55 protein-coding genes, 1 tRNA gene and 1 riboswitch (2 of these 57 only partly in view) are annotated in these 55349 nt (G+C 71.5%); of the genes, 38 read left to right on the top strand and 18 right to left on the bottom strand.

Features of this window, described 5'->3' with window-relative positions; genetic code table 11:
* The 9 genes from ACFW48_RS03655 to ACFW48_RS03615 all read left to right on the top strand — a co-directional run.
* On the top strand, positions 1 to 287 hold the 3' end of the coding sequence (locus tag ACFW48_RS03655) for a beta-N-acetylhexosaminidase (protein ID WP_386310102.1). 1387 nt of this gene lie to the left of the window's left edge; only the last 287 of its 1674 coding nucleotides appear in the window; its start codon lies beyond the left edge, outside the window; it ends in the stop codon at positions 285 to 287.
* Positions 288 to 618: 331 nt separating this feature from the next.
* Positions 619 to 1512, top strand: a complete 894-nt coding sequence (locus ACFW48_RS03650) for a xanthine dehydrogenase family protein subunit M (RefSeq protein ID WP_055417181.1) — start codon at positions 619 to 621, stop codon at positions 1510 to 1512.
* Positions 1509 to 3407, top strand: a complete 1899-nt coding sequence (locus ACFW48_RS03645; protein WP_386310100.1) for a 2Fe-2S iron-sulfur cluster-binding protein — start codon at positions 1509 to 1511, stop codon at positions 3405 to 3407. The genes ACFW48_RS03650 and ACFW48_RS03645 overlap by 4 nt, the downstream gene beginning before the upstream one ends.
* A complete protein-coding gene (locus tag ACFW48_RS03640; protein WP_386310097.1) occupies positions 3404 to 5719 on the top strand; it encodes a xanthine dehydrogenase family protein molybdopterin-binding subunit in 2316 nt (771 codons plus the stop codon). The genes ACFW48_RS03645 and ACFW48_RS03640 overlap by 4 nt, the downstream gene beginning before the upstream one ends.
* 121 nt (positions 5720 to 5840) lie before the next feature.
* Positions 5841 to 6410: an SUKH-4 family immunity protein gene (locus tag ACFW48_RS03635; RefSeq protein WP_386310095.1), complete on the top strand. Its 570-nt coding sequence runs from the start codon at positions 5841 to 5843 to the stop codon at positions 6408 to 6410.
* Positions 6411 to 6521: 111 nt separating this feature from the next.
* On the top strand, positions 6522 to 7982 hold the full coding sequence (locus ACFW48_RS03630; protein WP_386310093.1) for an MFS transporter: 1461 nt from the start codon (positions 6522 to 6524) through the stop codon (positions 7980 to 7982).
* A gap of 142 nt (positions 7983 to 8124) precedes the next feature.
* The gene (locus ACFW48_RS03625) at positions 8125 to 9921 is read left to right on the top strand and encodes a DEAD/DEAH box helicase (protein ID WP_386310090.1); all 1797 of its coding nucleotides are present in this window, start codon (positions 8125 to 8127) and stop codon (positions 9919 to 9921) included.
* Positions 9922 to 10223: 302 nt separating this feature from the next.
* Positions 10224 to 10895, top strand: a complete 672-nt coding sequence (locus tag ACFW48_RS03620) for an IclR family transcriptional regulator (RefSeq protein ID WP_386310088.1) — start codon at positions 10224 to 10226, stop codon at positions 10893 to 10895.
* A gap of 58 nt (positions 10896 to 10953) precedes the next feature.
* Positions 10954 to 11733, top strand: coding sequence for a S16 family serine protease (locus ACFW48_RS03615; protein WP_386310085.1), 780 nt, complete (start codon positions 10954 to 10956; stop codon positions 11731 to 11733).
* Between the two features lie 19 nt (positions 11734 to 11752).
* Here the strand turns inward: ACFW48_RS03615 and ACFW48_RS03610 are convergent, their stop codons facing one another.
* Genes ACFW48_RS03610 through ACFW48_RS03590 form a run of 5 tightly spaced genes read right to left on the bottom strand, consistent with a single transcriptional unit; the run spans position 11753 to position 16092 of the window.
* Complete coding sequence (locus ACFW48_RS03610; protein ID WP_386310082.1) at positions 11753 to 12751, bottom strand: glycine betaine ABC transporter substrate-binding protein; 999 nt, start codon at positions 12749 to 12751, stop codon at positions 11753 to 11755.
* A complete protein-coding gene (locus tag ACFW48_RS03605; protein ID WP_386310079.1) occupies positions 12748 to 13638 on the bottom strand; it encodes an ABC transporter permease in 891 nt (296 codons plus the stop codon). The genes ACFW48_RS03610 and ACFW48_RS03605 overlap by 4 nt, the downstream gene beginning before the upstream one ends.
* Positions 13635 to 14897, bottom strand: a complete 1263-nt coding sequence (locus ACFW48_RS03600; protein ID WP_386310078.1) for a betaine/proline/choline family ABC transporter ATP-binding protein — start codon at positions 14895 to 14897, stop codon at positions 13635 to 13637. The genes ACFW48_RS03605 and ACFW48_RS03600 overlap by 4 nt, the downstream gene beginning before the upstream one ends.
* 22 nt (positions 14898 to 14919) lie before the next feature.
* Positions 14920 to 15567 (bottom strand): ABC transporter permease, encoded by a 648-nt coding sequence (locus tag ACFW48_RS03595; RefSeq protein ID WP_386310075.1) that lies wholly within the window; start codon positions 15565 to 15567, stop codon positions 14920 to 14922.
* A gap of 42 nt (positions 15568 to 15609) precedes the next feature.
* On the bottom strand, positions 15610 to 16092 hold the full coding sequence (locus ACFW48_RS03590; RefSeq protein WP_121747227.1) for an Lrp/AsnC family transcriptional regulator: 483 nt from the start codon (positions 16090 to 16092) through the stop codon (positions 15610 to 15612).
* A 134-nt stretch (positions 16093 to 16226) separates the two neighbouring features.
* On the opposite strand from ACFW48_RS03590, the gene hppD reads away from it, so the two are divergent.
* Positions 16227 to 17372: a 4-hydroxyphenylpyruvate dioxygenase gene (gene hppD / locus ACFW48_RS03585; RefSeq protein WP_386310073.1), complete on the top strand. Its 1146-nt coding sequence runs from the start codon at positions 16227 to 16229 to the stop codon at positions 17370 to 17372.
* Positions 17373 to 17395: 23 nt separating this feature from the next.
* Here the strand turns inward: hppD and ACFW48_RS03580 are convergent, their stop codons facing one another.
* Positions 17396 to 18808, bottom strand: coding sequence for a tetratricopeptide repeat protein (locus ACFW48_RS03580; RefSeq protein ID WP_386310071.1), 1413 nt, complete (start codon positions 18806 to 18808; stop codon positions 17396 to 17398).
* Between the two features lie 99 nt (positions 18809 to 18907).
* Between ACFW48_RS03580 and ACFW48_RS03575 the strand changes: the two genes are divergently transcribed.
* The gene (locus tag ACFW48_RS03575) at positions 18908 to 20344 is read left to right on the top strand and encodes an FAD-binding oxidoreductase (RefSeq protein ID WP_386310069.1); all 1437 of its coding nucleotides are present in this window, start codon (positions 18908 to 18910) and stop codon (positions 20342 to 20344) included.
* 41 nt (positions 20345 to 20385) lie between these two features.
* Here ACFW48_RS03575 and ACFW48_RS03570 read toward each other — a convergent pair whose 3' ends face one another.
* On the bottom strand, positions 20386 to 20805 hold the full coding sequence (locus ACFW48_RS03570; RefSeq protein ID WP_386310068.1) for an SsgA family sporulation/cell division regulator: 420 nt from the start codon (positions 20803 to 20805) through the stop codon (positions 20386 to 20388).
* A gap of 251 nt (positions 20806 to 21056) precedes the next feature.
* Here ACFW48_RS03570 and ACFW48_RS03565 point away from each other — a divergent pair, with 251 nt between their 5' ends.
* On the top strand, positions 21057 to 22745 hold the full coding sequence (locus tag ACFW48_RS03565) for an RDD family protein (protein ID WP_386310065.1): 1689 nt from the start codon (positions 21057 to 21059) through the stop codon (positions 22743 to 22745).
* Between the two features lie 524 nt (positions 22746 to 23269).
* Positions 23270 to 24016, top strand: coding sequence for an RDD family protein (locus ACFW48_RS03560; RefSeq protein WP_386310063.1), 747 nt, complete (start codon positions 23270 to 23272; stop codon positions 24014 to 24016).
* Between the two features lie 18 nt (positions 24017 to 24034).
* Here ACFW48_RS03560 and ACFW48_RS03555 read toward each other — a convergent pair whose 3' ends face one another.
* The gene (locus ACFW48_RS03555; RefSeq protein WP_386310062.1) at positions 24035 to 24319 is read right to left on the bottom strand and encodes a hypothetical protein; all 285 of its coding nucleotides are present in this window, start codon (positions 24317 to 24319) and stop codon (positions 24035 to 24037) included.
* Positions 24320 to 24755: 436 nt separating this feature from the next.
* On the opposite strand from ACFW48_RS03555, the gene ACFW48_RS03550 reads away from it, so the two are divergent.
* Positions 24756 to 27107 (top strand): immune inhibitor A domain-containing protein, encoded by a 2352-nt coding sequence (locus ACFW48_RS03550; RefSeq protein WP_386310059.1) that lies wholly within the window; start codon positions 24756 to 24758, stop codon positions 27105 to 27107.
* 146 nt (positions 27108 to 27253) lie between these two features.
* On the top strand, positions 27254 to 27613 hold the full coding sequence (locus tag ACFW48_RS03545) for a hypothetical protein (protein WP_386310057.1): 360 nt from the start codon (positions 27254 to 27256) through the stop codon (positions 27611 to 27613).
* A gap of 13 nt (positions 27614 to 27626) precedes the next feature.
* Here the strand turns inward: ACFW48_RS03545 and ACFW48_RS03540 are convergent, their stop codons facing one another.
* Together ACFW48_RS03540 and ACFW48_RS03535 are read right to left on the bottom strand one after the other, a co-directional pair.
* On the bottom strand, positions 27627 to 28214 hold the full coding sequence (locus ACFW48_RS03540; RefSeq protein WP_386310055.1) for a nicotinamidase: 588 nt from the start codon (positions 28212 to 28214) through the stop codon (positions 27627 to 27629).
* Between the two features lie 49 nt (positions 28215 to 28263).
* The gene (locus ACFW48_RS03535) at positions 28264 to 29628 is read right to left on the bottom strand and encodes a nicotinate phosphoribosyltransferase (protein WP_386310053.1); all 1365 of its coding nucleotides are present in this window, start codon (positions 29626 to 29628) and stop codon (positions 28264 to 28266) included.
* Positions 29629 to 29726: 98 nt separating this feature from the next.
* Between ACFW48_RS03535 and clpS the strand changes: the two genes are divergently transcribed.
* The 7 genes from clpS (at position 29727) to ACFW48_RS03500 (ending at position 34620) form a co-directional block, all read left to right on the top strand.
* Positions 29727 to 30044: an ATP-dependent Clp protease adapter ClpS gene (gene clpS / locus ACFW48_RS03530; RefSeq protein WP_279559661.1), complete on the top strand. Its 318-nt coding sequence runs from the start codon at positions 29727 to 29729 to the stop codon at positions 30042 to 30044.
* A gap of 41 nt (positions 30045 to 30085) precedes the next feature.
* Complete coding sequence (locus ACFW48_RS03525) at positions 30086 to 30694, top strand: DUF2017 domain-containing protein (RefSeq protein WP_386310051.1); 609 nt, start codon at positions 30086 to 30088, stop codon at positions 30692 to 30694.
* Positions 30695 to 31047: 353 nt separating this feature from the next.
* Positions 31048 to 32475 carry an amino acid permease gene (locus ACFW48_RS03520; protein WP_386310048.1) on the top strand — a complete coding sequence of 476 codons (1428 nt, stop codon included), beginning with the start codon at positions 31048 to 31050 and terminating at the stop codon, positions 32473 to 32475.
* Positions 32476 to 32654: 179 nt separating this feature from the next.
* Positions 32655 to 33077 carry a Mov34/MPN/PAD-1 family protein gene (locus ACFW48_RS03515; protein WP_053131720.1) on the top strand — a complete coding sequence of 141 codons (423 nt, stop codon included), beginning with the start codon at positions 32655 to 32657 and terminating at the stop codon, positions 33075 to 33077.
* 102 nt (positions 33078 to 33179) lie between these two features.
* Positions 33180 to 33275 (top strand): putative leader peptide, encoded by a 96-nt coding sequence (locus ACFW48_RS03510; RefSeq protein ID WP_310873142.1) that lies wholly within the window; start codon positions 33180 to 33182, stop codon positions 33273 to 33275.
* Between the two features lie 100 nt (positions 33276 to 33375).
* Entirely contained in the window at positions 33376 to 33663 is a 288-nt protein-coding gene (locus ACFW48_RS03505; RefSeq protein WP_386310045.1) for a MoaD/ThiS family protein, read from the top strand.
* Positions 33664 to 33669: 6 nt separating this feature from the next.
* Entirely contained in the window at positions 33670 to 34620 is a 951-nt protein-coding gene (locus tag ACFW48_RS03500) for a PLP-dependent cysteine synthase family protein (protein ID WP_386310042.1), read from the top strand.
* 4 nt (positions 34621 to 34624) lie between these two features.
* Here ACFW48_RS03500 and ACFW48_RS03495 read toward each other — a convergent pair whose 3' ends face one another.
* A complete protein-coding gene (locus ACFW48_RS03495; RefSeq protein ID WP_386310040.1) occupies positions 34625 to 35089 on the bottom strand; it encodes a type II toxin-antitoxin system PemK/MazF family toxin in 465 nt (154 codons plus the stop codon).
* Between the two features lie 204 nt (positions 35090 to 35293).
* Here ACFW48_RS03495 and ACFW48_RS03490 point away from each other — a divergent pair, with 204 nt between their 5' ends.
* Positions 35294 to 36046, top strand: coding sequence for an MBL fold metallo-hydrolase (locus ACFW48_RS03490; protein WP_386310038.1), 753 nt, complete (start codon positions 35294 to 35296; stop codon positions 36044 to 36046).
* A gap of 81 nt (positions 36047 to 36127) precedes the next feature.
* Here ACFW48_RS03490 and ACFW48_RS03485 read toward each other — a convergent pair whose 3' ends face one another.
* Together ACFW48_RS03485 and ACFW48_RS03480 are read right to left on the bottom strand one after the other, a co-directional pair.
* Positions 36128 to 37378, bottom strand: coding sequence for a PTS transporter subunit EIIC (locus tag ACFW48_RS03485; RefSeq protein ID WP_386310036.1), 1251 nt, complete (start codon positions 37376 to 37378; stop codon positions 36128 to 36130).
* 226 nt (positions 37379 to 37604) lie between these two features.
* Entirely contained in the window at positions 37605 to 38900 is a 1296-nt protein-coding gene (locus tag ACFW48_RS03480; RefSeq protein WP_386310260.1) for a PTS transporter subunit EIIC, read from the bottom strand.
* Between the two features lie 159 nt (positions 38901 to 39059).
* On the opposite strand from ACFW48_RS03480, the gene ACFW48_RS03475 reads away from it, so the two are divergent.
* The 4 genes from ACFW48_RS03475 (at position 39060) to rdgB (ending at position 41352) form a co-directional block, all read left to right on the top strand.
* Positions 39060 to 39293: a glucose PTS transporter subunit EIIB gene (locus ACFW48_RS03475; RefSeq protein ID WP_003975905.1), complete on the top strand. Its 234-nt coding sequence runs from the start codon at positions 39060 to 39062 to the stop codon at positions 39291 to 39293.
* A gap of 75 nt (positions 39294 to 39368) precedes the next feature.
* The gene (gene rph, locus ACFW48_RS03470) at positions 39369 to 40109 is read left to right on the top strand and encodes a ribonuclease PH (protein WP_386310033.1); all 741 of its coding nucleotides are present in this window, start codon (positions 39369 to 39371) and stop codon (positions 40107 to 40109) included.
* A 186-nt stretch (positions 40110 to 40295) separates the two neighbouring features.
* Positions 40296 to 40706, top strand: coding sequence for a hypothetical protein (locus tag ACFW48_RS03465; protein ID WP_386310031.1), 411 nt, complete (start codon positions 40296 to 40298; stop codon positions 40704 to 40706).
* A gap of 43 nt (positions 40707 to 40749) precedes the next feature.
* The gene (gene rdgB, locus ACFW48_RS03460; RefSeq protein ID WP_386310029.1) at positions 40750 to 41352 is read left to right on the top strand and encodes an RdgB/HAM1 family non-canonical purine NTP pyrophosphatase; all 603 of its coding nucleotides are present in this window, start codon (positions 40750 to 40752) and stop codon (positions 41350 to 41352) included.
* 17 nt (positions 41353 to 41369) lie between these two features.
* On the opposite strand, the gene ACFW48_RS03455 is transcribed toward rdgB, so the two are convergent.
* Both ACFW48_RS03455 and bcp read right to left on the bottom strand, forming a co-directional pair.
* A tRNA-Leu gene (locus ACFW48_RS03455) sits at positions 41370 to 41456 on the bottom strand.
* Between the two features lie 42 nt (positions 41457 to 41498).
* Positions 41499 to 41966, bottom strand: coding sequence for a thioredoxin-dependent thiol peroxidase (bcp, locus tag ACFW48_RS03450; RefSeq protein ID WP_386310026.1), 468 nt, complete (start codon positions 41964 to 41966; stop codon positions 41499 to 41501).
* 93 nt (positions 41967 to 42059) lie between these two features.
* Between bcp and ACFW48_RS03445 the strand changes: the two genes are divergently transcribed.
* The 3 genes from ACFW48_RS03445 (at position 42060) to ACFW48_RS03435 (ending at position 43253) form a co-directional block, all read left to right on the top strand.
* Positions 42060 to 42392, top strand: coding sequence for a DUF3618 domain-containing protein (locus ACFW48_RS03445; RefSeq protein ID WP_386310024.1), 333 nt, complete (start codon positions 42060 to 42062; stop codon positions 42390 to 42392).
* A gap of 77 nt (positions 42393 to 42469) precedes the next feature.
* Positions 42470 to 42772 (top strand): GroES family chaperonin, encoded by a 303-nt coding sequence (locus tag ACFW48_RS03440; protein WP_386310258.1) that lies wholly within the window; start codon positions 42470 to 42472, stop codon positions 42770 to 42772.
* Positions 42773 to 42837: 65 nt separating this feature from the next.
* Positions 42838 to 42901: riboswitch (guanidine-III (ykkC-III) riboswitch) on the top strand.
* A gap of 31 nt (positions 42902 to 42932) precedes the next feature.
* On the top strand, positions 42933 to 43253 hold the full coding sequence (locus tag ACFW48_RS03435) for a multidrug efflux SMR transporter (RefSeq protein ID WP_055417143.1): 321 nt from the start codon (positions 42933 to 42935) through the stop codon (positions 43251 to 43253).
* A gap of 15 nt (positions 43254 to 43268) precedes the next feature.
* On the opposite strand, the gene ACFW48_RS03430 is transcribed toward ACFW48_RS03435, so the two are convergent.
* On the bottom strand, positions 43269 to 45692 hold the full coding sequence (locus ACFW48_RS03430; RefSeq protein ID WP_386310022.1) for a transglycosylase domain-containing protein: 2424 nt from the start codon (positions 45690 to 45692) through the stop codon (positions 43269 to 43271).
* A 224-nt stretch (positions 45693 to 45916) separates the two neighbouring features.
* On the opposite strand from ACFW48_RS03430, the gene ACFW48_RS03425 reads away from it, so the two are divergent.
* Genes ACFW48_RS03425 through ACFW48_RS03410 form a run of 4 tightly spaced genes read left to right on the top strand, consistent with a single transcriptional unit; the run spans position 45917 to position 49378 of the window.
* Complete coding sequence (locus tag ACFW48_RS03425) at positions 45917 to 46723, top strand: ABC transporter permease (protein ID WP_386310257.1); 807 nt, start codon at positions 45917 to 45919, stop codon at positions 46721 to 46723.
* Positions 46716 to 47567, top strand: coding sequence for an ABC transporter permease (locus ACFW48_RS03420; RefSeq protein ID WP_386310019.1), 852 nt, complete (start codon positions 46716 to 46718; stop codon positions 47565 to 47567). Before ACFW48_RS03425 ends, ACFW48_RS03420 begins: the two co-directional genes overlap by 8 nt.
* Before the next feature lie 5 nt (positions 47568 to 47572).
* Positions 47573 to 48577, top strand: a complete 1005-nt coding sequence (locus ACFW48_RS03415) for an ATP-binding cassette domain-containing protein (protein ID WP_386310018.1) — start codon at positions 47573 to 47575, stop codon at positions 48575 to 48577.
* 33 nt (positions 48578 to 48610) lie between these two features.
* Complete coding sequence (locus tag ACFW48_RS03410) at positions 48611 to 49378, top strand: DUF1707 domain-containing protein (protein WP_386310016.1); 768 nt, start codon at positions 48611 to 48613, stop codon at positions 49376 to 49378.
* Between the two features lie 112 nt (positions 49379 to 49490).
* On the opposite strand, the gene ACFW48_RS03405 is transcribed toward ACFW48_RS03410, so the two are convergent.
* Positions 49491 to 50855: an SGNH/GDSL hydrolase family protein gene (locus ACFW48_RS03405; RefSeq protein ID WP_386310014.1), complete on the bottom strand. Its 1365-nt coding sequence runs from the start codon at positions 50853 to 50855 to the stop codon at positions 49491 to 49493.
* Between the two features lie 196 nt (positions 50856 to 51051).
* Here ACFW48_RS03405 and ACFW48_RS03400 point away from each other — a divergent pair, with 196 nt between their 5' ends.
* The 3 genes from ACFW48_RS03400 (at position 51052) to ACFW48_RS03390 (ending at position 54543) form a co-directional block, all read left to right on the top strand.
* A complete protein-coding gene (locus ACFW48_RS03400) occupies positions 51052 to 52428 on the top strand; it encodes a DUF445 domain-containing protein (protein WP_386310012.1) in 1377 nt (458 codons plus the stop codon).
* Positions 52429 to 52577: 149 nt separating this feature from the next.
* Positions 52578 to 54065, top strand: a complete 1488-nt coding sequence (locus ACFW48_RS03395) for an MFS transporter (RefSeq protein ID WP_386310011.1) — start codon at positions 52578 to 52580, stop codon at positions 54063 to 54065.
* A 118-nt stretch (positions 54066 to 54183) separates the two neighbouring features.
* Positions 54184 to 54543: a VOC family protein gene (locus tag ACFW48_RS03390; protein WP_386310008.1), complete on the top strand. Its 360-nt coding sequence runs from the start codon at positions 54184 to 54186 to the stop codon at positions 54541 to 54543.
* Positions 54544 to 54603: 60 nt separating this feature from the next.
* Here ACFW48_RS03390 and ACFW48_RS03385 read toward each other — a convergent pair whose 3' ends face one another.
* On the bottom strand, positions 54604 to 54906 hold the full coding sequence (locus tag ACFW48_RS03385; RefSeq protein ID WP_386310005.1) for a hypothetical protein: 303 nt from the start codon (positions 54904 to 54906) through the stop codon (positions 54604 to 54606).
* A 227-nt stretch (positions 54907 to 55133) separates the two neighbouring features.
* Here ACFW48_RS03385 and ACFW48_RS03380 point away from each other — a divergent pair, with 227 nt between their 5' ends.
* Positions 55134 to 55349, top strand: partial view of an alpha/beta fold hydrolase gene (locus ACFW48_RS03380; RefSeq protein WP_386310003.1) — the beginning only. 681 nt of this gene lie beyond the right edge of the window; the window shows 216 of its 897 coding nt (coding positions 1-216); its start codon is at positions 55134 to 55136; the stop codon falls past the right edge of the window.

Below are 55349 nucleotides of genomic sequence, written 5' to 3'. Positions count from 1 at the left end.
ACGTGCTCGGCACCCAGGCGAACGTGTGGACCGAGGTGATGGAGAACCAGGCGCGCGTGGACTACCAGACGTTCCCGAGGCTCGCCGCGTTCGCCGAGGTCGCCTGGAGTGCCCTGCCCGCCCCGGCCGACCGGGACTTCGCCGACTTCGAGCGCCGGATGGCCGCCCACTACCGGCGACTTGACGCCCTGGGCGTCGGCTACCGGCCGCCCGGCGGCCCGCTGCCCTGGCAGCGGCGGCCCGGTGTGCTCGGCCGGCCGATCGACGGACCGCCGCCGAACAAGTAAGGCGAACGGGCGAGGCTAACAGGCAAAGCGAACAGGCAAAGCGAACAGGCAAGGCGCACAAGTAAGGCGCACAAGTAAGGAGAAAGCCCCGAAACGCCACAGAGGAGTGGCAACTCTCGCTCATCGCACTCACCTCTGATTGTCGGCTGATTGCCGGAGATCCCGTGTGAAATCGGACCATCTCGCCGACGAGGTGGGCGAATGCCTCCTAGCGGACCCCCGCGTTCGGGCCCTGCAAAGATGTGCCAGAGTTGCCACGTCCGCCCTGTCAGGTCGTACCGTACGGCCACATGGGCGGGACCAGGTGGGACAGCGGGAAGGGGCAGTCGGTTTGACCACGCACGCACCGCAGGCGGCGCAGGCCGTCACGCTGCCCACGACACTGGACGAGGCCGTGGCGGCACTGGCCGCCATGCCCGCCGCCGTTCCGGTCGCGGGCGGCACCGACCTGATGACCGCCGTCAACTCCGGCCAGCTCAGGCCGGCCGCGCTGGTGGGCCTCGGCCGGATCAGCGAGATCCGCGGCTGGCAGTACCAGGACGGTCACGCGCTGCTGGGCGCGGGACTCACCCACGCCCGCATGGGCCGCCCCGACTTCGCGGCGCTCATCCCGGCGCTCGCCGCCGCCGCGCGCGCCGCCGGACCGCCGCAGATCCGCAACGCGGGCACCCTGGGCGGCAACATCGCCTCGGCCGCCCCTACCGGCGACGCGCTGCCGGTGCTGGCCGCCCTGGAGTCGACGCTGATCATCGCCGGCCCGGACGGGGCCCGCCGGGAGATGCCGGTGTCGCACCTGCTGGCCGGCATGGAGATGCTCCGCGCGGGCGAACTCATCGGCTACGTGCGCGTGCCGCTGCTGCACGCGCCGCAGGTCTTCCTGAAGGCGACCGGCCGGACCGGCCCGGGCCGCGCGATGGCCTCCGTGGCGCTGGTCCTCGACCCCGCCCGGCGCGGGGTGCGGTGCGCCGTCGGCGCCATCGCGCCGATGCCGCTGCGCCCCCTGGAGGCCGAGCAGTGGGTGGCCTCGCTCATCGACTGGGACAACGGCCGCGCGATCGTCCCGGAGGCGCTGAGCGCCTTCGGCGAGTACGTCGCCGCCGCCTGCATCCCCGACGCGGCCCCGGCCGAGGACGGCTCCGTACCGCAGCTCCCGCCGGCCGTACTGCACCTGCGGCGCACCGTCGCCGCGCTGGCCCGACGAGCACTGGGGAGGGCGCTGTCGTGACCGACGACCAGCACGACGACCGGCACGGCGATCAGCACGGAGGGGGCACGCCCCCGAGCGGCGGACGCTGGGACCCGCTGCCCCAGGGCGACTACGACGACGGCGCCACCGCCTTCGTGAAACTCCCCGAGGGCGGCGTGGACGCGCTGCTGGCCACCACCGACAGCCCGCTCGCCGCGCCCGGGCACGGCTATGTGCCGCCGCAGATCACGGTCGCGCCCGCCACCACCGCCGGCACCGACCCGGCGGCCACCGGCACCTGGGCGATGCCGGCCGCACCCGTGGACGGCACGCAGTGGCACGTCCCGGACGCGGGGCAGGAGCCCGCCGCTCACCAGGGGTACGCCGAGTACCCGCAGCATGACCCGTACGGCGGGAGCGCGCCGTACGACACGAACGCGCCGTACGACGTGGACGCCGGGCAGGGCGACCGGTTCACGTACCGGCCCGGGGCCACCGGCCAGTGGGACTTCTCCGAGGCCGCGGCCGCCGCCTCCGGCAGCATCGCGCCCGAGCCCGGTGCCGCGTCCGGTCAGGACGTGACCGGTCAGGACGTGACCGGTCAGTGGTCCATTCCCGTCGCCGACGGCGACCTGCCGGACGAGTCGGGCGAGTTCACCCAGTCGTCCCTGGCCGAGCAGTGGGGTGGCACCGCACCGGCCACCCTGCCCGGCGGCGCCCCCGCGCCCTGGGCGACCCAGCCGGCCGGACAGCCGTGGGGCGACCGCGCGGCCCAGGCCGCACCGGGCGGCGAGGAACGGCCGTCCGATGCGGCCGCGTCCGCGCCCGGGGCGCCCGAGTCGGCGGCCGGTCCGTACGTCGAAGCGCCCGCGGCACCCGCCGCGGAGACCGGGCCCTCGGCATCGGCCGCCGACGAGACGGTGACCGACGAGACGGTGACCGACGAGTCCCAGGAGGCTCAGGAGGCCTTCGAGGGGCCCGCGGAGCCACCCGCGGACACCGGCGAGGACGTGGAGGCGGAATCCGGCCCGGAGGCCGCCGAGGAGCCCGTGACGGGCCCGGCGCCGGCCGCCGCGCAGGAGCGCGAGCCGGAGCCCGGGCGGGAGCGCGAGCCGGAGTCCGCGCAGGAGCGCGAGCCGGCCCCCGGGCAGGAGCGCGAGCCGGACCCGGAGGCGGAGCCCCGCACCGCCCCTCGCACCGAGACCGACCCGGCCGCCCCCGAGACCGACCCGGCCGCCTCCCAGGAGCGGGCTCCCGCCGGTCCGCACGAGGAACACCCCCTCGCCTCGTACGTGCTGCGCGTCAACGGCGCCGACCGGCCCGTCACCGACGCCTGGATCGGCGAGTCGCTGCTGTACGTGCTGCGTGAGCGGCTCGGCCTCGCGGGCGCCAAGGACGGCTGCTCGCAGGGCGAGTGCGGCGCCTGCAACGTGCAGGTCGACGGACGGCTGGTCGCCTCCTGTCTGGTCCCGGCCGTCACCAGTGCCGGCAGCGAGGTGCGTACGGTCGAGGGCCTCGCCACCGACGGGCGACCGTCGGACGTGCAGCGGGCGCTCGCGCGGCGCGGCGCGGTGCAGTGCGGCTTCTGCGTGCCCGGCATGGCGATGACCGTGCACAACCTCCTGGAGGGCAACCCGGCGCCGACCGAACTGGAGGCCCGGCAGGCCCTGTGCGGCAACCTCTGCCGCTGCTCCGGCTACCGGGGCGTCCTGGAGGCGGTCAAGGAGGTCGTCGCCGAGCGCGAGGCGCACACCGCCGCCGACGCGGCCGAGACGGACGCCGAGGAGCCCCGTATCCCGCACCAGGCGGGTCCGGGCGCGGGCGGCGTCAACCCGTCGGCGTTCGGGCCCCAGGGACCGCCGGGGACGCCGGACGCCCCAGGACCGCACGACCAGCCCTACGGTGAGAACGGCCAGGACGGAGGCCACGCGTGAGCAACGACGCCGCGACTGCGGAGGCCGCGGGAACCGATGAGGCGCCCCCCGTCCCCGAGCCGATCCCGCACGGCCTCGGCGCGTCCCTGCTGCCCGCCGACGCCCGCGCCAAGACGGAGGGCACCTTCCCGTACGCCGCCGACCTGTGGGCCGAGGGCCTGCTGTGGGCGGCCGTCCTGCGCTCGCCGCACCCGCACGCGCGCATCGTGTCCATCGACACCACCCACGCGCGCGAGATGCCCGGCGTACGGGCGGTCGTCACGCACGAGGACGTACCCGGCGCCCCGCTGCACGGACGCGGCGGCCGGGCCGACCGCCCGGTGTTCGCCTCCGAGGTCGTACGCCACCACGGCGAGCCCATCGCGGCCGTCGCCGCCGACCACCCGGACACGGCGCGGATGGCCGCCGCCGCCGTCATCGTCGAGTACGAGGTGCTCGACCCGGTGACCGACCCGGAGCAGGCCTTCGAGGCCGAACCGCTGCACCCCGACGGCAACCTGATCCGGCACATCCCGCTGCGCCACGGCGACCCGGACGCGGCCGGCGAGGTCGTCGTCGAGGGCCTGTACCGCATCGGCCGCCAGGACCCGGCGCCCATCGGCGCCGAGGCGGGCCTCGCGGTGCCGCGCCCGGACGGCGGCGTGGAGCTGTACCTGGCCTCCACCGATCCGCACGCCGACCGCGACACGGCCGCGTCCTGCTACGGCCTGACACCCGAGCAGGTGAAGATCGTCGTCACCGGGGTGCCCGGTGCCACCGCGGACCGCGAGGACCAGGGCTTCCAGCTGCCGCTCGGCCTGCTGGCGCTGAAGACCGGCTGCCCGGTGAAACTGACCGCCACGCGCGAGGAGTCCTTCCTCGGCCACGTCCATCGGCACCCCACCCTCCTGCGCTACCGCCACCACGCGGACGCCGAGGGCCGGGTGGTGAAGGTCGAGGCGCAGATCCTGCTCGACGCGGGCGCCTACGCCGACACCTCCTCCGACGCCCTGGCCGCCGCGGTGGCGTTCGCCTGCGGTCCCTACGTCGTCCCCAACGCCTTCATCGAGGGCTGGGCCGTGCGCACCAACAACCCGCCCTCCGGCCATGTGCGCGGCGAGGGCGCCATGCAGGTGTGCGCCGCGTACGAGGCGCAGATGGACAAGGTGGCCAAGAAGCTCGGCCTGGACCCGGCCGAGGTGCGGCTGCGCAACGTCCTGGCCACGGGCGACGTGCTCCCCACCGGCCAGACGGTCACGTGTCCGGCCCCCGTCGCCGAACTCCTCCAGGCGGTCCGCGACTTCCCGCTCCCCGCCCTGCCCAAGGACACCCCCGAGGACGAGTGGCTGCTGCCCGGCGGCCCCGAGGGCGCGGGTGAGCCGGGCGCGGTGCGCCGGGGCGTGGGCTACGGCATCGGCATGGTGCACATGCTGGGCGCCGAGGGCGCCGACGAGGTCTCCACGGCTACCGTGAAGGTCCAGGACGGCGTGGCGACGGTGCTGTGCGCGGCGGTCGAGACCGGCCAGGGCTTCACCACCCTGGCCCGGCAGATCGTCCAGGACACCCTCGGCGTCGACGAGGTGCAGGTGGCGCCCGTCGACACCGACCAGCCCCCGGCCGGCGCCGGCTGCCGGGGCCGCCACACCTGGGTGTCGGGCGGCGCGGTGGAACGGGCGGCCAAGATGGTCCGCACCCAGCTCCTCCAGCCCCTCGCGCACCAGTTCGGGATGTCGACCGAGCTGCTCCAGATCGCCGACGGCAAGATCACCTCGTACGACGGCGTGCTGTCGACCACGGTGGCCGAGGCGCTGGAGGGCAAGGAGCTGTGGGCCACCGCCCAGTGCCGCCCGCACCCGACCGAGCCGCTGGACGAGGCGGGCCAGGGCGACGCCTTCGTCGGTATGGCCTTCTGCGCGATCCGCGCGGTGGTGGACGTCGACATCGAGATCGGCTCGGTACGGGTCGTGGAGCTGGCCGTCGCGCAGGATGTGGGCCGCGTGCTGAACCCGGCCCAGCTGACCGCCCGGATCGAGGCGGGCGTGACCCAGGGCGTGGGCATCGCGCTGACGGAGAACCTGCGCACCCCGCGCGGCCTGATCCGCCACCCGGACCTCACCGGCTACGCCCTCCCCACCGCGCTCGACACCCCGGACATCCGGATCGTGAAGCTCGTCGAGGAACGCGACGTGGTCGCGCCCTTCGGCGCGAAGGCGGTCAGCGCGGCACCGGTGGTGGCCTCCCCGGCGGCCGTCGCCTCCGCCGTGCGCGCGGCCACGGGACGCCCGGTCAACCGGCTCCCGATCCGCCCGCAGGCCGCGGTGGTCACCGCCTGACTCGGTGGGCGCCCTCGCGGGCGGGGGCGTTGTCAGTGGTGGCACGTAGGCTGCGAAGCGGTGGGGACGACTGCCGCTCCCACCGGCTACGGCTCGGTCGCGCACACACTCGGGGGAGACGATGCACGGGGTCACCACGGACATGACGACGCGGGCGCCGGCGCGGGTGCCGTCGGGGCGCGAGACGCCGCTGTTGTGGACGTCGGCGGCGGTGATCGGCTGCCTGCTCGTGTCGGCGGGCCGCCGCGCGACGTCCGGTCTCGCCCTCGACCTGTCCTACCGTCTGCTGGCCCGTGAGTTCGGCCGGGGCCGCGTGGCCCGCTTCGAGGACATCGACTTCCCGCCGGCCCTCACCCACGAGCCCACCCGTCGCTTCCTGCGCGACACGGGCCTGCCGGAGGACGCGTTCCCGCTCGGCACCGACGACGACGGGATACCGCTGCCGACCCTGGCGGAGCACTACGGGCCCGCGGTCCCGGCCGAGGCGGCAGGCCAGTTGGTCCGGCTCGGCCGACTGCCCGACGGCAGCGACGTGGTCGTGGACGGCCCGACGGGCACGGTCCTGACCTGGCACCCGGCCGACGCGAGCCTGCGCCCCCTCACCCCGGACGTCTCGACCCTCGTTCTCACGCTGTGTCTGCTGCGCCGCGCGGCAGCACCGGAGGCCGGGGCGGGATTCGAACCCGCGTAACCCTCCGCGGGCGCAGCCCCTGATGCGAGGCCGGTCGTACGACCAAGGTCCCGGTCCCGTACCGCCTTCCGACAGGGGTCAAAGCGGTCTGCGGCCCTTACTCTGGCGACCATGACCGTCCCTGAACCGCGCGACACCGAGGTCGCCGACACCCCCGCCCCCGGTCCGAAGACCGACCGCACCGCGCCCGCCGCCGAGACCGTGCTGAGCCGCGCCTACCGGGCGCTGAGCATCGGCATCGTCTCCGTCGTCGTCCTGATCGCCTTCGAGGCGACGGCGGTCGGTACGGCGATGCCGGTGGCGGCGCGGGAACTGGACGGGGTGTCGCTGTACGCCTTCGCGTTCTCGGGGTACTTCACGACGAGTCTGTTCGGGATGGTGCTCTCGGGTCAGTGGTCGGACCGGCGGGGGCCGCTGGCGCCGCTGACCGCCGGCATCACCGCCTTCGCGGCCGGGCTGGTGCTGTCCGGGACGGCCGGCGCGATGTGGCTGTTCATCCTCGGGCGGGCCGTGCAAGGGCTCGGTGGCGGGCTGGTGATCGTCGCGCTGTACGTCGTCGTCGGGCGGGCCTACCCCGAGCGGCTGCGGCCCGCGATCATGGCGGCGTTCGCGGCGGGCTGGGTCGTCCCGTCGATCGTCGGCCCGCTCGCGTCCGGCGCGGTGACCGAGCACCTCGGCTGGCGCTGGGTGTTCGTCGGCATCCCGGTGCTGGTCGTGCTCCCGCTGGCGCTCGCGCTGCCGCAGATACGCCGCCGGGCGGCCGGGCCGGTGGGCGGGACGGAGGCGCCGGCCTCCTTCGACCGCCGCCGCATCCGCCTCGCCCTCGCCATCTCGCTGGGCGCCGGCCTGCTCCAGTACGCCGCCCAGGACCTGCGCCCGGCCTCGCTGCTGCCCGGCGCGGTGGGCGTGGCGCTGCTCGTCCCGGCCGTCCTCGGGCTGCTGCCGCGCGGCACCTACCGGGCGGTGCGCGGGCTGCCCTCCGTCGTCCTGCTGCGCGGCGTCGCCGCGGGCGCCTTCATCGCCGCGGAGTCCTTCGTCCCGCTGATGCTGGTCACGCAGCGCGGGCTCAGCCCCACGATGGCCGGGTTCTCGCTGGCCGCGGGCGGGGCCACCTGGGCCCTGGGTTCCTGGTTCCAGTCCCGGCCGCGGCTCGAACCCCACCGCGAGCGCCTGATGGCCCTCGGCATGGTCCTGGTGGCGGCGGCCATCGCCACGGCGCCGAGCGTGCTGATCGACGCCGTGCCCGCCTGGACGGTGGCCGTCGCCTGGGGCTTCGGCTGCTTCGGCATGGGCCTGGTGATCTCCTCCACCAGCGTGCTCCTGCTCAAGCTCTCCGCCCCCGAGGAGGCCGGCAGCAACTCCGCCGCCCTCCAGATCTCCGACGGCCTCTCCAACGTCATCCTGCTGTCGGTCGGCGGAGCGGCCTTCGCCGCCCTCGGCGGCGGCACGGTCAGCCACGCGGCCACGGAGGCGACCGGCTCCCACCCGGCGGCCTTCGCGGCGGTGTTCCTGCCGATGGCGGGGGTGGCGCTGGTGGGGGCGTGGGTGGCTACACGGGTGCGGGAGCGATGAGCGCGTAAAAGGATGCGACGGCTGTGACCTCCGTCCCACCCGGGGGTGACCCGCCCCGGTGCGCGCGTTGATCGCGTCGGGGCGCCGGTAGGGTGGCCCGGTTGTCATACGTGGCCGAGCCGCTCTACCCCCTTCGGAGACCGTGACTACCACCGCCAGCTCCAGCACCTCGCACCACCTGTCCCCGGCCTTCCCCGGCCGCGCCCCGTGGGGCACCGCCAGCAAGCTGCGGGCCTGGCAGGAAGGGGCGATGGAGAAGTACCTCCAGGAGCAGCCCCGGGACTTCCTGGCGGTCGCCACCCCCGGCGCCGGCAAGACCACCTTCGCCCTGACGCTCGCGTCCTGGCTGCTGCACCACCACGTCGTGCAGCAGGTGACCGTCGTCGCGCCGACCGAGCACCTGAAGAAGCAGTGGGCGGAGGCGGCCGCGCGGATAGGGATCAAGCTCGACCCCGAGTACAGCGCCGGGCCGCTCAGCCGCGAGTACCACGGCATCGCCATCACCTACGCGGGCGTCGGCGTCCGCCCCATGCTGCACCGCAACCGCGTCGAGCAGCGCAAGACCCTCGTCATCCTCGACGAGATCCACCACGCCGGTGACTCCAAGTCCTGGGGCGAGGCCTGCCTGGAGGCGTTCGAGCCGGCCACCCGCCGCCTCGCGCTGACCGGTACGCCGTTCCGCTCCGACACCAACCCGATCCCCTTCGTCACGTACGAGGAGGGCAACGACGGCATCCGGCGCTCCGCCGCCGACTACACCTACGGGTACGGCTCCGCGCTCGCCGACGGCGTCGTGCGTCCGGTCATCTTCATGAGCTACAGCGGCAACATGCGCTGGCGGACGAAGGCGGGCGACGAGATCGCCGCGCGGCTGGGCGAGCCGATGACCAAGGACGCGGTCAGCCAGGCCTGGCGCACCGCCCTCGATCCGCGCGGTGAGTGGATGCCCGCCGTGCTGCGCGCCGCCGACCAGCGGCTGACCGAGGTCAGGAAGGCCATCCCGGACGCCGGCGCCCTCGTCATCGCCGCCGACCAGGACTCCGCCCGCGCCTACGCCAAACTGATCCGTGAGATCACCGGCAGCAAGGCGACCGTCGTCCTGTCCGACGACACCGGCGCGTCCAAGAACATCGACGACTTCAGCGGCAGCACCGACCGGTGGATGGTCGCCGTCCGCATGGTGTCCGAGGGCGTCGACGTCCCCCGCCTCGCGGTCGGCGTCTACGCCACCACCATCTCCACCCCACTCTTCTTCGCCCAGGCCGTAGGCCGCTTCGTACGCTCCAGGCGCCGCGGCGAGACCGCGTCCGTCTTCCTCCCGACCGTGCCCGACCTGCTCACCTTCGCCAACGAGATGGAGCGCGAGCGCGACCACGTCCTCGACAAGCCCAAGAAGGAGGGCGAGGAGGACCCCTACGCCGAGTCCGAGAAGGAGATGGACGAGGCGAACCGGGAGCAGGACGAGGACACCGGCGAGCAGGAGCAGTTCTCCTTCGAGGCGCTGGAGTCCGAGGCCACCTTCGACCGGGTCATGTACAACGGCGCCGAGTTCGGCATGCAGGCCCACCCGGGGAGCGAGGAGGAGCAGGACTACCTAGGCATCCCCGGCCTGCTGGAGCCCGACCAGGTCCAACTCCTCCTCCAGAAGCGGCAGGCCCGGCAGATCGCGCACAGCCGCAAGAAGCCCGACGACGAGGCCGACCTGCTCGAACTGCCCGCCGAGCGGCGCCCGGTCGTCTCCCACAAGGAGCTGATGGAGCTGCGCAAGCAGCTCAACACCCTGGTCGGCGCCTACGTCCACCAGAGCGGCAAACCGCACGGCGTGATCCACACCGAACTGCGCCGCGTGTGCGGCGGCCCGCCCAGCGCCGAGGCCACCGGCGGACAACTGCGCCAGCGCATCGCCAAGGTGCAGGAGTGGGCCACCCGCATGAAGTGACGGGCGGGGCGTGGGCGCCGCCCGCGTGCGCTGTACGTATCAGGACAAACACAGGTAGTCCACACCGGCCATCGCCCGGATTCTGGACGGAGCCTTCCGCTGAGCGAACCAGGTCGCTACTGTCCCGCTACGCACACGCCCCGTGGCAGCGCCGCCGCGGAGCGCAGCCGTGAAGCGACTGGGCCCGGGCACAAGGCCGGGCCGTCAGCCGATCGGCGGCCTCTGAAGCGCGTCACTGACGGGACTCGGTGACGCAATCCCGCTTGGAGGGCCGCCGACCTCACCACTAAGGAGTGGGCGTCGTGACCGCGGAGACCTCTCAGACGCTCGATCGGGGACTGCGCGTCCTCAAACTGCTGGCCGATACGGACCACGGGCTGACCGTCACCGAGCTATCCCACAAACTGGGCGTGAACCGGACCGTCGTGTACCGGTTGCTCGCCACGCTGGAACAGCACGCACTCGTACGCAGGGATCTGGGCGGACGCGCCCGGGTCGGCCTCGGGGTGCTGGGGCTCGGCCGCCAGGTGCATCCGCTGGTGCGCGAGGCGGCGATGCCGGCGCTGCGGTCGCTGGCCGAGGACATCGGGGCGACGGCCCATCTGACCTTGGTGGACGGGGCGGAGGCGCTGGCCGTGGCCGTCGTCGAGCCGACCTGGACGGACTACCACGTGGCCTACCGGGCGGGGTTTCGGCATCCGCTGGAGCGGGGGGCCGCGGGCAAGGCGATCCTCTCCGCGCGGCAGCAGGCACAGCCGCAGCCGCAGCCTGCCGGTGACGCGGCGGAGGGGCCCGGGTACACCCTGACCCACGGGGAGCTGGAGGCCGGGGCCTGCGGAGCGGCCGCGCCGCTGCTCGGGGTGACGGGGGTGGAGGGCAGCGTCGGCGTGGTGATGCTGGCCGACGTGGTGCCGGAGCGGGTGGGGGCGCGGGTGATGGAGGCGGCGCGGGAGGTGGCGGAGGCGTTGCGGTGACGTCCCTTGGTTGTGGAGGGGCGTCAGCTACGACGGGGCGTCGCGTTAGATTGACCCCGTGCTCTCTCGTCTCACGCGTCCCCAGGCCCTCGCCGTTTGCGGTCTCCCCGTCGTGGCGCTGTTCGCCACCGCCGTGTTCGCGCCGTTGCCGTTCTCCGTGGCGCAGCCGGGGCTGACGGCCGACGTGCTCGGGCAGAACCAGGGCGCCCCGGTGATCACGATCAAGGGGGCGCCCACGCACGGGACGAGCGGGCAGCTGCGGATGACGACCATCGAGGCGACCGGCCCCGACGCGAGCGTGAACCTCGGGGACGTGCTCGGAAGCTGGTTCGACACCGACCGGGCGGTGATGCCGCGCGACGCCGTCTACCCGAGCGGCGACGACGTCAGCGAGATCGAGGAGTACAACGAGGAGCAGATGAAGGAGTCCCAGGACGCGGCGACCACCGCCGCGCTGGGCTACCTGGACCTCGACGCGGCGGACGTGGACGTCGAGCTGCGCCTGGAGGACGTCGGCGGCCCCAGCGCCGGACTGCTCTTCTCCCTCGGCATCGTCGACAAGTTGAGTGCCGGCGACCTCACCGGCGGCCAGGTCATCGCTGGTACCGGCACCATCAGCACCGGCGGCGAGGTCGGTGCCGTGGGCGGTGTGCCGTTGAAGACGCAGGCCGCCCGGCGGGACGGGGCCACCGTCTTCCTGGTGCCGAAGGCCGAGTGCTCGGACGCGCGGGCCGAGCTGCCGCAGGGGCTCCGGCTGATCCCGGTCACCACCCTGAAGGGCGCGGTCGACTCGCTCAACGCCCTGGAGACGGGCAAGGGCAAGGTCCCCACCTGCTGAGAGAGGCGGGGCTCCCCGTTCAGCCCTCCGTCACGAATCCCTTCTCGACCATCCAGTCCAGCGCCACCTGGTGCGGGTCCTCGCCGTCGACGTCGACCTTCGCGTTCAGCGTCCGCGCCACGTCGTTGGTCAGCGCCTCGGTGACCGGGTTGAGGACGGCGGCGATGGCCGGCCACTTCTTCAGGACGTCGGTGCGGACCATGGGCGCCGCGTTGTAGTTCGGGAAGAAGTTCTTGTCGTCCTCCATCACCACCAGGTTCATGGACTTGATCCGCCCGTCGGTGGTGTACACCTCGCCGTAGGTGCAGGCGCCGTCGGCCGTCTGGGTGTAGATGATCCCGGTGTCCATGTCCGTGACGTTCCTGGCCGGGATGTCCATCCCGTAGGCCCTCTCCATGCCCGGCAGCCCGTCCGCCCGGTTGGCGAACTCGACCTCCACGCACAGCGTCACCGCGGCCGGGTCGGTCTTCGACAGCTCGGCCACCTCCGACAGGGTCTTCGTACGGTACTTCTCGTAGTTCGCCTGGTTCATCGCCAGCGCGTAGGTGTTGTTCAGCTCGGCCGGCGGCAGCCAGGTCAGCCCCTTCTTCAGGTCCTCCTTCCGCACGGCCTCCCACTGCTCGCGCGGGTCGGTGATCGGCTCGCTGTGCCCCAGATACGTGATCCAGGCGGTGCCCGTGTACTCGTACGTGGCGTCGGCGTCGCCGTTCTCCACCGCCGCCCGGGTGCCGACGGAGCCCTGGATGCCGGTGCGGTCGAGCACCTCCGCGCCGGCCGCCTGGAAGGCGATGCCCATGATCGCGCCGAGGATCAGCTGCTCCGTGAACTGCTTGGACACGACGGTCAGGTCGGCCCCCTCCAGCGGCCGGCCCTTCCCGATCGTGCCGGGCCCGACGTCGTCGACCATCGGGGAGCCGCTGGTCAGCCCGCAGCCGGAGGCCGCCACCAGCAGCGCCGCCGTCACCGGCCACGTACGGCGTCGCAGGCCCCAAGGCCGTGCCGTGGACCGCGTGCTCATGTCCTCACCTCCAGGCCACGAGGCCGCAGCAGCAGTTCCGCGAGCGAGGCCAGCCAGTCCACCAGCAGCGCGAGGGCCACGGTGAGGATCGAGCCGAGCACCAGCACCGGCATCCGCTGGCTGGTGATCCCGGTGGTGATCAGCACGCCCAGCCCGCCGCCCCCGCCGAAGACGGCCAGCGTCGCCGTACCGACGTTGAGGACGAGGGCCGTGCGCACGCCGGCCAGGATCAGCGGGACGGCCAGCGGCAGCTCCACGCGCGTGAGCACGCCCAGTGGGGACATGCCGATGCCGCGGGCCGCCTCCAGGAGGGTCGGGTCGTTCGCCTTCAGGCCGGCGATGGTGTTGGAGAGCACCGGCAGGACGGCGTAGATGATGATGCCGATCAGGGCAGCCCGGCGGCCGATGCCCAGCCAGATCACCAGCAGCGCCAGCAGGCCGATCGCCGGGGTCGCCTGGCCCATGTTGGCGAACGCCATCGCCACCGGCGTGGCCTTCCGGAACATCCCGCGGGTGAGCAGGACGCCCAGCGGGATCGCGATGATCAGCACGAAGAAGGTGGAGATCACGGTCAGCTGGACGTGCTGCCACAGCGCCTTGGTGACCTGCCCGTCCGACAGGGCGTTCTCGCTCAGCGAGTCCAGGTCGGCCTGCCGGAACCACAGCCAGGTCGCCAGCAGTACGGCGATCAGGACCGCCGGCAGGAAGGTCAACTTCCGCCAGCCGACCTGCCGTTTCGTCGCCTCCGGGGACGGCGGGCGCGGCTCCTGCTCCACCTCGTCCCGGTCGTCGTGGGCGATCCCCCCGATCTCGTGCTCGCCCTCCGGCCGCCGACCGGATGAAGAGCCGGACGAAGAGCCGGACGAAGGACCGGAAGTGCTGCTCACGCCTTCGCCTCCCCTCCGAAGCCCTCCTGCTCGGCATGGGTCTGCTCCGCCCGGGCCTCCTCCAGGTCGTGCTGGTGCTCCAGCGCGTCCAGCCGGTCGGCCTCCAGCAGTTCGTGCACCGAGTTCAGCAGCGTCTCCATGTCGACGACGCCCTCGTACTCGCCGCGCCGCCCGGTGACCGCGACCCGCCCCGTGTTGTCGGTGAGCACCGCCTCCAGCGCGTCCCGCAGGGTCGCGTCCCGGGTCACCGTGTCGTGGACCAGCGTCCCGGCCCGCGCCAGCGAGCCCTTGGCCCGCATCAGGTCGCCGCGCCGCAGCCACTTGTAGGGGCGGCCGCGCCGGTCGAGGAGCAGGATCTCGTTGGTGCCGGCCGCCCGCAGCGCGTTGAAGATGTGCTGGAGCGGGTCCTCCACGGTCACCGTCGGGTAGTCGGTGATCTCCACGTCCCGTACGCGGGTCAGGTTCAGCCGCTTCAGTGCCGCCCCGGCGCCCACGAAGCCGGAGACGAAGTCGTCCGCCGGGTTGGTGAGGATGGCCTCCGGGGTGTCGAACTGGGCGATGTGGGAGCGCTCGCGCAGCACGGCGATCCGGTCGCCCAGCTTGATCGCCTCGTCGAAGTCGTGGGTGACGAAGACGATCGTCTTGTGCAGTTCGTGCTGGAGCCGGATCAGCTCGTCCTGGAGGTGGTCCCGGGTGATCGGGTCGACCGCGCCGAACGGCTCGTCCATCAGCAGCACCGGCGGATCGGCCGCCAGCGCCCGCGCCACGCCCACCCGCTGCTGCTGGCCGCCGGACAGCTGGCGCGGATAGCGGCCGTGGAACTCCCCGGCGTCAAGACCGACCAGGTCGAGCATCTCCTCCACCCGCGACCTGATGCGGGCCTTCGACCAGCCGATCATCTTCGGCACGAGCGCGATGTTCTGGGCGACGGTCATGTGCGGGAAGAGGCCGGAGGCCTGGATCGCGTAGCCGACCTTGCGGCGCAGCTTCACCGGGTCGATGTCGGTGACGTCCTCGCCGTCGATGCGGATGCGTCCGCCGGTGGGCTCGATCAGCCGGTTGATCATCTTCAGGGTGGTCGACTTCCCGCAGCCCGAGGGGCCGACGAAGATGACCGTCTCGCCGGCCTTGATCTCCATCGAGACGTTCTCGACGGCCGGCTGCGGGTTGCCGGGGTAGCGCTTGGTCAGGCAGTCCAGCTCGATGGTCGCCCCGGTGGCGGCAGGGTGGCTGTTCTCGGACACGGATCTCTCGGACACGGATCTCTCAGACACGGATCTCTCAGACACGGATCCCCCTCGGAATGGTCAGCCGTCCGAGCAGGACGTACGCGGCGTCGAACAGCAGTGCCAGGATGATGATGCCGAGCGTGCCCGCGAGGACCTGGTTCAGCGCGTTCTTGCTGCCAAGCGAGGCGATCCCGCGGAAGATCTCGTTGCCGAGCCCCGGCCCGGAGGCGTAGGCGGCGATCGCGGCGATGCCCATCAGCATCTGCGTCGAGACCCGGATGCCGGTGAGGATCGGCGGCCAGGCCAGCGGCAGCTCCACCCTCAGCAGCCGGGCCACGCGCGACATCCCGATGCCCGTCGCGGCGTCCACCAGCGCCGGGTCCACCCCGCGCAGGCCGACGATCGCGTTGCGCACGATCGGCAGCAGCCCGTACAGGACCAGCGCGGTCACCGTCGGCGGCACGCCCAGCCCCACGATGGGGATGAGCAGTCCGATCATGGCCAGCGACGGGATGGTCAGGATCGTCGACGTGGTCAGTGTCGCCAGGTTCCCCGCCCACTCGCTGCGGTAGGTGACGACGCCGATCAGGACCCCGAGCAGCGTCGCCACGACCATGCACTGGAAGACGGCGCTGGCGTGCTGGTAGGCGTCGGTGAGCAGCTGCTGGTGGCGGCTGCCGAGGAACTCCCAGAAGTTCACCGCCGCTCACCTCCGGGATTCGGGCCGGCCGGGGAGCCGGTCTCAGTCGCGTCTGCCGCTGTCCTCGGCCGCCTGCTCCACCAGCGGGATGATCCGCAGCGGAACGGGGTTCTCCATGACGATCGCCGTGGAGGCCCGGACAATGCCATCAAAACCGACAACCAGGTCGATCACACGCTGGAGATCGGCGTTCGAGCGGGCCACCAGCCGGCACAGCATGTCCCCGGTGCCGGTCGTGGTGTGCAGCTCCAGCACCTCCGGGACGGTCGCCAAGTGCGCCCGTACGTCGGCGCCTTGGCCCTGCCGGATCTGGAGCGTGGCGAACGCGGTGACCGGGTAGCCGAGCGCCGCCGGGTCCACCTCGGGGCCGAAGCCGCGGATGACTCCGTTCGACTGAAGCCGGTCCAGCCGCGCCTGCACGGTGCCGCGCGCCACGCCCAGGCGCCGGGACATCTCCAGCACCCCGATCCGCGGCTCCCGGGCCAGTAGCCCGATGATCCGCCCGTCCAGTCGATCGATCGCCATGCCCGCGCCCTCCCGGAGGATAACCCTGGTCATCCTGTACAGATCGCCCGCCCCCACCGCCGTATCACTGGTCAGGTTGCCCAGTGAAGACGCAAACTATTGCGCACCTTGCAGACGCGGGAGACCCTGCGGCTATGACGCAGACCACACACCACACTCCCGACACCGCCCGGCAGGCCGACCCCTTCCCGGTCAAGGGAATGGACGCGGTCGTCTTCGCCGTGGGCAACGCCAAGCAGGCGGCGCACTACTACTCCACCGCCTTCGGCATGCAGCTGGTCGCCTACTCCGGACCGGAGAACGGCAGCCGGGAGACCGCGAGCTACGTCCTGGAGAACGGCTCCGCCCGCTTCGTCTTCACCTCGGTGATCAAGCCCGCCACCGAGTGGGGCGACTTCCTCACCCAGCACGTGGCCGAGCACGGCGACGGCGTCGTCGACCTCGCCATCGAGGTCCCCGACGCGCGCGCCGCCCACGCCTACGCCGTCGAGCACGGCGCCCGCTCGATCGCCGAGCCGCACGAGGTCAAGGACGAGCACGGCACCGTCGTCCTCGCCGCCATCGCCACCTACGGCGAGACCCGCCACACCCTCGTCGAGCGCACCGGCTACGACGGCCCCTACCTGCCCGGCTACGCCGCCGCCGAGCCGATGGTCGAGCCGCCCGCCAAGCGCACCTTCCAGGCCGTCGACCACTGCGTCGGCAACGTCGAACTCGGCCGCATGAACGAGTGGGTCGGCTTCTACAACAAGGTCATGGGCTTCACGAACATGAAGGAGTTCGTGGGCGACGACATCGCCACCGAGTACTCCGCGCTGATGTCCAAGGTGGTCGCCGACGGCACCCTCAAGGTCAAGTTCCCGATCAACGAGCCCGCGGTCGCCAAGAAGAAGTCCCAGATCGACGAGTACCTGGAGTTCTACGGCGGCGCCGGCGTCCAGCACATCGCGCTGAACACGAACGACATCGTGGCCACCGTACGCACGATGAGGGCGGCCGGCGTCCAGTTCCTGGACACGCCCGACTCGTACTACGACACGCTCGGCGAGTGGGCGGGTGAGACCCGGGTGCCCGTGGAGACGCTGCGCGAGCTGAAGATCCTCGTCGACCGCGACGAGGACGGCTACCTGCTGCAGATCTTCACCAAGCCGGTCCAGGACCGCCCGACCGTCTTCTTCGAGATGATCGAACGGCACGGCTCGATGGGCTTCGGCAAGGGCAACTTCAAGGCCCTGTTCGAGGCGATCGAGCGCGAGCAGGAGAGGCGCGGCAACCTCTGACATCAGGTCCGCAAAGGCGGATCTCAGGCGGGCGGGTCCTCCACGGAGGGCTCGCCCAGCTCCGCCAGCGCCCGCTTCGCCTCCGGCGCCCGCAGCGGCGAGAAGTACGGGTTGATCATCAGCGCCTCCCGCAGGTGCCGCCGCGCGGGCCCGTACCGCCCCAGTTCCTTCTCGATCACACCCCGGTGGAACACGTGCAGCGCGCTGCGCACCCCGCCGCCCTGGTCGCCGTCCGTCGCGATCGTCGCGAACTCCAGCGCCTCCTCGTCCTCACCGGCCCGGTGCAGCGCCCAGCCCAGCGCGTCGGCCACCGCGATCCCCGGCTGCCGCCCCCACTCGGTCCGCAGCCGCCGCACCGCCGCCGCCGGGTCCCCGTGGTCCGCCTCGAACCGCCCCAGCACCAACTCCTCGTCGGCCCCGGCCGCCTCGGCGCCCCGCACCCGCGCCCGCAGCAGGTCGTACTGCACCAGCGCGGCCTGCCCGAGCCCCAGCGACTCGTACAACTCGCCCAGCTCCAGCGCGTACTCCGGACTCGGCCGCTTGGCCAGCGCCGCCTGGTACGCGGACAGCGCGTCCGTCGTCCGGCCCAGCGCCGCCAGCGCACGCGCCCGCCCGGCCTGCGCGGCCCGCTGGTCGGGGTCGGTGCGCAGCGCCTCCTCGAAGAACCGCAGCGCCTCCTGACGGTCCCCGCGCTCGAACGCCAGCCGCCCGGCCTGCTCCAGATACGCCGCCCGCTCGGCCGGCGCCTCGGCAGCCGCCGCCGCGTCGGAGATCTGCGCCGCCGCGTCCTCCCGCCAGCCCCGGTCCCGGTAGACGGCCGCGGCCCGCGCCCTGACCGCCGGTGTCCCCGGGCGCAGCTCCATCACCTTGTCCAGGGCCCGCCCCACGCCCTCGTGGTCGCCGAGACCGGTGTAGGCGTCGATCAGCACCGCGTGCGCCGTCCACCGCTTCGGCGCCGCCTTCGCCGCGCTCTCGCCCCACTTCTTCGCCGCGGGGAAGTCCCGCCGCGCCACCGCCAGCGCCGCCAGCCCCTCCAGCGCCTGCGGATTGCGCTTCGCCCCGACCTTCAGCGAGGTGCGCAGCGCCTTCTCGGCCTTCGGCCAGTTCGCGGTGTCCGCCGTACGCCGGCCCTGCTCGACGTACGCCGCCCCCAGCACCGCCCACGACACGCCGTCCAGCGGATGCGCCCGCAGATGGGTCTCCCGGTCGCCGATCAGTACGGCCAGGTCGGGCAGCGCGGCCGGCACGCCCGTGGTGACCGCCCCGCGCGCCAGCGCGGCCGGCCCCGGCGCGGGCGGGGGAGCGTCGCCGCCGTCCCAGGGGAGCAGCACCAGGACCCCGCCGAGTACGACGGCCCCGGCGACGGAGGCGATCAGCACCCGGCTCCGGCGGCGTGAGCGCCACCCGTGTTCGGTCTCCCTCTTCATGACCTCCATGGCGCTTACTGTGCGCCCATACGACGAGCACACCGGGACTTGCGCCGGGTGCCGTCGACGGGGTTCACACCGATGGCCCCCGGGTGCGAACCTCCGATCATGAGCCGTATCGAAGCGCCTCGCGACAAAGGCGACGCAGCCCACGAAGCCGGAGCGGTCACGGCGGCCTCCGGCACCCTCGTCGACCGGCTGCTCGCCGGCCTGCCGGCCGAGTCCGTCCTCACCGACCCCGACGTCACCGCCTCCTACGCCAACGACATGGCGAGCTTCTGCCCGGCCGGTGCCCCCGCGGCGGTGGTCCTACCGCGCACCGTGGAGGAGGTCCAGCACGTGATGCGCACCGCCACCGCGCTGCGCGTCCCCGTCGTCCCGCAGGGCGCCCGCACCGGCCTGTCCGGCGCGGCCAACGCCAGCGACGGCTGCGTCGTGCTGTCCCTGACCAGGATGGACCGCATCCTGGAGATCAACCCGGTCGACCGCGTCGCCGTCGTCGAACCGGGCGTCGTCAACGCCGCGCTCTCCCGCGCGGTGAACGAACACGGCCTGTACTACCCGCCCGACCCCTCCAGCTGGGAGATGTGCACCATCGGCGGCAACATCGGCACCGCCTCCGGCGGCCTGTGCTGCGTCAAGTACGGGGTGACCGCCGAGTACGTCCTCGGCCTAGACGTCGTCCTCGCCGACGGCCGTCTGATGTCCACCGGCCGCCGCACCGCGAAGGGCGTCGCCGGGTACGACCTCACCCGCCTCTTCGTCGGCTCCGAGGGCTCCCTCGGCATCGTCGTACGGGCCGTCCTCGCCCTGCGCCCCAAGCCGCCCCAGCAGCTCGTGCTGGCCGCCGAGTTCGCCTCCGCGACCGCCGCCTGCGACGCGATCTGCCGGATCATGGAGGGCGGGCACGTGCCGTCCCTCCTCGAACTGATGGACCGTACGACCGTCAAGGCGGTCAACGACCTCGCCCACATGGGTCTGCCGGAGAGCACCGAGGCCCTGCTGCTGGCCGCCTTCGACACCGCCGACCCGGCCGCCGACCTCGCCGCCGTCGGCGCGCTGTGCGAGGCCGCGGGCGCCACGCAGGTGGTCCCCGCCGACGACGCGGCCGAGTCCGAACTCCTCCTCCAGGCCCGCCGCCTGTCCCTCACCGCCCTGGAGGCCGTCAAGGGCACGACGATGATCGACGACGTGTGCGTGCCCCGGTCCCGGCTCGGCGACATGCTGGAGGGCATCGAGCGCGTCGCCGCGAAGTACGACCTCACCATCGGCGTCTGCGCCCACGCGGGCGACGGCAACACCCACCCCACCGTCTGTTTCGACGCCCAGGACCCCGACGAGTCCCGGCGCGCCCGTGAGTCCTTCGACGAGATCATGGCCCTCGGCCTGGAACTGGGCGGCACCATCACCGGCGAGCACGGCGTGGGCGTACTGAAGAAGGAGTGGCTGGCGCGGGAGATCGGCCCGGTGGGCCTGGAGATGCAGCGGGCGGTCAAACAGGCCTTCGACCCGCTGGACATCCTCAATCCGGGCAAGCTCTTCTGACCGTTCCTCCCCTCCCACTGGGCTCACTCGGCTCACTCGGCTCACCGGGCGAGCAGCTCGGCCAGCCCGTCGTCGATGCCGAGCTGCCCGCCCTCGGTGCCGGGCGGCACCGCCCGCAGGGTCCGCTCCAGCCAGGCCGACACCTGCGGCGTCGGCGCCTCCAGAAGGGCGTCACCGTCCGGGCTGCTCAGCGCCATGAGCACGACGCTGCGGCCCTCCGCCTTCGACGGCCACACCCGCACGTCCCCGTGCCCGCACGGCCGGAACACCCCCTCTACCAGCAGATCGCGGGCGAACGTCCAGTGCACCGGGTGGCCGGAGTCGATGTGGAAGGTGATGTGGACGGCGTACGGGTCGTCGGTGTGGTAGCCGAGCAGGGCCGGTACCGGGATGCCGCGCTCGGGCGACAGGATGAGCCTCAGCTCCAGTTCGCGTTCCACGACGGTGGTGTTGGGGTGCATGGCGGGGTTGTCCTCTCTCGTACGGGTCCGCACGGGCCGCCTGGAACGGGCCCGCACGAGTGAGAGCGGCCGGGGCCGCGAGCGTTACGCGGATTCGCGGAACTTTTTCCAACCTCTGTCCCCGGTGTGAAGGTCCATGCAGAGGTTGCCCGGAAAGGGGTGGGTCCGGCGGGACCGGCGGTGCGGATTGCGCCCGTCTGATAGATGTTGAGCCCCCATATCAACCCCCGAGCAGATACGGGACGACGGACATGAGCGCCCCAACCCCGGCCCCCGGCGACGACAGGCCCCGCGAAGGGTATTACCCGGACCCGTCCATTCCTGGATACGTCCGGTACTGGAACGGCGCCTCCTGGGTGCCGGGCACCAGCCGGCCCGCCCCCAAGGACGGCGAGTCGCTCGCGCCTCCGCCCGGCGCGCGGCCCTCCGTCGAGGAGACCGGCCCGCACTTCTTCGACGAGGACCCGGTCGACGAGCCGCCCGGCGCCGCGTCCCAGCACGGCAGCCGCCCGGAACCCGCGACGGCCTGGGGCGCCGACCGCTCCCGCCAGTCCGGCTTCGCCGACGATCCGAACCACCGCGTCGCATGGCCGGGTGCCGCCCAGGGCGCGGACCCGAGGGTCCCGCACGCCCGGGGCGCGCGGCCGGCCGGGGGAGTGGCGGCCGAGTCCGGTCCCGCCGACGCGGGCAGCGGCACGGTCCGGCCGGGTGCCGGCGCGAGCGCCGTCGGCGGTGCTCAGGACGGGCAGGCCTCCGGCGGACCCGCCGGTGCCGGTGCCGGGGCGTCGGGTGGCTCCCGGGCCGGGGCCGCCGGTGGCGGCTCCGTACCCGCGGGCCCGGGCGGCGGCCGGTCCGCCGACGCCCGATCCGCGCAGGGCGACGACGCCCGTTCCAGGCGGTCGGACGCCTCGGCGGGGGCCGCCGCGTCCGGCGAGGCGGAGGCCGGGTCGGGCAACACCTTCGTCTTCCGGCGGCCGACGGCCGGGTCCCGGGGCGCCCAGGCCCCGGGCGCCTCGGACGGCGGTGCCGCCGCCGACGAGGGCACCATGACCTTCCGCGCGGTCTCCCCGCGCGCGGCCTCGGGCGGCCCCGGCTTCAACGCCGGGAAGGCCGCGGCCGCCCGAGCGGCGGCCGCGCAGGCCCCCGCCGCTCCCGCAGCCCCTGCCGGTCCGCAGCAGACGGGCGGCGCCACCGGCCCGGCCGTCCCCCACCAGGCCGCCGCCCCGCAGCCCGCGGCCTCGCAGCCTGCCGTCCCGCAACCGGCGGCCTCGCAGCCTGTGGCCTCGCCGCAGCAGCCCGCCGCCTCGGCCCCGCTCGCGGCCGGGCCCGGCGGCGGTCAGTCCTCGTGGGCGCAGCAGGTGCACCGGCTCGCCGGTGCCGACGGGGACGAGCAGCCCGTCGCGCCCTGGAAGCCGCCGGTCGAGGACGTGTTCCAGGCCGCCGCCCGGCGCCAGGCGGCGGCCCGCCCCGCCGGGCTCGGCAAGCGGCTGGCCGCCCGGCTGATCGACACCGTCGTCCTCGCGGGCGTCACGGGTGTGGCTGCCGTGCCCCTCGGCATGAAGGCGGTCGACCACGTAAACGGCAAGATCGACGAGGCCAAGCTCTCCGGCGAGACCGTCACGGTATGGCTGCTCGACGGCACGACCTCCATGTACCTGGGCATCGTCCTGGCCGTCCTGCTGCTCTTCGGCGTCGTCTACGAGGCGCTGCCCACCGCCAAGTGGGGCCGCACCCTGGGCAAGAAGCTGCTCGGCCTGGAGGTACGGGACATCGAGGCCCACGAGCCCCCGTCCTTCGGCGCGGCCCTGCGCCGCTGGCTGGTCTACAGCGTGCCCGGCCTGCTGGTCGTCGGTGTCGTCGGCGTCGCGTGGTGCCTGTTCGACCGCCCGTGGCACCAGTGCTGGCACGACAAGGCGTCCCGCACGTTCGTAGCCGGCTGACCCGAGCCCCGACACCTTCGGCCCGGCCCCCAGCCGCCCGCCGCCCACCCTCTGCCTCGGTCGGCGGCGCCCGCTCCCCGGGCTGGGTCGGTGGAGGCGCCCCAGGGCCGGGTTGGCGGCGCCGCTCCCGGCCTCGGCCGACGGCGCCGCCCCCGACCTCGGCCGGCTCGGAGCCGACGGTCACACGGCGCTCCGCGCCGCGCGGGCTCGCGGGCTGGGCGGAGGCCCGCCCGGCACCCGCGGCCCGTAGCCCAGCGCTACTGCCGCAGGCATCGTGTCCCGGGCGGTCGCCGCCTCCGGACCGGCGCCCGTGACCGCGTGGCGTACGCCGCCCCACCGCGCGAGACCGCGAGACCGTGCCAACGGGCCCGCGCTCCCGTGCCGGTGAGCACCCCGCGCCGCCGTCGCGGGCACCCGGCGGCCGGTGTCCCGCATACCGCCCCGGCCCCGCCGCCGGAGGCACCCGTACTCCGGACGGCGGCTCGCCGGATGCGCGGTCGGGGGGTTCGCGGTCGACTCGGGCCATGAGCAGTGAACCGCCCCCCGGCTCCGGCGGGCAGCCGCCGGAAGACGACCCGTTCAGGAAGCGTCCCTCGTCCCCCGGGCCGGGTCCGGAACCCGGCCCCGGCGAGGGCGGCACGGGCTCGCCGTACGACAACCCGCCCCCGCCCGACGGCACCGGCCGACCCCCGCCTCCCGGTGGCGGCGGGCCCTACGGCGCCCCGCCTCCCGGTGGCGGCGGGCCCTACGGCGCCCCACCCCCCGGCGGTGGCGGACCCTACGGCGGTGATCCGTACGGCGGCGGCTCCGATCCGCTCGCCGGCATGCCGCCGCTCGCCGACAGCGGACGGCGCACGCTCGCGCGGATCATCGACATGATCCTCGTGGGCATCGTGGTCTGGCTGCTCAGCTGGGCGTTCAACGTCCAGGAGTACCAAGTGGACGGCGACGAGGTCGAGGTCGGCAAGTCGTTCGGGCAGTCGCTGATCGCCGCTGTGCTCTACATCGCCTACGACACCTACATGACCACCAAGACGGGCCAGACCCTGGGCAAGAAGTGGCTCGGCCTGCGCGTGGGCAACCTGGACAACGGCGCCACGCCCTCGGTGCAGACGTCGCTGATCCGCGCCCTGGTGCTGTGGATCCCGTTCGCCTTCTGCTGCGCCTGTGTCTGGACGATCATCGCGGGCGGCTGGAGCTTCTTCGACCGGCCCTACAAGCAGGGCCTGCACGACAAGGCGGCCAAGACGGTGGTGGTCAGCGCCCGCTGAGGTCCTGGGAGGCGAGCGTCAGGCGGCGCGGCCGCGGGCCGGCTCGCGCGCCCCCGCGGAGACCCGGGCCGCCGGCACCGGCTCCCGGGCCGCGGCCGGCCCGCGGGCCGGCACGGCGGTCACCGTGCGCGTCCTGGGCAGGGGGGCCGTCATGGCGACCAGCAACCCGAGAGCGAGCGCCGCGACGACGATGACGGTGATTCCGGGGCCCGAACTCGTCTGGGACAGCAGCAGCATGGCGAGCGTCGAGAAGATCACGGTGCACGAACCGTAGGCGAACTGGGCGGCAGTCGGACGGGGCATGGCCATCGTGTCCTCGTGAAGACAATCTGGGGTGAGACGTGCTGTCGGCCTGGCTTTCCGCCGGCTTCCGGGCGTTCCGCCAAGCGACTCTAACCCGCTGTGTGCCCGAGTGGAACCAGCGGTAAGCATGACCTAACCGACAGGGCCGATGCACGGGGGGCGCACGGATTCATGGCGTCCGGGAAGTGGACGGTCCCGCGCGCCCGTCGGAGGACGCCACGGCGGCCGCGGTGGCGACAACGGTCACGATTCGGTGTCCGCAAAGCGAACGTCGGCTCCGCATAGTGCACTTGTTCTGCTCAAGTCAAGGTCTGTCTTTTCCGGTGAACCTCTAGTCAAATGTCGTCACTTGACTACACGCGTTGAACACGTGTGCGCGGACCTGCCCTGTCCTTGTCCCCCCATCCGCGCGCGTGGACGCGGGGGAGGAACTCAAGTGACCAGCAGATCCTGGAAGTTCAGAACGGCGGCGACCACCGTCGCACTCGCCGCAGCCACCGCCACGCTCTCCGCGGCCGGCGTGGCGCAGGCGGACTCGCCGGCCCGGCCGGAAGCCGTGGACCGGCACGACCCGCACCCCGCGAAGGGCATGGACTCCCATGACCTCAAGGGCCCCATGAGCGACACTCAGGAGGCCCAGCGCGAGGAGGCCCTGAAGCAGGTCATATCCGGCAAGGCCTCGGTGAAGAAGAAGGACGGCTCCAACGTCGTCCAGCTCAAGAGCAAGAAGGGCGACGCCAAGTACGTCGAGCTGGGCCGGGAGAAGACCGACAAGATCTTCACCATCCTGGTCGAGTTCGGGGACAAGATCGACAGCCGCTACGGCGGCGACCCCGGCCCGCTGCACAACCGGATAGCCAAGCCCGACCGCAAGACGGACAACTCCACGGCCTGGAAGGCCGACTACGACCAGCAGCACTTCCAGGACCTGTACTTCGGTTCCGGCAAGGGCGTCAACTCGGTCAAGACCTACTACGAGAAGCAGTCCTCCGGCCGTTACTCGGTCGAGGGCGAGGTCTCCGACTGGGTCAAGGTCGACTACAACGAGGCCCGTTACGGCAACAACGACTGCGGCGCCACCAACTGCCCGAGCGTGTGGAACGTCGTCAGCGACGGCCTGAACGCCTGGGTCGAGCAGCAGAAGGCGGCCGGCCGCAGCGACGCCCAGATCAAGGCCGACGCCGCCCGCTTCGACGAGTGGGACCGCTACGACTTCGACGGCGACGGCGACTTCAACGAGCCCGACGGCTACATCGACCACTTCCAGATCGTGCACGCCGGCGAGGACGAGTCCGCGGGCGGCGGCGCCCAGGGCACCGACGCGATCTGGGCCCACCGCTGGTACGCCTTCGGCACCGACGCAGGCGCCACCGGGCCCGAGCAGAACAAGCTCGGCGGCTCGCAGATCGGCTCCACCGGTGTCTGGGTCGGCGACTACACCATCCAGCCGGAGAACGGCGGCCTCGGCGTCTACGCCCACGAGTACGGCCACGACCTCGGTCTTCCGGACCACTACGACACCGCCGGCGGCGACAACTCCACCGGCTTCTGGACGCTGATGTCGTCCGGCTCCTGGCTCGGCACCGGCCGCAACGAGATCGGCGACCTGCCCGGCGACATGACCGCCTGGGACAAGCTCCAGCTCGGCTGGCTGAACTACGACACCGCCAAGGCCGGGGTCAACTCCTGGCACAAGCTGGGCGTGGCGGAGTACAACACCAAGCACAAGCAGGCTCTGGTCGTCGAGCTGCCGAAGAAGGCGGTCACCACCGAGATCACCACCCCTGCCGAGGGCAAGACCCAGTGGTGGAGCGGCAGCGGCGACAACCTCAAGAACACGCTGAGCCGTTCGGTCGACCTCACCGGCAAGTCGGAGGCCGAGCTGACCTTCGACGGCTGGTACGACATCGAGGCCAACTACGACTACCTCTACACCGAGGTCTCCACCGACGGCGGCGCCAACTGGACCGCCGTCGACGGCACGGTGGACGGTCAGCCGATCCCGCGCGACGCCGCCGACAAGCCGGCCCTGCACGGCACGCTCGACGCGTACACGAAGTTCGCCTACTCCCTCGACGCCTACGCCGGCCAGAACATCGACCTCCGCTTCCGCTACCAGACCGACGGCGGCGTGGCCCAGAAGGGCTTCACGGCCGACGCCATCAAGGTCACCGCGGACGGCGAGGCGCTGTTCACCGACAACGCCGAGACCGCGGACGCCGCTTGGACGGCCACCGGCTTCTCCCGCGTCGGCGCGTCCTTCACCAAGGACTACGCGCAGTACTACATCGCCGAGAACCGGCAGTACGTGTCGTACGACAAGACGCTGAAGACCGGCCCGTACAACTTCGGCTTCACGGAGCGCCCGAACTGGGTGGAGCACTACGCGTACCAGAACGGCCTGCTGATCTGGAAGTGGGACACCTCCCAGGCGGACAACAACACCAGCCAGCACCCGGGCACCGGTCTCGTCCTGCCGATCGACTCGCACCCGACCGCGATGAAGTGGAAGGACGGCACGCTGCTGCGCAACCGCGTCCAGTCGTACGACTCGCCGTTCAGCCGCTACCGCACGGACGCCGTCACGCTGCACAAGGCGGACGTGGCGCAGTACTTCCCGGGCTCGAAGGGTGTCTCGGTCTTCAACGACCGCAAGAGCGACTACTACGACGAGTCGAACCCGACCGGTGGCGTCAAGATCACTGACACCAACACGAAGATCAAGATCCTCAAGGAGGCCAAGAACGGCTCGACGATCGAGCTGGAGGTCGGCCCTGCGGGCAGGTAAATAGCATCTGCCCAGGTCAGAGCATGATCGGCGGTGACCCCCTGGCGGGTCGCCGCCGATCCGTGTTTAGGTGCGTCCTGTGGTTCTCTTATTGACACCTGGTTCGACGCCCGGACCTACGCCGGCTGATACGGGGGTATGACCGCATGGCCGCAGGAGGCTTCTGCAAGCTGCCGAACGGCACGGTGGTGGTGGCACTGAACCTGCCCAGCCCCGCCGCCCCGGAGGGCGGGGGCACCGCCCCCGGTGGAGTGCGCTTCCTCGTCCACGCCCAGAACCGGGCGCGCGCCCTGACCAGGCTGCGCAACCTGGGACTGCGCGCCGTCTACCTGCGGGGCAACGCCGCCCCTCCGACCCCCGACGAGATCACGGCGGTCCTGCACCACCCGGACGGCCTCATATGGCGCACGGCACCGGTGGCCGGCGCCGTGGGCGGCCCGGACCTCGTCCAGGAGCTGTGGCATCCGATCCGGGCGCTGCTCAGACGTCCGACGGCACAGACGTGACCGGCTCCCGGGGCTACTGGACGACCGGCTTCCCGGACAGCTCCACGCCCGCCTCCCGCAGCTCCTCCAGCGCCCGCTCGGTGGTCTCCGCGGCCACCCCGGCGGTCAGGTCGAGCAGCACCTGCGTACGGAAGCCCTCGCGCGCGGCGTCCAGGGCGGTGGCCCGTACGCAGTGGTCGGTGGCGATACCCACGACGTCGACCTCGTCGATCTGCCGGGCCCGCAGCCAGTCGGCGAGGGCCGTGCCGTTCTCGTCAGCGCCCTCGAAGCCGCTGTAGGCCGCCGAGTAGGCCCCCTTGTCGAAGACGGCGTCTATCGCGCCGGACGCGACGGCGGGGGCGAAGTTCGGGTGGAAGCCGACGCCCTCCGTACCGGCGACGCAGTGCGCGGGCCAGGAGTGGACGTAGTCGGGGTTGTCGGCGAAGTGGCCGCCCGGCGCGACATGGTGGTCGCGGGTGGCCACGACGTGCCGGTAGCCGGCGGGCGCCTGCCCGATCAGCTCGGTGATGGCGGCGGCCACGTCCGCACCGCCGGACACCGCGAGGCTGCCCCCCTCGCAGAAGTCGTTCTGCACGTCTACGACGATCAAGGCGCGGCGCATGGTCGGTGTCCTTCGACTGGATCGGATGTGAGGTTGAGGGGCACCAGCTTTAGCTACCCGAGCCCCCGTGCACGTACTCCGTCGGAATGACGGGTTCCCCTCGGGAGAGCTGGGTGGCGGACAGCGGGAGGTTGGCGCGGGCGGCCGCGTGGCGGTCCCGGGCGGTGTCCAGCGGCTCGCGGGCGACGACCGCGCCGCCCTTGACCAGCTCGACCAGGAGCTGCCGGTCGGCGAGGTCCTCGGGCACCGGCCCGGTGCCGACCACCTCGGCCTCGGCGTAGCCGTAGTCGTCCAGCCGCCGGGCCGCCCACTTGCGTCCGCCGATCGAGGTCTTGCCGCCGCTGGACTTCTTGGCCACCGGCACCAGCGGAACCCCTTCGTCGGCGGAGTCGGTGCCGTCGGCGGACTCGGCGCGGGCGACCAGCTTGTAGACCATCGAGGCCGTCGGGTGCCCGGACCCGGTCACCAGCTGGGTCCCGACGCCGTACGCGTCCACGGGCGCCGCCGCCAGCGAGGCGATGGCGTACTCGTCCAGGTCCGAGGTCACGACGATCTTCGTCTCCGTGGCGCCCAGCTCGTCCAACTGCTGCCGCACCCGGTGGGCGACCAGCAGCAGGTCGCCGGAGTCGATGCGTACGGCGCCCAGCTCCGGACCGGCGATCTCCACGGCCGTACGGACGGCCTCGGCGACGTCGTAGGTGTCCACGAGGAGTGTGGTGCCCCGGCCGAGCGCGTCCACCTGGGCCCGGAAGGCTTCCCGCTCGTTGTCGTGCAGCAGGGTGAAGGCGTGGGCCGAGGTGCCCACGGTGGGGATGTTGTAGCGGAAGCCGGCGGCCAGGTCGGAGGTGGTCGCGAAGCCGCCGACGTAGGCGGAGCGGGCGGCGGCGACGGCGGCCAGCTCGTGGGTGCGGCGGGCGCCCATCTCGATCAGCGGACGGTCCCCGGCGGCCGAGGCCATCCGGGAGGCGGCGGCGGCGATCGCCGAGTCGTGGTTGAGGATGGAGAGGATCACCGTCTCCAGCAGCACGCACTCGCCGAAGGTGCCCTCCACGCGCATGATCGGCGAGCCCGGGAAGTACACCTCGCCCTCGGGATAGCCCCAGATGTCGCCGCTGAAGCGGTACTGGGCGAGCCAGTCCAGGGTCTCCTCGTCGACGATGTCCCGCTCGCGCAGGAAGCGCAGGACGTCCGCGTCGAAGCGGAAGTTCTCCACCGCGTCCAGCACCCGTCCGGTGCCCGCCACGACGCCGTAGCGGCGCCCGTCCGGCAGTCGGCGTGTGAAGACCTCGAACACGCTCCGCCGCCCGGCCGTGCCCGCCTTCAGGGCGGCTCGGAGCATGGTCAGCTCGTACTGGTCCGTGAAGAGCGCCGTCGAGGGAACGTCCACCGGCAGCCCTAGGTCCGCTGTGTGCATGACGAGGATGCTACCCCCATTTCGTCAGTCTGACGATTTGTGGCTCCGTGGCGTGGCCCACAGGCCCGTTTGTGCGAGTGCCCCCCTGTGGTGGCAGCATGGGCCATGTGACGGCAGCCGCACCCATGGAGATCGAGAAGACCGAATCGGCGGAGGAGGTCTTCGCCGTACCCGAGCCCGACGTGCCCTGGGTGACGATCGTCCACAACGACCCCGTCAATCTCATGAGCTACGTGACGTACGTCTTCCAGTCGTACTTCGGCTACTCGAAGGAGAAGGCCACCAAGCTCATGAAGGACGTCCATCACAAGGGCCGGGCGGTCGTCTCCACCGGCTCGCGCGAGGAGATGGAGCGGGACGTCCAGGCCATGCACGGCTACGGTCTGTGGGCCACCCTCCAGCAGGACCGGAAATGACCCACGCCCGCCCGCAGGACGGAAGTAGCTGAATCGCCTCCATGCCCGGACAATTCGAACCACTCCCCGGCGGCGGTGCGGCCGTCGCCCTCGACGACGTCGAGATCTCCATCATCCGGTCCCTGGCCGTGCAGCTCCTGGAGCTGATCGGTCCCGGCCCCGCCGAGGACGCCTCCGACGACCCGCTCGCCGAGCTCTTCGCCGACGGCCCGAGCGAACCGCCCTCCGACCCGGTGCTGCGGCGCCTGTTCCCGGACGCCTACGGCGACCCCGAGGGCGCCCCGCAGGCCAAGGAGGCCGAGGAGCAGCGGGCGTACTCCGCCGAGTTCCGCCGCTACACCGAGAACGACCTGCGGGCCGGCAAGCGCGACAACGCGCTCGCGGTCATCCGCACCCTGGACACCCTCGCCTCGGCGTCGGCCGGCGAGGGGGGCGCGGTGCTGAAGCTGCCGCCCCAGGAGTCCCAGCAGTGGCTGCGCGCCCTGAACGACCTGCGCCTCGCGATCGGCTCCCGGCTGGAGATCGCCGACGAGGACGACACCGACCTGCTCTACCGGCTCCCGGACGAGGACCCGCGCAAGCCGATGGTGATGGCGTACCTGTGGCTCGGCGGGCTCCAGGAGTCGCTCGTCGCGACCCTTATGCCCTGAACGAGGCGGTTCGCCCACGCAAGGTGTCCGCTCAGCGGAGCCTCAAATCCGGGTAATGATCCCGTCAAACCGGCGCCCTTTTTTGCACCCCTGGGGCGCCTTTTGTTCGCTTCTGTCTGTGTGACACGTCACAGATCGCCTCTGTGGCCAGGGACGCGGTCGTGGTAAATCTTCACGACCGCCCGGCGAACACCACCCGAATGTTCGGCCGGGTGCGCCACCGAGCCGGCGGACCGCCGGCCAGGCAAAAGAGCGGGGCGTGAGGCCCGCTCGACTCCATCATCCGGGGGGATCGAGACCCGATCCGAGGCCGACGCAAGGCCCGGGTCGGCATGGAGAAAGGCGCACCACACATGACCTCTGCGCAGGTCGACACGGACAAAGCCCCCGAAGAGGGCTACGAGCGCGGGCTCAACAGCCGCCAGGTCCAGATGATCGCGATCGGCGGCGCCATCGGCGTCGGCCTCTTCCTGGGCGCCGGGGCCAACATCGCCAAGGCCGGCCCCAGCATCATCCTCATGTACGCCCTGGCGGGCGTGATCATCTTCTTCATCATGCGGGCGCTCGGCGAACTCCTGCTCTACCGACCGGTCTCCGGCTCCTTCGCCGAGTACTCGCGCGAGTTCCTCGGCCCCTTCTTCGGTTACTTCACCGGCTGGACGTACTGGCTGATGTGGGTGGTCACCGGCATGGCGGAACTCACCGCCGCCGCCATCTACATCCACTACTGGTTCCCGGACATCCCGCAGTGGGTGTCGGCCCTGGTCTTCCTGGTGCTGCTGTTCGTGGCCAACCTGATCTCGGTGAAGCTGTTCGGCGAGATCGAGTTCTGGTTGTCGATGGTCAAGGTCACCGCCATCATCGGCATGATCGTGATCGGCGTCGGCGTGCTCACCCTCGGCTTCAGCCAGGCCGGCGACACCGCCGCCGTCTCCAACCTGTGGGCCTTCGACGGCTTCTTCCCCAAGGGCATCGGCTCGTCCCTGATGACCCTCCAGGGCGTCATGTTCGCCTACCTCGCCGTCGAGTTGGTCGGTGTCACCGCCGGTGAGTCGGAGAACCCGGAGAAGACCCTCCCCAAGGCGATCAACACCCTGCCCTGGCGCATCGCCCTCTTCTACGTCGGCGCCCTCACCGTCATCCTGGCCGTGGTGAAGTGGACGGAATTCGCCGAGGGCGTCAGCCCCTTCGTGAAGGCGTTCACCGTCATCGGCATCCCGGCCGGCGCCGGCATCGTCAACTTCGTCGTGCTCACCGCCGCCCTGTCGTCCTGCAACTCCGGCATGTACTCCACGGGCCGCATGCTGCGCACCCTCGCGGACAACGGAGAGGCTCCCAGGGTCTTCAGCCGGCTGTCGTCGACCAAGACCCCGGCCATCGGCATCGGCATCTCGGTGATCTTCATGGGCATCGGCGTGGTCCTGAACTACGTCGTCCCGGAGAAGGCCTTCGGCTACGTCACCTCCATCGCCACCGCCGCCGGCATCTGGACCTGGCTGATGATCCTGATCAGCCACGTGCTGTACCGCCGCAAGGTCGTCGCGGGCCGCCTGCCCGCCTCCTCCTTCCCGGCGCCGGGCGGCTCGGTGTGCTCCTACATCGCCATCGCCTTCCTGCTCTTCGTCACCTGCCTGATCGCCTACGACGCCGACGCCCGCGTCTGCCTGTACGTGATGGCCGGCTGGGCCGCCGCCCTCGGCATCGGCTGGGCCGTGCTCAAGAGCCGCAACCCGGAGATCACCGAGCGGCCCGGCGAACCGGAGTTCGAGAAGATCGGCTGACAGTCGTCCCGGTCGTCCCGCCGACCGGCGCTGACCAGCGCGTTCGCGCGCATCACGGACGTCCGGCCGCACGGGGTGCTCGTGGCACCCGGCACGGCCACCGCTCAGGATGTCCGGCATATGGGCCGTCCCGTACCACCCATCGGTACGGGACGGTCCTTCTGCTTATCCTGGGCCGCATGTTGACCATCACCCAGGCCCTGTACGACCAGATCGTCGCCCACGCGCGCGAGGACCACCCCGACGAGGCGTGCGGCGTGGTGGCCGGCCCCGTGGGCGAGGGCCGCCCCGAGCGGTTCGTCCCGATGCTGAACGCCGCCCGCTCGCCGACCTTCTACGAGTTCGACTCGCAGGACCTGCTCAAGCTCTACCGGGAGATGGACGACCGGGACGAGGAGCCGGTGGTCATCTACCACTCCCACACGGCCACCGAGGCCTACCCCTCCCGTACCGACATCACCTACGCCAACGAGCCCGGCGCCCACTACGTCCTGGTCTCCACGGCGGACACCGACGGTGCCGGCGACTTCCAGTTCCGGTCGTTCCGGATCCTGGACGGCGAGGTGACCGAGGAGGAGGTCAAGGTCGTGGAGGCGTACTGAGGGCCTGAGCGAGAGCCCACCGATACCGCATCGCGGACGTAAAGCGTCCACAAGGTGAGATCACACTCCGAATGCCGGACCGGGAATCGATACGATGAGCCCATGGTTCTTCTCGACGTGAGCGAAAAGGCGCCGGGCACGCTGCTCGTGGCGCGGCTGCACGTCGACCTGTGCAGGCTGAACAGCGCCATCTGTTGATCTTCCGCTGCCGCCGTACGGCCGTGCGCCGCGGCGGGCTGCCGCGTGCCGCCGTGCGCCCCACCGAACCCACGACACCTTCCGACAGGAGCCCTCAGCCATGGCCATCGAGGTCCGCATCCCGACCATCCTCCGCCAGTACACCGACGGCCAGAAGGCGGTGGAGGGCACCGGGGACACCCTCGCCGAACTCTTCACCGACCTCGAGACCCGGCACACGGGCATCCGGGCCCGACTCGTCGACGAGGCGAACGGCGACCAGCTGCGCCGCTTCGTCAACGTCTACCTGAACGACGAGGACGTCCGCTTCCTGGACGGCATCGACACCAAGCTCACCGACGGCGACAGCATCACGATCCTGCCGGCCGTCGCCGGCGGTATGGCCTGATCGGCGATGCGCTACGACTCCCCGCTGGCCGCGGTGGGCAACACCCCTCTGGTGCGCCTGCCGCGGCTCTCGCCGTCCGACGACGTCCGCGTCTGGGCCAAGCTGGAGGACCGCAACCCGACCGGCTCGATCAAGGACCGCCCCGCGCTCCACATGATCGAGCAGGCGGAGAAGGACGGCCGCCTCACCCCGGGCTGCACGATCCTCGAACCGACCAGCGGCAACACCGGCATCTCACTCGCCATGGCCGCCAAGCTCAAGGGCTACCGCATCGTCTGCGTGATGCCCGAGAACACCTCCCAGGAGCGCCGGGACCTGCTCGCCATGTGGGGCGCGGAGATCATCTCCTCCCCGGCCGCGGGCGGCTCCAACACCGCCGTACGGGTCGCCAAGGAACTCTCCGCCGAGCACCCGGACTGGGTGATGCTCTACCAGTACGGCAACCCGGACAACGCCGGCGCCCACTACGCCGGCACCGGCCCGGAGATCCTCGCCGACCTGCCGTCCATCACCCACTTCGTGGCCGGCCTCGGCACCACGGGCACCCTGATGGGCGTGGGCCGCTACCTGCGCGAGAACAAGCCGGACGTGAAGATCGTCGCCGCCGAACCGCGCTACGACGACCTGGTGTACGGCCTGCGCAACCTCGACGAGGGCTTCGTACCCGAGCTGTACGACGCCTCCGTCCTCACCACCCGCTTCTCGGTGGGCTCCGCCGACGCGGTCACCCGCACCCGTGAGCTGCTCCAGCAGGAGGGCATCTTCGCGGGCGTCTCCACCGGCGCCGCCCTGCACGCCGCGATCGGCGTGGGGAAGAAGGCGGTGAAGGCCGGCGAGAGCGCGGACATCGTGTTCGTCGTCGCCGACGGCGGCTGGAAGTACCTCTCCACCGGCGTCTACACGGCGGCCACCGACGAGGAGGCCATCGACACCCTCCAGGGCCAGCTCTGGGCCTGACCGCTCACTCGGCGAGGTGACGGACCTGGTCCCACAGGACCGGGTCCACCACACCCACCCGCCGCCGGAAGTCCCCCACGGGCACCTCCCGCAACTCGTCGGTCTCCAGGAAACTCGTCCGCCCCCGCGCGTCCCCGACCGAGCCCGGCGGCAACGCGATCACCCCGGCCCGCCCGGCCCGGTACCGGCTGGTGATCTTCGCCACCAGTACCCGCCGCCCGCGCACCTGGACCACCAGACACGGCCGGTCCTTCGCACCGCCGGAGTCCTCGTACGGCACGTTCGCCCACCAGATCTCCGCGGGCCGCGGCCGGCCCGCCCGCCCCCTCGGCCCCGTGGGCCGACCCGGCGGACGCCGGCTGCCGCCCGGCCGCGGAGGCCGCCGCCCCCGACCCCAGCCGTCGACGACCGTGGCGACGAGCGCGAGCAGTACCACCGCCGCGAGGGCGAGCCACCAGGACCTGTCCATACCGACGACCGTACCGGCGCGCACTGCCCCCGCGCGCCCCCTCCATGGCCCCGCGCGCCCCGCTTCCAGCCGAACCGGTGACACCGCAGGTGAGTTCGCCCACAACGGCCCCTGGCGGAGGAGCGACCCAAGGTTTTGCGCCTTACGCTCGACAAACCGCACGACCCCCGTCTCTCCACACGCGCCAGCGGAGGTTTCTGCTTCATGAAGCTCACCGTCGTCGGCTGCTCGGGGTCGTTCCCGTCCGCGGAATCGGCCTGCTCGAGCTACCTCGTCGAGGCCGACGGCTTCCGGCTGCTCCTCGACATGGGCAACGGTGCCCTCGGCGAGTTGCAGCGCCACTGCGGTCTCTACGACCTCGACGCGATCTTCCTCAGCCACCTGCACGCCGACCACTGCATCGACATGTGCGCCTACTTCGTGGCGCGCTACTACCGGCACGAAGGCGGCCGCTGCGCCCCCCTCCCGGTCTTCGGACCCGAGGGCACCGAGCACCGGCTCACCACCGCCTACGCCGACACCCCCTCCGCCTCGTCCATGAGTGAGGTCTTCGACTTCCACACGGTCAAGCCGTCCACCTTCGAGGTCGGACCCTTCACCGTGCACACCGAACGCGTCGCCCACCCCGTGGAGGCCTACGCCATCCGGGTCGAGCACGGCGGCAGGTCGCTGACCTACTCCGGCGACACGGGCGTCACCGCCACGCTGGACGAACTCGCCCGCGACACCGACCTGTTCCTGTGCGAGGCCGCGTTCACGCACGGCAAGGAGAACATCCCCGACCTGCACCTCAACGGCCGCGAGGCGGGCGAGAGCGCCGCCCGCGCCGGCGCCCGCCGCCTGGTCCTCACCCACATCCCCCCGTGGACCGACCCCCGGATCAACCTCGCCGACGCACGCGAGGTCTACGACGGGCCGGTGGAGGTCGCCGCGGCGGGCGCGGTGTACGAGATCTAGCTAGCCCCGGCTCAGGGACGACGAGGGCCCCGGAACCTTCCCGGTTCCGGGGCCCTCGTCATGCCTGGCTACGGCGGGGACTCACGCCTTCGTGAGGTCCTCGACCTCCTCCTCGGGCTCGCGGCCCGGGGTCTTCAGGTTGAACTTGATGATCGCGAAGCGGAACGTCACGTAGTAGATCGCCGCGAACACCAGACCGATCGGAATGATCAGCCATGGCTTGGTGGCGAGATGCCAGTTCAGGGCGTAGTCGATGGCACCGGCCGAGAAGTTGAAGCCGGCGTGCACACCCAGGCCCCAGGTGATCGCCATCGAGACGGCGGTGAGCACCGCGTGCAGCACGTACAGGACCGGCGCGATGAACATGAACGAGAACTCGATCGGCTCGGTCACACCGGTGACGAACGAGGTCGCGGCCAGGGAGATCATCATGCCCATCACGGCCTTGCGGCGCTCCGGGCGGGCGCAGTGCGCGATGGCGATCGCGGCGGCCGGCAGACCGAACATCATGATCGGGAAGAAGCCCGACTGGAAGATACCGGCGGACGGGTCACCGGCCAGGAAGCGGGTGATGTCGCCGTGCACGACCTCACCGGCGGAGTTCGTGAAGTCGCCGAGCTGGAACCAGGCCACGGTGTTGACGAACTGGTGCATGCCGACCGGGATCAGCGCGCGGTTCACGCCGCCGAACAGGGCCGCGCCACCGGCGCCGAGGCCGGTCATCCACTCGCCGAAGTTCGAGATGCCGGTACCGATGGGCTCCCAGACCAGACCGAAGAAGACACCGACCACGATGCCGACGAAGGCCATGATGATCGGCACCAGCCGGCGGCCGTTGAAGAAGCCGAGCCAGTCCACCAGCCTGGTGCGGTGGAACCGCTGCCACAGCACCGCGGCGAGCAGACCCATGATGATGCCGCCGAGGACACCCGGGTCGTTGTACGTCGCGGCGACGTCCTCGCCCTTCTTGACCACCGCCTCGGTGACCGGGAAGGCCTCCAGGACCTTGCTGTACACGAGGAAGCCGACCACCGCGGCCAGAGCGGTCGAGCCGTCCGCCTTCTTGGCGAAGCCGATGGCCACGCCTATGCAGAACAGGATCGGCAGCGAGCCGGTCAGAGCACCGCCCGCGTTGTTGAAGACGGCGGCGACGCGGTCCCAGCCCAGGCCGTCCTTGCCGAAGATGTCGTCCTGGCCGAGCCGGACCATGATGCCGGCCGCCGGAAGCACGGCGATCGGCAGCTGCAGGCTGCGGCCGACCTTCTGCAAACCCTGGAAAAGACCAGATCCCCGCTTCTTTGCGGGGGCCGCCTTGTCGGTGGCGGTGCTCATACTTCCTCCATCGGGTGGTGGTCTACACCACTCAGTGGTGTAGACCTGTTGTAGCACGATGAAGGCCGCGTAAGGAACCCGCGATTCCGCGACGGAGGCACTACGCGCAGTACCGGGTCGAGCCCCCTGGCCAGGGCCCCGCGAGGGCGTGCCGAAGGCCCCCGGACGGTCGGTCCGAGGGCCTTCGCTAGACCACGGTCAAAGGGTACGCGAGGGTGCGTGAGGTCTACACCTTCGTCACGTCCTCCACCTCGTCCTCCGGCTCCCGCCCCGGCGTCTTCAGGTCGAACTTCGTGATCGCGAACCGGAAGACCACGTAGTACACCACCGCGAAACACAGACCGATCGGAATGATCAGCCACGGCCTGGTCGCCAGATTCCAGTTGATGACGTAGTCGATCAGCCCCGCCGAGAAGCTGAACCCGTCCTTCACGCCCAGCGCCCACGTCACCGCCATCGACACACCCGTCAGCACCGCGTGCACCGCGTACAGCACCGGAGCGATGAACAGGAACGAGTACTCCAGCGGCTCCGTGATCCCCGTCACGAACGACGTCAGCGCCACCGACAGCATCAGACCGCCGACCTCCTTGCGCCGATGCGGCTTCGCGCAGTGGGTGATCGCCAGCGCCGCCGCCGGCAGCGCGAACATCATGATCGGGAAGAAGCCCGAGGTGAACTGGCCCGCGTTCGGGTCGCCCGCCAGGAACATGTTGATGTCGCCGTGCACCACCGTGCCGTCCGGCTTCGTGTACGAACCGAACTGGAACCACATCGGCACGTTCAGGAACTGATGCAGGCCGATCACCAGCAACGCCCGGTTCGCCAGCCCGAACACACCCGCACCCCAGGCGCCCAGCCCCGTCAGCCAGTCGCTGAAACTCTCCAGCGCGTCACCGATCGGCGGCCACACCCACAGACACAGCGCCGCGAACAGGATCGCCACGAACGCCATGATGATCGGCACCAGCCGGCGCCCGTTGAAGAACCCGAGCCAGTCCACCAGCTTCGTCCGATGGAAACGCTGCCAGAAATAGGCCGTCAGCAACCCCATCACGATGCCGCCGAAGACCCCCGGATTCTGGAACGTGAACGCCGTCACCGTCCCCGACCCGTCCGTCAACTGGCACCCGATCTGCGGCACCGCCTCCGAACCCTCCGGACAGTCCTCCGGGAACTGCCGCAGCACGTTGAAGTAGACGAGGAACCCCGCCACCGCCGCCAGCGCCGTCGAACCGTCCGCCTTCTTCGCCATCCCGATGGCCACGCCCACGCAGAACAGCAGCGGCAGCCCCAGTGAACCGTCCAGCAGCGCACCGCCCGCGCCGGTCATCACCTTCGAGACGTTCGTCCACCCGAGACCGTCGTCCCCGAAGACGTCCGGCTGCCCCAGGCGATTGAGAATGCCCGCCGCGGGCAGGACCGCAATGGGCAACTGAAGACTGCGGCCCATCTTCTGCAGGCCCTGGAACGCCTTGTTCCATCGGGCGCGTGCAGGGCTGACCCCACTGTCGGCACTCATCCGGTCTCCATCCGGTCGCCGGTACACTGGTGTAGACCAGTTGACAGACGGCTCCGCCGCCGTGACGCCATCATTCGGTACAAGCCCCACCGATGGCTCGCGAAGATGGGCCAACTGTGGGTTACTGCGACAAAGCGGCTCGGATCAGGGAGAAAGAACATGGCCAGCAAGGCTGAGAAGATCGTCGCCGGCCTCGGCGGCATCGACAACATCGACGAGATCGAAGGCTGCATCACCCGCCTCCGCACCGAGGTCAACGACCCCGCGCTGGTCAACGAAGCCGCCCTGAAGGCCGCCGGCGCCCACGGCGTCGTCAAGATGGGCACCGCCATCCAGGTCGTCATCGGCACCGACGCCGACCCGATCGCAGCCGAGATCGAAGACATGATGTAAAGACGCCGAGCGCACCCAGGGGCCCCTCCCACCACGGGACGGGCCCCTGCCCGTGCGCCCGCTAGGCTCACCCGCATGTCACGAATCGACGGCCGCACCCCCCAGCAGCTCCGCCCCGTCACCATCGAACGCGGCTGGAGCAAGCACGCCGAAGGCTCCGTCCTCGTCTCCTTCGGCGACACCAAAGTCCTCTGCAACGCCTCCGTCACCGAAGGCGTCCCCCGCTGGCGCAAGGGCAGCGGCGAAGGCTGGGTCACCGCCGAATACGCCATGCTCCCCCGCGCCACCAACACCCGCGGCGACCGCGAGTCCGTCAAGGGCCGCATCGGCGGCCGCACCCACGAGATCAGCCGCCTCATCGGCCGCTCCCTGCGCGCGGTCATCGACTACAAGGCACTCGGCGAGAACACCATCGTCCTGGACTGCGACGTACTCCAGGCCGACGGAGGCACCCGCACCGCCGCCGTCACCGGCGCCTACGTCGCCCTCGCCGACGCCATCACCTGGGCCCAGACCACCAAGAAGCTCATCAGGCCCAGCCGCAAGCCCCTCACCGGCACCGTCTCCGCCGTCTCCGTCGGCATCGTCGACGGCACCCCCCTCCTCGACCTCCGCTACGAGGAAGACGTCCGCGCCGACACCGACATGAACGTCGTCTGCACCGGTGACGGACGCTTCGTCGAGGTCCAGGGCACCGCCGAGGCCGAACCCTTCGACCGCGACGAACTCAACGCCCTCCTCGACCTCGCCGCCGCCGGCTGCACCGAACTGGCCGAACTCCAGCGCAAGGCCCTTGACGCGGTCCTCGAAAAGTAAAGAGAACACCAAGGACGGATCAAGAAAAGGCGGCCCGGAGGCGCAACTCCACCGCCCGCCACCGCGTCACTAGCAGTACAACAGCACAGCAGTTCTACGGGCGTGCGGCCTCACCAGCCGTACGCCCGACGTCGCACCGACCGAACACGGGCCGCCCGGCCTGTCCCAAGGGGAGGACCGAGACCCATGGCCGCGAGCCGCCACCGCCGCCTTCGCCGCACCACCGTCACCGCCGCCGCCACCGTGGCGGCCATCGCCCTGACGGCCGGACTCACCACCGGATGCGACGCCGTCGACAAGGCCCTCGACTGCGTCCAGACCGCCGACGCCATCGCCGACAGCGTCACCGCACTCCAGCAGGCCGTGGAGAACGCGTCCAACGACCCGACGCAACTCGAGGAATCCCTCGACTCCATAGACAAGAACCTCGACAAGATCGGCGACAAGAGCGACAACGCCGACGTCAACAAGGCGGTCGACGACCTCGGCAAGGCCGTCGACAACGTCCGCACCTCCGTCGAGAACGGCGACAACACCCCCGACCTCAGCCCCGTCACCGACGCGGCCGGCGAACTGACGAAGGTCTGCACGCCGTAAGGGCGGTGCGAGCGGGACGGCGAGGGCCGGGATACTGAACCCCATGACCCGCTTGATCCTCGCCACCCGCAACGCCGGAAAGATCACCGAACTGAGGGCCATCCTCGCCGACGCAGGCCTGCCCCACGACCTCGTCGGCGCGGACGCCTACCCGGAGGTCCCCGACGTCAAGGAAACCGGCGTCACCTTCGCCGAGAACGCCCTCCTCAAGGCCCACGCCCTCGCCCAGGCCACCGGCCTCCCCGCCGTCGCCGACGACTCCGGCCTCTGCGTCGACGTCCTGAACGGCGCGCCCGGCATCTTCTCCGCCCGCTGGTCCGGCACCCACGGCGACGACAAGGCCAACCTCGACCTCCTCCTCGCCCAGATCGGCGACATCGCCGACGAACACCGGGGCGCGTACTTCGCCTGCGCGGCGGCCCTGGCCCTGCCGGACGGCACGGAGCGGGTCGTCGAGGGCCGGTTGCGCGGCACCCTGCGCCACGCCCCGGCCGGCACGGGCGGCTTCGGCTACGACCCGATCCTCCAGCCGGAGGGCGAGACGCGCACGTGCGCGGAACTGACGGCGGACGAGAAGAACGCGATCAGCCACCGGGGGAAGGCGTTCCGGGCGCTGGTGCCGGTGGTGCGGGAGCTGCTCGGCTGAGCAGCCGAAGAACGTACTGGTGCGGCCGGAGGGACTCGAACCCTCACGGGAGTTACCCCACTGGGACCTAAACCCAGCGTGACTGCCAATTCCACCACGGCCGCCCGGCGCTGCTGCCCGGCCATGCTACTGGTCGGGCAGCGCCGTCAGATCCCCAGATCCTTGATGATCTTGGCTACGTGGCCCGTCGCGCGGACGTTGTACAGGGCGCGTTCCACCTTGCCGTCCTCGTCGACGACGATCGTGGAGCGGATGACGCCCATGTAGGTCTTGCCGTAGTTCTTCTTCTCGCCGAAGGCCGCGTACGCGTCCAGGACCTTCTTGTCCGGGTCGGCGAGGAGGGTGACCTTCAGGGACTCGGCGTCGCGGAACTTGGCCAGCTTCTCCGGCTTGTCCGGGGAGATGCCGATCACGTCGTAGCCGGCGCCGGTCAGCAGCTCCAGGTTGTCCGTGAAGTCGCACGCCTGCTTCGTGCAACCGGGGGTAAGGGCAGCAGGGTAGAAGTACACGATGACCTTGCGGCCCTTGTGGTCGGACAGGGACACCTCGTTGCCGTCGGCGTCCGGGAGGGTGAAGGCGGGGGCCACGTCCCCGGGCTGGAGTCGCTCGCTCATCGAACCAGCGTAACCGGGGGTCCTGACAGTGCAGCGGGGCGAGTAGCTGACAGACTGTCCGGAACAGCGTCAGCAGACTTCGGAGGCCGTACGGTGGCGGACACGTCGGACATCAGAACCCCGGCGCAGATCGAGGCGGACATCAAGCGCCGCCGCGAGGTGCTGGCCGAGACGCTCGACGAGATCGGGATGCGGGTGCACCCGAAGACGATCGTGGGCGATGCGAAGGCCAAGGTCGCTTCCAGCGTCGATCACACCCTCGGGCGTGCGTACGTCGGGGTCAATCGTGTGGTCAGCGATGTGAAGTCGCAGTTCGTGGACGAGGAGGGCTCGCCCCGGATGGAGCGGGTGGTGCCCGTCGCGCTCGTCGTGGTCGGCGTGGTGGGGCTGCTCGCCCTGGGCGGTACCCGGCGGCGCCGGCGATGAGCCAGGGCAGGTAGGTTCAGGGCGTGAGCGACAGGAGAAACGAGCACAGTTCCCCGGACGACAAGCTGCCCATCCGGATGCTGCACGACCGCGTACTCGTGCGGCAGGACACCGGTGAGGGCGAGCGGCGTTCCGGGGGCGGGATCCTGATTCCCGCCACGGCGGCGGTCGGCAAGCGGCTGGCCTGGGCCGAGGTCGTCGCGGTGGGGCAGAACGTACGGACGGTGGAGCCGGGCGACCGGGTGCTGTACGACCCGGAGGACCGTGCGGAGGTCGAGGTGCGGGGCACGGCGTACGTGCTGATGCGCGAGCGTGATCTGCACGCGGTGGCCGCGGACCGCTTCGAAGGGTCGGAGGACTCGACCGGGCTGTACCTCTGAAACAAGGGGCCGTATCGGATCTCAGGGGCTGGTGACCAAGGTCACCAGCCCCTTTCCGCTGCCTTTGCTAGCTTGGGAAGTACCCCGACGAGACGCGCCGTACCGGGCTGAAGGAAAAGACGACGCACCACCGTTCAGTCCGTTCACGGAGGTGCCTGTCATGGCCTGGGTTCTGTTGCTCGTCGCCGGTCTGCTCGAGGTCGGCTGGTCGATCGGGATGAAGTACACGGACGGGTTCACCCGTCTCGTCCCGAGTCTGTTCACCGGTGCGGGGATCGTCGCCAGCATGGTGTTGCTGTCGTACGCGGCCCGGACGCTGCCCATCGGTACCGCCTACGGCGTGTGGGTGGGGATCGGCGCGGCCGGTGCGGCGGTGCTCGGCATGGTGGTGCTGGGTGAGCCGGTGACCGCCGCCCGGATCTTCTTCATCTGTCTGCTGCTGGTCGCCGTGGTGGGTCTGAAGGCGACCTCCGGGCACTGACGTCCCGGGGCGCTGTCACTGGCGGCGGGGTGTGACGGGGATGCCGGCGACCGTTCCGGTGTCCGAGTCGCCTCCGCCGCCCGCGCCGGTCGTGTCGCCGCCGCCTCCTTCTGTGGTGCCGCCGCCGTTCGTCGAGTCGTCCCCGCCTCCGTCGCCGCCGCCCGTGGGGCCCGGTTCGGTGGTGGCGCCGCCCGTGGTGGGACCGCCGGTCGACGGGTCGCCGGTGCCGGTGTCGCCGCCCGGCGGGGTGCTGCCGCCGCCGGTCCGGCCCGGGGTCGCGGTGTCGGTGTCCTCCTCGTCGCCGGTCGGCTCGTCGTCGGGATCGCCGCTGCCGCTCTCGTCGCCCGTTCCGGGTTCGTCCGAGGAGTCGCCGGACGGGGAGGCGGTGACGTCGGCGCCGGTCTGGAGCTGGAGGTCGAAGTCGGTGACCGGTTCGCCCTTGAGGGCGTCGCGGGTGTACTGGCCCCAGATCTCGGCGGGCGCGCCGCCGCCGTTGACGCGGGGCAGGCCCATCGCGCCGTAGAGCGACTTGTGGGCGGCGGTCTCCGGGTCCTGGCCCATGACGGCGATGACGGTGGCCAGCTCGGGGGTGTAGCCGGCGAACCAGGCGGCGGTGTCCTCCTCGGCGGTGCCGGTCTTGCCGGCGGCGGGGCGGCCGGCGGCCTGGGCGGCGGTGGCGGTGCCGTTCTGGACGACGCTGCGCAGGACGGAGGTGGTGGTGTCGGCGGCCTCGCGGCTGACGGCCTGACGCTCGCGCCGCTCGGGCAGCTCGACCTCGTGCTTGCCGTCCTTCATGACCTTCTCGACCAGCGTGTACGTGCCGTGCCTGCCGTGGTTGGCGAGGGTGGCGTACGCCTCGGCCATGTCGAGGGGGCTGGCGGTGGCCACGCCGAGGGCGATGGAGGGGGAGGGGGTCAGCTCGGGGGTGTTCTTGGAGAGGCCGAGGTCGATCGCGGTCTGCTGGACCTTGTCGGAGCCGACGTCCACGGCCATCTGGGCGTACACGGCGTTGACGGACTTGTCGGTGGCCTCGCGGACGGTGACGTCGCCGTAGTCGCGGTGGTCCTCGTTCTCCGGGGCGTAGCGGCCGCCGCTCCAGCCCTGGACGGGGCGTTCGCTGGTGCCGTCGTAGGTCGTGTTCGGGTTGATCGTGCGGCCGTCCTGCGTCTCGGAGTGGTTCTCGACGGCGGACGTGAACACGAAGGGCTTGAAGGTGGAGCCGACCTGGAAGTCGCGGCGGGTGGCGTTGGGTGTGTACTGCTTGACGTAGTCGATGCCGTTGTACATCGCGACGACCTTGCCGGTCTCCGGGTCGACGGAGGCGCCGCCCGCGCGGACGTAGGTGTCGACCTTGCGTTCCTTCTTGTCCAGTTTGGACATGAGCTTGTCGTCGACGGCCTTGACGAAGGCGTTCTGCTTGTCCTTCTGCAGGGTGGTGGTGATGCGGTAGCCGCCGCGGTCGAGTTCCTCCTCGTCGACGACCTCGTGCTGGACCAGGTAGTCCCTGACGATGTTGACGACGTAGCCGCGCTGCCCGGACATGTTGGTGGAGATGGTGCTCTCCTTGGGCGCGGGGAACTTCTGGTTCGCGCGTTCGGCCCGGCTGAGCCAGCCCTTCTCGACCATGCCGTCCAGGACGTAGTTCCAGCGGGCCTCGGCGGCGGGCTTGTTCTCGGGGTGGGCGACGACGTCGTACTGGCTGGGCGCGTTGAGCAGGGAGGCGAGGTAGGCGCCCTGGGCCGCGGTGAGGTCCTTGGCGTCGACGCCGTAGTAGGCCTGGGCGGCGGACTGGATGCCGTAGGCGCCGCGGCCGAAGAAGCTGGTGTTGAGGTAGCCCTCGAGGATCTCGCTCTTGCTCTTCTCGCGGTCGAGCTTGATCGAGATGAAGAACTCCTTCACCTTGCGGGTGATGGTCTGTTCCTGCGCGAGGTAGTAGTTCTTGACGTACTGCTGGGTGATGGTGGAGCCGGACTGCTTGCCCTTGCCGGTGGCGGTGTTCCAGCCGGCGCGGACCATGGCTCCCGGGTCGACGGCGGACTCGGTGTAGAAGTCGCGGTCCTCGGCGGCCAGGACGGCGTGCTGGGCGTCCTTGGAGATGCGGGCGAGGCCGACGCTCTCCCGGTTGACCTCGCCGTCGCGGGCGAGGACGCTGCCGTCGGCGTACAGGTAGACGTTGGACTGCTTGGTGGCGAGCGCGTTGGCGGCCGGGATCTGTACCAGGTGGTAGCCGATGAAGAAGCCGCCGATCAGCAGCAGGACGCCGATGAGGCAGGTGCTCAGTACGATGCGCCAGGTCGGGACGAGCCGGCGCCATCCGGTGCGCGCCGGCCGCTTGGGCTTCTTGGCCTTCCCGTCGCCGGCCTTCCCCTCGCCGGCCGCCTGGGGCTCTCTCGGCGCCCAACCCTGGTTCGGCTGCTGCGGCTGCGGCTCGTCGCTCATCTCGTGCACGGACTCCTGTTTCGCGTCGTACGGTCTGGTCTCGTACGGCCTTGTACGCCTCTGCGTCCTCCGGCGCCTTCTCACGCCTTTGACGCCCTCTGAAGAAGACTCTCGCACCGGGCGTTCCGTTCCCACTCGGCGGCACACCCGCGAAATTCCGTGGCACGTGCCGTCGCCGTCGCACTAGGCTCCTGCGCTTCGGTGCCATTCGGAGGGTGGGAGTCGTGGGCGTGGGCTCGGGGCGGTTGTACGCGGCCGTCGCGGCGGGGGGATTCCGACGGTACGCGACCTATCGGGCGGCCACCGCCGCCGGGGTGTTCACCAACACGGTCTTCGGATTGATCCTGGTATACACCTATCTGGCCCTGTGGGACGAGAAACCGCAGCTCGGGGGCTACGACCAGGCGCAGGCCGTCACTTTCGTGTGGCTGGGACAGGCGTTGCTGGCGGCGCTGGCGATCGGGGGCGGCGGGTTCGAGGACGAGCTGATGGAGCGCATCCGTACGGGTGACATCGCCGTCGATCTGTACCGGCCGGCGGATCTTCAGCTGTGGTGGCTGGCGGCGGATGTGGGGCGGGCGCTGTTCCAGTTGCTGGGGCGCGGGGTGGTGCCGTTCGCCTTCGGCTCGCTGTTCTTTCCGGTGGCGCTGCCGCGGGAGGTGGCCACGTGGGGGGCGTTCCTGGTGGCGGTGGTGCTGGCGGCGGTGGTGAGTTTCGCGCTGCGGTACCTGGTGGCGCTCTCGGCGTTCTGGCTGATGGACGGCATGGGGGTGACGCAGATGGCGTGGCTCGCGGGGTTCTTCTGTTCGGGGATGCTGCTGCCGCTGAACGTGTTCCCCGGCGGGCTCGGTGAGGTCGTACGGATGCTGCCGTGGTCCTCGCTGCTCCAGGCGCCGGCGGACGTGCTGCTGGGAGAGGCCGATCCGCTGGGGACGTATCTCTTCCAGGCGGGCTGGGCGGTGGCGCTGCTGGCGGTGGGGCGGCTGGTGCAGTCGGCGGCTACGCGACGGGTGGTGGTCCAGGGTGGCTGAGACGGCTCACGCGGACGGGAGGACGGAGCCCTCCGGCCGGGTCACCGAGGGGCTGCGCACGTACCGGCTGATCGCGGCGATGTGGATCAGGTCGACGATGGCGTACCGGACGTCCTTCGCGCTGACGACGTTCGGGAACTTCGCGGCGACCGCGCTGGACTTCGTGGCGATCCTGCTGATGTTCTCCCGCGTCGACGCGCTGGGCGGCTGGTCGCTGGCCGAGGTGGCGTTCCTGTACGGGGTGTCCGGTGTCTGCTTCGGGCTGGCCGACCTGGCGATCGGCTCGATGGAGCGGCTGGGCCGGCGGGTGCGCGACGGCACGCTGGACACGCTGCTGGTGCGTCCGGCGCCGGTGCTGGCGCAGGTGGCGGCCGACCGGTTCGCGCTGCGCCGGCTGGGCCGGGTGACGCAGGGGGTGCTGGTGCTGGGGTACGCGCTGACGGTCCTGGACGTCGACTGGACGGCGGCGAAGCTGCTGCTGATGCCGGTGATGCTGCTCAGCGGGGCGGGGATCTTCTGCGCGGTGTTCGTGGCCGCGGCGGCGTTCCAGTTCGTGGCGCAGGACGCCTCGGAGGTGTCGAACGCCTTCACCTACGGCGGTACGACGATGTTGCAGTACCCGCCGACGGTGTTCGCGCTGGACCTGGTGCGGGGGGTGACGTTCGTGATGCCGCTGGCCTTCGTCAACTGGCTGCCGGCGAGCTACGTGCTGGACCGGCCCTATCCGCTGGACCTGCCCCGGTGGGTGGCGTTCGCGCCGCCGCTCGTGGCCGTGGCCTGCTGCGCGCTGGCGGGGCTGGCCTGGCGGGCGGGGCTTCGCTCGTATCGGAGTACGGGGAGTTGAGGGAGTTGAGGGCGTTGGCCGAGGTGGACACCGTGGGGCCGGGTGCGGGGGCCTTCATCGAGCTGGACGGCGTCGAGAAGGTCTTCGACGTGCGCAGGAAGACGGGCTTCCTCAAACGGGAGCGGCGGCAGGTGCGGGCCGTGGACGGGCTGTCGTTCACCGTGGCACGCGGCGAGATGGTCGGCTACATCGGCCCGAACGGCGCCGGGAAGTCGACGACGATCAAGATGCTCACCGGCATCCTGACGCCGAGCGGCGGCCGACTGCGGGTGGCGGGCATCGACCCGTCCCGGGAGCGGATCCGGCTGGCGCACCGCATCGGGGTGGTCTTCGGGCAGCGGACGACGCTGTGGTGGGATCTGCCGCTGATCGACTCCTACCGGCTGATGCACCGCATGTACCGCATTCCGGAGGCCCGTTACCGGGAGAACCTGGACCGCTGCGTGGAACTCCTCCAGCTCCAGGAGCTGCTGGACGTGCCGGTGCGGCAGTTGTCGCTGGGCCAGCGGATGCGGGGTGACATCGCGGCGGCGCTGCTGCACGACCCGGAGGTGCTGTACCTGGACGAGCCGACGATCGGCCTGGACGTGGTGTCGAAGGCCAAGGTGCGGGGTTTCCTGCGGGACTTGAACGCGGAGCGCGGCACGACGGTGCTGCTGACCACGCACGACCTCCAGGACATCGAGCAGCTCTGCTCGCGGGTGATGGTGATCGACCACGGGCGGCTGATGTACGACGGTCCGCTGGACGGGCTGCACGAGGCGGGGGAGAGCGAGCGGACGCTGGTGGTGGACCTGGAGCGGGAGTTGCCGCCGATCGAGGCGCCGGCACCCGCGCGGGTGGTGCGGGTGGAAGGGCCCCGGCAGTGGCTGGCGTTCCCGGCCTCGGCGTCGGCGGCGGGACTGGTGGCGCGGATCGCGGCGGAGTATCCGCTGGTGGACCTGTCGGTGCGGGAGCCGGACATCGAGTCGGTGATCGCCAAGATGTACGCGGAACGCGCGGGCGCGTAGTGTCCGGCGCGGCGACCTCGTAGGCTGCTGTACATGACCGACGACGCCCCGGAACTCCGCGCATCCGACGCCGACCGTGAACGAGTCGCCGAGGTCCTGCGGGACGCCCTCGCGGAGGGGCGCCTGGACATGACCGAGTTCGAGGAGCGACTGGACGCCACGTACAGCGCGCGGACATACGGGGATCTGACGCCGATCACCCGGGACCTGCCGGCCGGCCCCGTGGACGGGCCGCCCCGGGTGTCGATGACCAAGGAGCCCGAGCGCGCCGGGGGCTGGGCGGGCCGGATCACCGGGGGTGAGCCGTCGTCGACGTGGGCGGTCGCCGTGATGTCCGGGTTCCAGCGCAAGGGGCGCTGGACGGTGCCGAGGCGGTTCAACTCCTTCGCGTTCTGGGGCGGCGGGGACATCGACCTGCGCGAGGCGGACTTCGCGCACGACGAGGTCGTGATCAACTGCGTCGCGATCATGGGCGGGATGAACGTGATCGTGCCGCCCGGGGTCGAGGTGATCGTGCGCGGCATCGGGATCATGGGCGGCTTCGACCACCGCGAGGAGGGCGTCCCCGGCGACCCGGGCGCCCCGCGCGTCGTCGTGACGGGCTTCGCCTTCTGGGGCGGGGTCGGTGTCGAGCGCAAGCTGACGCGGGCGGAGAAGCTGCGGATCAAGGAAGAGCGCCGGCAGGAGAAGCTGGAGCGCAAGGGCCGCAAGGAACTGGACGGCTCGCGCCACGGCCTCCTCCACGATCTGCACCGCGAGGAGGAGCGGGACCGCCGCCGGGACCGCCGCCGGGACAGCTGATCCGTCCAGCGGTGCACCGTCGAGCGGTGTCCCGCCGGCGGTGCACCGCCGAGCGGTGCCCAGCCCAACGGTGCCCGCCCAGCCGTCTCCCGCCCAGAGCGGTGTCCGGCTCTCAGAGCTGGATCGGCGCCGCGCCCTTCAGGTCGTCCAGGTCCAGGAGGCGGCCCATGCGGGCGTACCCCTTGTCGCTGGGGTGCAGGTGGTCGCCGCTGTCGTAGTCGGAGCGCATCCGGCGCGGGTCGTAGGGGTCGCGCAGTGCCTTGTCGAAGTCGACGACCTCGTCGAACACACGGCCCGAGCGGATCTCCTCGTTGATCTGCTGCCGCATCGTCTCGCGGGCCCGCGTGTAACCGCCGTAGCCGCCGAACGGCGTGATCGTCGCGCCGACGGCCTTCAGCCCCCGGGCGTGCGCCTGGTCGGTCAGCGTGCGCAGGCCGTCGAGGATGGCGTCCCGGTCGGCGAGTTCCGGGCTGTGCAGGATGTCGTTGACGCCGAGGACGATGACGACGGCCTTGACGTTGGTGCGGCCCAGGACGTCCCGCTCGAACCGGCTCAGCGCGCTGGGGTTGTCGGCGGGCCGGCCCGCCCTGCCGGTCAGGATCCGGTTGCCGCTGATGCCCTGGTTGACGACGCTGTAGCGGGGCGCGTCCCGCCCCTCCTCGGCCGCCTCGTGCAGCCGCTCGGCGAGGACGTCGGTCCAGCGGTTGTTGGCGCCCGTCTCGGACCCGAAGCCGTCGGTGATCGAGTCGCCGATGGCGACGACGGTGCCGTCGGCCTCGTGGCTCAGCACGTCCAGCGCGGTCAGGTAGCGCCAGTACCGCGTCTGCGTGGTGTACGCGGCGGCGGTGACGTCCGCGGCGCGGTCGCCGTCGGCGAGGTAGCTGATCTGCTGCGCGCGCGGGTGGTAGGTGACCGGGCCGGACGGCACGGGGGAGTACGTGGTGACCAGGACGTCCGCGCCGTAGGGGACGGCGATGCGCGCGAGGTCGCTCATCACCTGTCCGCCCGCCGGGATCACGACCCGGGGGCTGCCCCCGAAGGTGAGCCGGCGCATGGTGTCGGCGAGCGCGGCGGCGGTGTCGGGGCCGGCGGCCAGGGCGATGGAGGCGTGCGTGATGGTCAGCGGGGACTGTCCGTAGAGGTTGGACAGGGTGATCCGCGCGCTGGTGCCGCCGATGCTCGTGTGCACGACGTTACGCACCGAACGGCCCGCCATGCCGGTCGTCTCGGTGCCCGGTTCGGCGGCGGCCGGTGAAGTGGACCAGGCGCCGACCCACGTGCCGGTCGAGGCGGGAGCGGCGTCTCCCCGTGGGATACGGCCGCCGGCGAGCGGTGTGCGGTCCTTCGTGCCGCCGTCGGCGGACACTCCGGCGTATATGGCCGCGGAAATCGCCACTATCAGGGTGACGATCGCCGCGAGCAGGGCACGGTGCTTGGTGGGGGGCGCCCCCGCACCCCCGTCACGACCCCGGGTCATGCTGTGCTGTTCTCCTCGGGCGAGGGAGCCCGAGGCTCCGGTGGGATGAACCCATGATGCGTCATGGGCGGGGGAAAGGCCGTACGACCCCCGGGCGTTCCCCCTCCAGGACAGACGCCGGGAACTTGTGTTCCGTTCCAGGAGTCGGTCAGGAAGGGACAATGTGTGCGGGACGGATCAGCGAACGGTGGAGTGGATGGAACGCACGAAGTCGGAACTTCCTGATGGTCCGGGAGATGTCGGGGAGGGCGCCGGGGCGGGTGAAGGGCGGCCCGCCGCGGGGGCCGGGCGCACCGTCCGCGACCGCGCGATGACGTCGTTCAGCCCGGCCGACGAGGAGAAGCGCCGCGGCGTGCGCCGCATGAAGCTCACCGCCACGGGCCTGCTGCTGTTCGTCGCCGTGGTCTACGTCCTGGCCGAATGGGCCTCCCACCGGGGCGCGGGCGCCTGGGCGGGCTACGTCGCGGCCGCCGCCGAGGCCGGCATGGTCGGCGCGCTCGCCGACTGGTTCGCGGTCACCGCCCTCTTCCGCCACCCCCTCGGCATCCCCATCCCGCACACCGCGATCATCCCCAAGAAGAAGGACCAGCTGGGCGTCTCGCTGGGCGAGTTCGTCGGCGAGAACTTCCTCTCCGAGGACGTCGTACGGCAGCGGCTGCGCGCCGTCGGCATCGGCAGCCGGCTCGGCGCCTGGCTCGCCGTGCCCGAACACGCCGACCGGGTGACGGCGGAGCTGTCCGCCGCCCTGCGCGGTGCCCTCACCGTGCTGCGGGACTCCGACGTGCAGGCGGTGGTGGGGGAGGCGATCACGCGCCGCGCCGACGCGCAGGAGATCGCCCCCGGCATCGGCAAGCTGCTGGACCGGATCGTCGCCGACGGCGGCCACAAGCGCGCCGTCGACCTGATCGTCTCCCGCGCACACGACTGGCTGATCCTGCACGGCGACTCCGTCATGGACGCCGTACAGGGCGGGGCACCCGGGTGGACGCCCAGGTTCGTGGACAAGCGGGTCGGCGAGCGCGTCTACAAGGAACTGCTGCGCTTCGTCACCGAGATGCGCGACATGCCCGCCCACCCCGCACGAGGCGCCCTCGACCGCTTCCTCACCGACTTCGCCACCGACCTCCAGTCCGACACGGACACCCGCGCGCGCGTGGAGCGGCTGAAGACCGACGTGCTGGGCCGCGGCGAGGTCCAGGACCTCATCGCGTCCGCCTGGACGGCCGTACGAGCCATGATCGTCTCGGCGGCGGAGGACGAGCGCAGCGAACTGCGCATGCGGGTACGGGCCTCGCTGCTGTCGCTGGGCGCCCGGATGGCCTCGGACCCCAGGGTGCAGGGCAAGGTCGACGGGTGGGTCGAGGGCGCCGCGGTGTACGTGGTCACCACCTACCGCAAGGAGATCACCTCCCTGATCACCGACACGGTGGCGAGCTGGGACGCCGAGCACACCACGAAGAAGATCGAGGCGAACATCGGCCGCGACCTGCAGTTCATCCGTATCAACGGCACGGTGGTCGGCTCGCTGGCCGGGCTGCTGATCTACACGGTCTCCCGCATCCTGGGGGCGTAGGGCAGGCCCTGCCCTCCCGGCGCGGCTGGTCGGCAGGCTCCCGCCCTCCCGGCGCGGCGGGTTCGGCGGGCGGGTCCCTCCCGTAGCGGTGGGCGTGTCCCTCCCGGCTCCGGGCAGACGGGAGGCGTTCGCTCGACGGAGAGGGAGCCATGACAGCGGAATCGACGTCGCCGGGCTCGACGCCCGCCTCCACCGGCACCGTCACCACGGCCGTCCCCGCCCGTCTGGACCGGCTGCCCTGGTCACGATGGCACTGGATGATCGTGATCGGCCTGGGCACCGTCTGGATCCTGGACGGCCTGGAAGTCACGATCGTCGGCAACGTCGCCGGCCGCATCGCCGAGGAAGGCAGCGGCCTCGACATCAGCTCGGCCCAGATCACCGGCCTCGCCGCCGCCCTGTACGTGGCGGGCGCCTGCTCCGGGGCCCTGTTCTTCGGCCGGCTGACGGACCGTTACGGCCGCAAGAAGCTGTTCATGGTGACGCTGGCCGTCTATCTGGCGGCGACCGCGCTGACCGCCCTCTCCTTCGAGTCCTGGTGGTTCTTCCTCTTCCGCTTCCTCACCGGCTTCGGCATCGGCGGCGAGTACGCGGCCATCAATTCCGCGATCGACGAGCTGATCCCGTCCCGGTACCGGGGGCGGGTCGACCTCATCATCAACGGCAGCTACTGGCTCGGCGCGATCGGCGGCGCCCTGCTGTCCATCGTGATGCTGGACACCGACATCTTCCCCAAGGACCTCGGCTGGCGGCTCAGCTTCGGCCTCGGCGTGGTCCTCGGCCTGGTCATCCTGCTCGTACGCCGGCACGTCCCGGAGAGCCCGCGCTGGCAGTTCATCCACGGTTACGGCGAGAAGGCCGACACCCTCGTGTCATCCGTCGAGCGGGAGATCGAGGAGGAGAAGGGCGAGAAGCTGCCGCCGCCGGCCGGTGAGATCACCATCCACCAGCGCAAGAGCATCGGCTTCGGCCTGATCGCCAAGACCGTCTTCCGGAGCTACCCGCGCCGCGCGGTCCTCGGCCTGTCCCTCTTCATCGGCCAGGCCTTCCTCTACAACGCCATCACCTTCGGCTTCGGCACCATCCTCATCACCTTCTTCGACGTGCCGACCGGCAGCACCGGCTACTACTTCGCCGTCATCGCCGCCGGCAACTTCATGGGCCCGCTGCTCCTCGGCACGCTCTTCGACACGGTCGGCCGGCGCATCATGATCTCGGGCACGTACCTGCTGTCCGGCCTCCTGCTCTTCGGCACGGCGTACCTCTTCGACCGGGGATCGCTCACGGCCACGACGATGACGGCCTGCTGGTGCGTGGTGCTGTTCTTCGCGTCGGCGGGCGCCTCCAGCGCGTACCTGACGGTCTCCGAGGTCTTCCCGATGGAGACCCGCGCCATGGCCATCGCCTTCTTCTACGCCCTCGGCACCGCCGCCGGCGGTATCAGCGGCCCGCTGCTCTTCGCCAACCTCACCGAGTCCGGCGTGGTCGGTGACACGGTCCTGGCCTTCCAGATCGGTGCCGGGCTGATGTGCGCGGCCGGCCTGGTGGCGGCGTTCCTGGCGGTGAAGGCGGAACGCCGCTCGCTGGAGGACATCGCGGAGCCGCTGTCGACGGTGCGGGCGGATTCGGCCGGCTGAGCGGATCGGACGGGAACGCCGGGCTCCGGCACGGCGAGCGCCTAGCGTGTTCCGTGCACCCGGTCCCGTCCCGTCCCGCCCCGTCCCTCCCGACCGGCCGACCGTGAGGAGCCGCCCGATGACCATCCGCCGGATCGTCCCCAACATCCAGGTCGAGCGCGAGGAGCAGATGCGCACGAGCCGTGACTTCTACGGCCTGCTGGGCTTCGAGGAGGTCATGGACATGGGCTGGGTGACGACCCTGGCCTCCCCGTCCAACCCCACCGCCCAGGTCAGCCTCTTCACCGAGGAACGCACCGCGCCCCTCGTCCCCGACCTGAGCGTGGAGGTCGAGGACGTGGACGCGGTGTACGCGCAGCTGTCCGCGTCGGGCGCGGAGATCGTACGGGAGCTGCGGGACGAGGAGTGGGGCGTACGGCGCTTCTTCGTACGGGACCCGAACGGGCGGGTGGTGAACGTACTGACCCATCTGACGTAGGGTCGGCCGGCCCTCGCAGGTCAGCCCCTGCCGGTCAGCCCCGCCGGTCAGCGCCGCCGGTCAGCGCCGCCGGTCGGCGACCGCCCACGAGGCCAGCGCCACGGCACCGGCGACGCCGAGGACGGCGGGCCAGGCGCCCACCTTCTTGGCCAGCGGGTGGGACCCGGCGAAGCCCGCGACGTACGCGGCCGTCAGCGCCCCCGCCGCCCTCCCGCCGGCCCGCTCCCGCCACCGCTGCGCGGCAGCGGCCCCGGCGACGGCGAGCACGGCACCGCCGAGCTGCCGCTTCTTCGTCCAGCGGGCCACGCCGTACCCGCCGACGAGACCACCCGCGGCGACCACCGCGCTGGGAACCTTCGCCATGTCCGTCTCCTCTGACTCCTGCCGTGCCGGCTACCGCAGCCGAGGCTAATCCGCGCCGTGCACGGCGCACGCGCCGGGGTGAGCGCCGCTCCGCTCCCCGCAAAGGGTGGCGTGCCCCTCCAATGGCCGAACAGCGGGCGCGGCCCGCGACACTTCCGGGTACCCGCTGAGTTAGAGCGAGGGGAGTGGGGGGCGAAGAGCGGTCGAGACGAGGAAACAGGAAGCCGATGAGTACGCAGAGCAGGAGCACGGGCACGGACCGGCCCCGCGCCCGGTCGGTCACGGTGGACGGCGGCGCCCGCGTGGCCTGCTGGGAGTCGGGACCCCCCGACGCCGAACCGGTCCTCCTCCTGCACGGCTACCCCGCCAACCACCACTGCTGGCGCCACCAGATCCCACCCCTGTCGCACCGGTACCGGATCATCACCCCGGACCTCCTCGGC

The organism is Streptomyces sp. NPDC058812 (assembly GCF_042744565.1).
In the GTDB taxonomy this organism is placed as follows: domain Bacteria; phylum Actinomycetota; class Actinomycetes; order Streptomycetales; family Streptomycetaceae; genus Streptomyces; species Streptomyces thinghirensis.
This window is presented reverse-complemented; position numbering and strand designations above follow the sequence as displayed.

Excerpts from the sequence above, each read along its gene's own strand:
- ACFW48_RS03480 (WP_386310260.1), bottom strand. The coding sequence starts at position 38,900 with ATGAGTGCCGACAGTGGGGTCAGCCCTGCACGCGCCCGATGGAACAAG.
- ACFW48_RS03515 (WP_053131720.1), top strand. The coding sequence starts at position 32,655 with ATGTTGACCATCACCCAGGCCCTGTACGACCAGATCGTCGCCCACGCG.
- ACFW48_RS03630 (WP_386310093.1), top strand. The coding sequence starts at position 6,522 with ATGACCGTCCCTGAACCGCGCGACACCGAGGTCGCCGACACCCCCGCC.
- ACFW48_RS03405 (WP_386310014.1), bottom strand. The coding sequence starts at position 50,855 with ATGACCCGGGGTCGTGACGGGGGTGCGGGGGCGCCCCCCACCAAGCAC.
- ACFW48_RS03495 (WP_386310040.1), bottom strand. The coding sequence starts at position 35,089 with ATGGACAGGTCCTGGTGGCTCGCCCTCGCGGCGGTGGTACTGCTCGCG.
- ACFW48_RS03475 (WP_003975905.1), top strand. The coding sequence starts at position 39,060 with ATGGCCAGCAAGGCTGAGAAGATCGTCGCCGGCCTCGGCGGCATCGAC.
- ACFW48_RS03400 (WP_386310012.1), top strand. The coding sequence starts at position 51,052 with ATGGAACGCACGAAGTCGGAACTTCCTGATGGTCCGGGAGATGTCGGG.
- ACFW48_RS03465 (WP_386310031.1), top strand. The coding sequence starts at position 40,296 with ATGGCCGCGAGCCGCCACCGCCGCCTTCGCCGCACCACCGTCACCGCC.
- hppD (WP_386310073.1), top strand. The coding sequence starts at position 16,227 with ATGACGCAGACCACACACCACACTCCCGACACCGCCCGGCAGGCCGAC.
- ACFW48_RS03540 (WP_386310055.1), bottom strand. The coding sequence starts at position 28,214 with ATGCGCCGCGCCTTGATCGTCGTAGACGTGCAGAACGACTTCTGCGAG.
- ACFW48_RS03440 (WP_386310258.1), top strand. The coding sequence starts at position 42,470 with ATGCTGCACGACCGCGTACTCGTGCGGCAGGACACCGGTGAGGGCGAG.
- ACFW48_RS03535 (WP_386310053.1), bottom strand. The coding sequence starts at position 29,628 with ATGCACACAGCGGACCTAGGGCTGCCGGTGGACGTTCCCTCGACGGCG.
- ACFW48_RS03435 (WP_055417143.1), top strand. The coding sequence starts at position 42,933 with ATGGCCTGGGTTCTGTTGCTCGTCGCCGGTCTGCTCGAGGTCGGCTGG.
- ACFW48_RS03525 (WP_386310051.1), top strand. The coding sequence starts at position 30,086 with ATGCCCGGACAATTCGAACCACTCCCCGGCGGCGGTGCGGCCGTCGCC.
- clpS (WP_279559661.1), top strand. The coding sequence starts at position 29,727 with ATGGGCCATGTGACGGCAGCCGCACCCATGGAGATCGAGAAGACCGAA.
- ACFW48_RS03390 (WP_386310008.1), top strand. The coding sequence starts at position 54,184 with ATGACCATCCGCCGGATCGTCCCCAACATCCAGGTCGAGCGCGAGGAG.
- ACFW48_RS03410 (WP_386310016.1), top strand. The coding sequence starts at position 48,611 with ATGACCGACGACGCCCCGGAACTCCGCGCATCCGACGCCGACCGTGAA.
- ACFW48_RS03510 (WP_310873142.1), top strand. The coding sequence starts at position 33,180 with ATGGTTCTTCTCGACGTGAGCGAAAAGGCGCCGGGCACGCTGCTCGTG.
- ACFW48_RS03505 (WP_386310045.1), top strand. The coding sequence starts at position 33,376 with ATGGCCATCGAGGTCCGCATCCCGACCATCCTCCGCCAGTACACCGAC.
- ACFW48_RS03395 (WP_386310011.1), top strand. The coding sequence starts at position 52,578 with ATGACAGCGGAATCGACGTCGCCGGGCTCGACGCCCGCCTCCACCGGC.
- ACFW48_RS03570 (WP_386310068.1), bottom strand. The coding sequence starts at position 20,805 with ATGCACCCCAACACCACCGTCGTGGAACGCGAACTGGAGCTGAGGCTC.
- ACFW48_RS03635 (WP_386310095.1), top strand. The coding sequence starts at position 5,841 with ATGCACGGGGTCACCACGGACATGACGACGCGGGCGCCGGCGCGGGTG.
- ACFW48_RS03485 (WP_386310036.1), bottom strand. The coding sequence starts at position 37,378 with ATGAGCACCGCCACCGACAAGGCGGCCCCCGCAAAGAAGCGGGGATCT.
- rph (WP_386310033.1), top strand. The coding sequence starts at position 39,369 with ATGTCACGAATCGACGGCCGCACCCCCCAGCAGCTCCGCCCCGTCACC.
- rdgB (WP_386310029.1), top strand. The coding sequence starts at position 40,750 with ATGACCCGCTTGATCCTCGCCACCCGCAACGCCGGAAAGATCACCGAA.
- ACFW48_RS03385 (WP_386310005.1), bottom strand. The coding sequence starts at position 54,906 with ATGGCGAAGGTTCCCAGCGCGGTGGTCGCCGCGGGTGGTCTCGTCGGC.
- ACFW48_RS03545 (WP_386310057.1), top strand. The coding sequence starts at position 27,254 with ATGGCCGCAGGAGGCTTCTGCAAGCTGCCGAACGGCACGGTGGTGGTG.
- bcp (WP_386310026.1), bottom strand. The coding sequence starts at position 41,966 with ATGAGCGAGCGACTCCAGCCCGGGGACGTGGCCCCCGCCTTCACCCTC.
- ACFW48_RS03520 (WP_386310048.1), top strand. The coding sequence starts at position 31,048 with ATGACCTCTGCGCAGGTCGACACGGACAAAGCCCCCGAAGAGGGCTAC.
- ACFW48_RS03560 (WP_386310063.1), top strand. The coding sequence starts at position 23,270 with ATGAGCAGTGAACCGCCCCCCGGCTCCGGCGGGCAGCCGCCGGAAGAC.
- ACFW48_RS03565 (WP_386310065.1), top strand. The coding sequence starts at position 21,057 with ATGAGCGCCCCAACCCCGGCCCCCGGCGACGACAGGCCCCGCGAAGGG.
- ACFW48_RS03580 (WP_386310071.1), bottom strand. The coding sequence starts at position 18,808 with ATGGAGGTCATGAAGAGGGAGACCGAACACGGGTGGCGCTCACGCCGC.
- ACFW48_RS03430 (WP_386310022.1), bottom strand. The coding sequence starts at position 45,692 with ATGAGCGACGAGCCGCAGCCGCAGCAGCCGAACCAGGGTTGGGCGCCG.
- ACFW48_RS03575 (WP_386310069.1), top strand. The coding sequence starts at position 18,908 with ATGAGCCGTATCGAAGCGCCTCGCGACAAAGGCGACGCAGCCCACGAA.
- ACFW48_RS03610 (WP_386310082.1), bottom strand. The coding sequence starts at position 12,751 with ATGAGCACGCGGTCCACGGCACGGCCTTGGGGCCTGCGACGCCGTACG.
- ACFW48_RS03590 (WP_121747227.1), bottom strand. The coding sequence starts at position 16,092 with ATGGCGATCGATCGACTGGACGGGCGGATCATCGGGCTACTGGCCCGG.
- ACFW48_RS03555 (WP_386310062.1), bottom strand. The coding sequence starts at position 24,319 with ATGCCCCGTCCGACTGCCGCCCAGTTCGCCTACGGTTCGTGCACCGTG.
- ACFW48_RS03500 (WP_386310042.1), top strand. The coding sequence starts at position 33,670 with ATGCGCTACGACTCCCCGCTGGCCGCGGTGGGCAACACCCCTCTGGTG.
- ACFW48_RS03490 (WP_386310038.1), top strand. The coding sequence starts at position 35,294 with ATGAAGCTCACCGTCGTCGGCTGCTCGGGGTCGTTCCCGTCCGCGGAA.